The organism is Tritonibacter mobilis, assembly GCF_001681715.1.
Classification (GTDB): Bacteria; Pseudomonadota; Alphaproteobacteria; order Rhodobacterales; family Rhodobacteraceae; genus Epibacterium; species Epibacterium mobile.
The window spans coordinates 284,322-341,256 of the sequence record NZ_LNWY01000003.1 but is presented as its reverse complement, the minus strand read 5'-3'; the positions used below and the strand labels follow the sequence as shown (position 1 = coordinate 341,256).

The 56,935-nt window shown below is 60.6% G+C and carries 53 protein-coding genes (2 of these 53 only partly in view); 21 read left to right on the top strand and 32 right to left on the bottom strand.

The annotated features are described in order from the left end of the window. The 6 genes from UB90_RS03090 to UB90_RS03065 all read right to left on the bottom strand — a co-directional run. Positions 1-224, bottom strand: the 5' portion of a protein-coding gene (locus UB90_RS03090) for a hypothetical protein (protein WP_005615377.1). The gene continues 4 nt to the left of window position 1, outside the view; 224 of the gene's 228 nt are visible here — the first part of the coding sequence; it begins with the start codon at positions 222-224; its stop codon lies beyond the left edge, outside the window. Positions 225-463: 239 nt separating this feature from the next. Then, the gene (ureC, locus tag UB90_RS03085) at positions 464-2,176 is read right to left on the bottom strand and encodes an urease subunit alpha (RefSeq protein ID WP_065324835.1); all 1,713 of its coding nucleotides are present in this window, start codon (positions 2,174-2,176) and stop codon (positions 464-466) included. 387 nt (positions 2,177-2,563) lie between these two features. Next, positions 2,564-2,869, bottom strand: coding sequence for an urease subunit beta (locus UB90_RS03080; RefSeq protein WP_009177145.1), 306 nt, complete (start codon positions 2,867-2,869; stop codon positions 2,564-2,566). Positions 2,870-2,881: 12 nt separating this feature from the next. After that, positions 2,882-3,469, bottom strand: coding sequence for a HupE/UreJ family protein (locus tag UB90_RS03075; protein ID WP_065324834.1), 588 nt, complete (start codon positions 3,467-3,469; stop codon positions 2,882-2,884). A 27-nt stretch (positions 3,470-3,496) separates the two neighbouring features. Next, positions 3,497-3,799, bottom strand: coding sequence for an urease subunit gamma (locus UB90_RS03070; RefSeq protein ID WP_065324833.1), 303 nt, complete (start codon positions 3,797-3,799; stop codon positions 3,497-3,499). Between the two features lie 19 nt (positions 3,800-3,818). Continuing rightward, on the bottom strand, positions 3,819-4,625 hold the full coding sequence (locus UB90_RS03065) for an urease accessory protein UreD (RefSeq protein ID WP_065324832.1): 807 nt from the start codon (positions 4,623-4,625) through the stop codon (positions 3,819-3,821). A gap of 465 nt (positions 4,626-5,090) precedes the next feature. Between UB90_RS03065 and UB90_RS03060 the strand changes: the two genes are divergently transcribed. Then, positions 5,091-6,203, top strand: coding sequence for a CaiB/BaiF CoA transferase family protein (locus UB90_RS03060; protein WP_065324831.1), 1,113 nt, complete (start codon positions 5,091-5,093; stop codon positions 6,201-6,203). On the opposite strand, the gene UB90_RS03055 is transcribed toward UB90_RS03060, so the two are convergent. After that, positions 6,200-7,039 carry a helix-turn-helix transcriptional regulator gene (locus tag UB90_RS03055; protein WP_227512113.1) on the bottom strand — a complete coding sequence of 280 codons (840 nt, stop codon included), beginning with the start codon at positions 7,037-7,039 and terminating at the stop codon, positions 6,200-6,202. The genes UB90_RS03060 and UB90_RS03055 overlap by 4 nt on opposite strands. 88 nt (positions 7,040-7,127) lie before the next feature. Between UB90_RS03055 and UB90_RS03050 the strand changes: the two genes are divergently transcribed. Next, positions 7,128-9,134, top strand: coding sequence for a CocE/NonD family hydrolase (locus UB90_RS03050; protein ID WP_065324830.1), 2,007 nt, complete (start codon positions 7,128-7,130; stop codon positions 9,132-9,134). A gap of 46 nt (positions 9,135-9,180) precedes the next feature. Here UB90_RS03050 and UB90_RS03045 read toward each other — a convergent pair whose 3' ends face one another. The 5 genes from UB90_RS03045 to UB90_RS03025 form a co-directional block, all read right to left on the bottom strand. Continuing rightward, complete coding sequence (locus UB90_RS03045) at positions 9,181-9,729, bottom strand: hypothetical protein (RefSeq protein ID WP_065324829.1); 549 nt, start codon at positions 9,727-9,729, stop codon at positions 9,181-9,183. 103 nt (positions 9,730-9,832) lie between these two features. Beyond that, positions 9,833-10,309, bottom strand: a complete 477-nt coding sequence (locus UB90_RS03040; protein ID WP_005670680.1) for a DUF6505 family protein — start codon at positions 10,307-10,309, stop codon at positions 9,833-9,835. 15 nt (positions 10,310-10,324) lie between these two features. Further along, positions 10,325-11,029 (bottom strand): biotin/lipoate--protein ligase family protein, encoded by a 705-nt coding sequence (locus tag UB90_RS03035; protein WP_065324828.1) that lies wholly within the window; start codon positions 11,027-11,029, stop codon positions 10,325-10,327. Continuing rightward, positions 11,026-12,090 carry an iron-sulfur cluster carrier protein ApbC gene (gene apbC, locus UB90_RS03030; RefSeq protein ID WP_065324827.1) on the bottom strand — a complete coding sequence of 355 codons (1,065 nt, stop codon included), beginning with the start codon at positions 12,088-12,090 and terminating at the stop codon, positions 11,026-11,028. The genes UB90_RS03035 and apbC overlap by 4 nt, the downstream gene beginning before the upstream one ends. Before the next feature lie 107 nt (positions 12,091-12,197). After that, positions 12,198-14,156 carry a 4Fe-4S binding protein gene (locus UB90_RS03025; protein ID WP_065324826.1) on the bottom strand — a complete coding sequence of 653 codons (1,959 nt, stop codon included), beginning with the start codon at positions 14,154-14,156 and terminating at the stop codon, positions 12,198-12,200. A gap of 367 nt (positions 14,157-14,523) precedes the next feature. On the opposite strand from UB90_RS03025, the gene UB90_RS03020 reads away from it, so the two are divergent. The 10 genes from UB90_RS03020 to UB90_RS02980 all read left to right on the top strand — a co-directional run bounded on the left by UB90_RS03020 (position 14,524) and on the right by UB90_RS02980 (position 24,462). After that, positions 14,524-15,057: a DUF3305 domain-containing protein gene (locus tag UB90_RS03020; protein ID WP_039982912.1), complete on the top strand. Its 534-nt coding sequence runs from the start codon at positions 14,524-14,526 to the stop codon at positions 15,055-15,057. Further along, positions 15,054-15,704, top strand: a complete 651-nt coding sequence (locus tag UB90_RS03015) for a DUF3306 domain-containing protein (RefSeq protein WP_065324825.1) — start codon at positions 15,054-15,056, stop codon at positions 15,702-15,704. The genes UB90_RS03020 and UB90_RS03015 overlap by 4 nt, the downstream gene beginning before the upstream one ends. Before the next feature lie 14 nt (positions 15,705-15,718). Continuing rightward, on the top strand, positions 15,719-16,327 hold the full coding sequence (locus UB90_RS03010) for a TorD/DmsD family molecular chaperone (protein WP_005674138.1): 609 nt from the start codon (positions 15,719-15,721) through the stop codon (positions 16,325-16,327). A 105-nt stretch (positions 16,328-16,432) separates the two neighbouring features. Beyond that, positions 16,433-16,621 carry a twin-arginine translocation signal domain-containing protein gene (locus UB90_RS03005; protein WP_005674136.1) on the top strand — a complete coding sequence of 63 codons (189 nt, stop codon included), beginning with the start codon at positions 16,433-16,435 and terminating at the stop codon, positions 16,619-16,621. A 113-nt stretch (positions 16,622-16,734) separates the two neighbouring features. Beyond that, positions 16,735-19,746, top strand: coding sequence for a formate dehydrogenase subunit alpha (locus UB90_RS03000; RefSeq protein WP_065324824.1), 3,012 nt, complete (start codon positions 16,735-16,737; stop codon positions 19,744-19,746). Between the two features lie 12 nt (positions 19,747-19,758). Beyond that, positions 19,759-20,352 (top strand): formate dehydrogenase FDH3 subunit beta, encoded by a 594-nt coding sequence (fdh3B, locus tag UB90_RS02995; protein WP_005640291.1) that lies wholly within the window; start codon positions 19,759-19,761, stop codon positions 20,350-20,352. A gap of 116 nt (positions 20,353-20,468) precedes the next feature. Continuing rightward, positions 20,469-21,683, top strand: a complete 1,215-nt coding sequence (locus UB90_RS02990; RefSeq protein ID WP_065321652.1) for a formate dehydrogenase subunit gamma — start codon at positions 20,469-20,471, stop codon at positions 21,681-21,683. 4 nt (positions 21,684-21,687) lie between these two features. Then, on the top strand, positions 21,688-22,974 hold the full coding sequence (locus UB90_RS02985; protein ID WP_065324823.1) for a c-type cytochrome: 1,287 nt from the start codon (positions 21,688-21,690) through the stop codon (positions 22,972-22,974). A 1-nt stretch (position 22,975) separates the two neighbouring features. Then, on the top strand, positions 22,976-23,101 hold the full coding sequence (locus UB90_RS23205; protein WP_009176220.1) for a hypothetical protein: 126 nt from the start codon (positions 22,976-22,978) through the stop codon (positions 23,099-23,101). 8 nt (positions 23,102-23,109) lie between these two features. After that, a complete protein-coding gene (locus tag UB90_RS02980; protein WP_005636046.1) occupies positions 23,110-24,462 on the top strand; it encodes a sigma-54-dependent transcriptional regulator in 1,353 nt (450 codons plus the stop codon). 13 nt (positions 24,463-24,475) lie between these two features. On the opposite strand, the gene UB90_RS02975 is transcribed toward UB90_RS02980, so the two are convergent. The 9 genes from UB90_RS02975 to UB90_RS02935 all read right to left on the bottom strand — a co-directional run bounded on the left by UB90_RS02975 (position 24,476) and on the right by UB90_RS02935 (position 33,578). Next, positions 24,476-26,452: a sensor histidine kinase gene (locus UB90_RS02975; RefSeq protein WP_110613661.1), complete on the bottom strand. Its 1,977-nt coding sequence runs from the start codon at positions 26,450-26,452 to the stop codon at positions 24,476-24,478. 111 nt (positions 26,453-26,563) lie between these two features. Continuing rightward, on the bottom strand, positions 26,564-27,304 hold the full coding sequence (locus UB90_RS02970) for an SDR family NAD(P)-dependent oxidoreductase (protein WP_065324864.1): 741 nt from the start codon (positions 27,302-27,304) through the stop codon (positions 26,564-26,566). After that, positions 27,301-28,023, bottom strand: a complete 723-nt coding sequence (locus UB90_RS02965) for an SDR family NAD(P)-dependent oxidoreductase (RefSeq protein ID WP_065324822.1) — start codon at positions 28,021-28,023, stop codon at positions 27,301-27,303. The genes UB90_RS02970 and UB90_RS02965 overlap by 4 nt, the downstream gene beginning before the upstream one ends. After that, positions 28,020-28,589, bottom strand: coding sequence for a DUF3833 domain-containing protein (locus UB90_RS02960; RefSeq protein WP_065324821.1), 570 nt, complete (start codon positions 28,587-28,589; stop codon positions 28,020-28,022). Before UB90_RS02960 ends, UB90_RS02965 begins: the two co-directional genes overlap by 4 nt. Next, positions 28,586-29,803 carry an MFS transporter gene (locus UB90_RS02955; RefSeq protein WP_065324820.1) on the bottom strand — a complete coding sequence of 406 codons (1,218 nt, stop codon included), beginning with the start codon at positions 29,801-29,803 and terminating at the stop codon, positions 28,586-28,588. Before UB90_RS02955 ends, UB90_RS02960 begins: the two co-directional genes overlap by 4 nt. 2 nt (positions 29,804-29,805) lie before the next feature. After that, the gene (locus UB90_RS02950) at positions 29,806-30,348 is read right to left on the bottom strand and encodes a hypothetical protein (RefSeq protein WP_065324819.1); all 543 of its coding nucleotides are present in this window, start codon (positions 30,346-30,348) and stop codon (positions 29,806-29,808) included. Then, positions 30,338-31,498, bottom strand: coding sequence for an SAM-dependent methyltransferase (locus tag UB90_RS02945; protein WP_065324818.1), 1,161 nt, complete (start codon positions 31,496-31,498; stop codon positions 30,338-30,340). Before UB90_RS02945 ends, UB90_RS02950 begins: the two co-directional genes overlap by 11 nt. Further along, on the bottom strand, positions 31,498-32,271 hold the full coding sequence (locus tag UB90_RS02940; RefSeq protein ID WP_065324817.1) for a DUF1365 domain-containing protein: 774 nt from the start codon (positions 32,269-32,271) through the stop codon (positions 31,498-31,500). The genes UB90_RS02945 and UB90_RS02940 overlap by 1 nt, the downstream gene beginning before the upstream one ends. Continuing rightward, positions 32,268-33,578 carry an NAD(P)/FAD-dependent oxidoreductase gene (locus UB90_RS02935; protein ID WP_065324816.1) on the bottom strand — a complete coding sequence of 437 codons (1,311 nt, stop codon included), beginning with the start codon at positions 33,576-33,578 and terminating at the stop codon, positions 32,268-32,270. The genes UB90_RS02940 and UB90_RS02935 overlap by 4 nt, the downstream gene beginning before the upstream one ends. Positions 33,579-33,825: 247 nt before the next feature. On the opposite strand from UB90_RS02935, the gene UB90_RS02930 reads away from it, so the two are divergent. Next, positions 33,826-34,383: a sigma-70 family RNA polymerase sigma factor gene (locus UB90_RS02930; RefSeq protein ID WP_009176829.1), complete on the top strand. Its 558-nt coding sequence runs from the start codon at positions 33,826-33,828 to the stop codon at positions 34,381-34,383. Next, positions 34,380-35,015 carry a ChrR family anti-sigma-E factor gene (locus UB90_RS02925; protein WP_065324815.1) on the top strand — a complete coding sequence of 212 codons (636 nt, stop codon included), beginning with the start codon at positions 34,380-34,382 and terminating at the stop codon, positions 35,013-35,015. Before UB90_RS02930 ends, UB90_RS02925 begins: the two co-directional genes overlap by 4 nt. A 135-nt stretch (positions 35,016-35,150) precedes the next feature. Here the strand turns inward: UB90_RS02925 and gap are convergent, their stop codons facing one another. Then, entirely contained in the window at positions 35,151-36,155 is a 1,005-nt protein-coding gene (gene gap, locus UB90_RS02920; protein ID WP_009176158.1) for a type I glyceraldehyde-3-phosphate dehydrogenase, read from the bottom strand. A gap of 330 nt (positions 36,156-36,485) precedes the next feature. On the opposite strand from gap, the gene UB90_RS02915 reads away from it, so the two are divergent. The 3 genes from UB90_RS02915 (at position 36,486) to UB90_RS02905 (ending at position 39,259) form a co-directional block, all read left to right on the top strand. Then, positions 36,486-38,219 (top strand): alpha-amylase family glycosyl hydrolase, encoded by a 1,734-nt coding sequence (locus UB90_RS02915; protein WP_065324863.1) that lies wholly within the window; start codon positions 36,486-36,488, stop codon positions 38,217-38,219. 184 nt (positions 38,220-38,403) lie between these two features. Next, a complete protein-coding gene (locus UB90_RS02910; protein ID WP_005614342.1) occupies positions 38,404-38,661 on the top strand; it encodes a YjhX family toxin in 258 nt (85 codons plus the stop codon). Between the two features lie 106 nt (positions 38,662-38,767). Next, positions 38,768-39,259 (top strand): GNAT family N-acetyltransferase, encoded by a 492-nt coding sequence (locus UB90_RS02905; RefSeq protein ID WP_065324814.1) that lies wholly within the window; start codon positions 38,768-38,770, stop codon positions 39,257-39,259. A 26-nt stretch (positions 39,260-39,285) separates the two neighbouring features. Here the strand turns inward: UB90_RS02905 and UB90_RS02900 are convergent, their stop codons facing one another. Both UB90_RS02900 and UB90_RS02895 read right to left on the bottom strand, forming a co-directional pair. Further along, on the bottom strand, positions 39,286-40,512 hold the full coding sequence (locus UB90_RS02900) for a glycosyltransferase family protein (protein ID WP_065324813.1): 1,227 nt from the start codon (positions 40,510-40,512) through the stop codon (positions 39,286-39,288). After that, positions 40,505-41,284 (bottom strand): HAD-IIB family hydrolase, encoded by a 780-nt coding sequence (locus UB90_RS02895; protein ID WP_065324812.1) that lies wholly within the window; start codon positions 41,282-41,284, stop codon positions 40,505-40,507. The genes UB90_RS02900 and UB90_RS02895 overlap by 8 nt, the downstream gene beginning before the upstream one ends. 419 nt (positions 41,285-41,703) lie before the next feature. Between UB90_RS02895 and UB90_RS02885 the strand changes: the two genes are divergently transcribed. The 4 genes from UB90_RS02885 to UB90_RS02870 all read left to right on the top strand — a co-directional run bounded on the left by UB90_RS02885 (position 41,704) and on the right by UB90_RS02870 (position 46,672). Then, positions 41,704-43,371: a BCCT family transporter gene (locus UB90_RS02885; protein ID WP_065324811.1), complete on the top strand. Its 1,668-nt coding sequence runs from the start codon at positions 41,704-41,706 to the stop codon at positions 43,369-43,371. Positions 43,372-43,632: 261 nt separating this feature from the next. Further along, positions 43,633-44,331 carry a fumarylacetoacetate hydrolase family protein gene (locus UB90_RS02880; protein WP_065324810.1) on the top strand — a complete coding sequence of 233 codons (699 nt, stop codon included), beginning with the start codon at positions 43,633-43,635 and terminating at the stop codon, positions 44,329-44,331. A 311-nt stretch (positions 44,332-44,642) separates the two neighbouring features. Continuing rightward, positions 44,643-46,064, top strand: a complete 1,422-nt coding sequence (locus tag UB90_RS02875; protein ID WP_065324809.1) for an alkaline phosphatase D family protein — start codon at positions 44,643-44,645, stop codon at positions 46,062-46,064. A gap of 212 nt (positions 46,065-46,276) precedes the next feature. Next, a complete protein-coding gene (locus tag UB90_RS02870) occupies positions 46,277-46,672 on the top strand; it encodes a hypothetical protein (protein WP_065324808.1) in 396 nt (131 codons plus the stop codon). Between the two features lie 37 nt (positions 46,673-46,709). Here the strand turns inward: UB90_RS02870 and UB90_RS02865 are convergent, their stop codons facing one another. The 8 genes from UB90_RS02865 to UB90_RS02830 all read right to left on the bottom strand — a co-directional run. Then, positions 46,710-48,185 (bottom strand): mannitol dehydrogenase family protein, encoded by a 1,476-nt coding sequence (locus UB90_RS02865; RefSeq protein ID WP_065324807.1) that lies wholly within the window; start codon positions 48,183-48,185, stop codon positions 46,710-46,712. Between the two features lie 25 nt (positions 48,186-48,210). After that, a complete protein-coding gene (locus tag UB90_RS02860) occupies positions 48,211-49,218 on the bottom strand; it encodes an ABC transporter ATP-binding protein (RefSeq protein ID WP_065324806.1) in 1,008 nt (335 codons plus the stop codon). Between the two features lie 12 nt (positions 49,219-49,230). Next, entirely contained in the window at positions 49,231-50,061 is an 831-nt protein-coding gene (locus UB90_RS02855) for a carbohydrate ABC transporter permease (RefSeq protein ID WP_009176252.1), read from the bottom strand. A 15-nt stretch (positions 50,062-50,076) separates the two neighbouring features. Then, entirely contained in the window at positions 50,077-50,943 is an 867-nt protein-coding gene (locus UB90_RS02850; protein WP_065324805.1) for a carbohydrate ABC transporter permease, read from the bottom strand. Between the two features lie 104 nt (positions 50,944-51,047). Then, complete coding sequence (locus tag UB90_RS02845; RefSeq protein WP_065324804.1) at positions 51,048-52,358, bottom strand: ABC transporter substrate-binding protein; 1,311 nt, start codon at positions 52,356-52,358, stop codon at positions 51,048-51,050. A gap of 130 nt (positions 52,359-52,488) precedes the next feature. Beyond that, entirely contained in the window at positions 52,489-53,520 is a 1,032-nt protein-coding gene (locus UB90_RS02840; protein WP_065324803.1) for a LacI family DNA-binding transcriptional regulator, read from the bottom strand. Between the two features lie 202 nt (positions 53,521-53,722). Continuing rightward, on the bottom strand, positions 53,723-55,999 hold the full coding sequence (locus UB90_RS02835; RefSeq protein WP_065324802.1) for a methyl-accepting chemotaxis protein: 2,277 nt from the start codon (positions 55,997-55,999) through the stop codon (positions 53,723-53,725). 119 nt (positions 56,000-56,118) lie between these two features. Continuing rightward, positions 56,119-56,935: the end of a PAS domain-containing hybrid sensor histidine kinase/response regulator gene (locus UB90_RS02830; protein ID WP_065324801.1), read on the bottom strand. Its footprint extends 1,949 nt past the window's final position; 817 of the gene's 2,766 nt are visible here — the last part of the coding sequence; its start codon lies beyond the right edge, outside the window — the gene reads right to left on this strand; it ends in the stop codon at positions 56,119-56,121.

Genomic DNA, 56,935 nt, shown 5'->3' with positions numbered 1-56,935 from the left:
ACGTACATGATGTCCGAGAAGACATGTTTTACAACGTCGTCGCGCTTCAGGCCGCGCTTTGCCAATTCCTCGTCGGACAGCGCCATCAAAGTGCGGGCGCGGTTCACACGATGGTTGGATTCTGCGAGGTGAACCAGACCGTTGCCAATCGCGCGGAAAAAGCCTGCGATCAGGCCCAGCGGATTGAAGGGGGCGCGTGTTTGAGCGTTCGATGCGTATGCCATGGGGATGTGCTCCTGTGTTCAAGAATGTCTCTCCCGTGACACCAATATAGCTGCGGTGCAGCAAATAGGTAGGTAGTGTTGACGCATTCCCGCCATGCGTCTGTGACAAGGCAAGGGGTGAAGATTCTGATTTTGCTGAATATTTCGGCATGATGATGGGGCCTTTGATCGATTTTTCGCCGTGTTTTGGCCAAGGGAGCCGCCGCGCGACCATTTCTTGGTCGCAGCTGGGGTGCGCTTCAGAACAGGAAATACCGCTGCGCCATGGGCAGCTCCGCCGCTGGCTGACAGGTCAGCAATTCACCGTCTGCGCGCACTTCATAGGTTTCCGGGTGGACCTCGATATGTGGCGTCGCATCGTTGAGCTTCAGCGCGGATTTACCGATCCCCCGCGTTCCCTTCACGGCGAGCGTTTGCTTTGCCAGGCCAAGTTGGTCCCGAATGCCAGCCGCCTGCGCCGCCTCTGACACGAATGTCACGGCGGAGTGTTCCACCGAGCGACCATAGGCCCCCCACATGGGCCGGGAATAGACCGGTTGCGGCGTCGGGATCGAGGCGTTGGGATCGCCCATCTGGGCACAAACAATTGTGCCCCCCATCAGCACCATCTCCGGCTTCACGCCAAAGAACGCCGGGTTCCACAGCACCAGATCGGCCCGTTTGCCAACCTCGATCGAGCCAATCTCATGCGAGATACCATGCGCAATCGCCGGGTTGATGGTGTATTTCGCCACATAGCGGCGAACGCGGAAATTGTCGTTCTCGCCGACCTCATCCGAAAGCCGCCCGCGCTGTTTCTTCATCTTATCGGCGGTCTGCCATGTGCGGATGATCACCTCGCCGACGCGCCCCATCGCCTGACTGTCCGACGCGATGATCGAGAACGCCCCCATATCGTGCAGGATGTCCTCGGCCGCGATGGTTTCACGGCGAATGCGGCTTTCAGCAAAGGCCACATCTTCGGGGATGGATTTGTCGAGGTGGTGACACACCATCAGCATGTCGAGGTGTTCTTCGAGTGTGTTCACAGTGAAGGGCCGCGTCGGGTTGGTCGAGGACGGCAGCACATGCTCCTCGCCGCAGATCTTGATGATATCGGGGGCATGGCCACCGCCTGCGCCTTCGGTGTGAAAGGCATGGATCGTGCGGCCTTTCATGGCCTTTACGGTATGTTCGACAAAACCCGATTCATTGAGCGTATCGGTGTGGATCATCACCTGCACATCCATCGCATCGGCAACACCGAGGCAGCAGTCGATGGCGGCGGGGGTGGTGCCCCAGTCCTCGTGCAGCTTCAACGCGCAGGCGCCCGCATTCACCTGTTCCTCGATGGCAGCCGGCAGCGAGGCATTCCCTTTGCCAGCAAAGGCGAGGTTCATCGGAAACGCATCTGCGGCCTGCATCATACGACCAAGGTGCCAGGCACCGGGAGTACAGGTGGTGGCCAAAGTGCCATGCGCTGGCCCGATGCCTCCGCCTAGCATGGTGGTGAGGCCAGAGTGCAGTGCATCCTCGATCTGTTGTGGGCAGATATAATGGATGTGGCTGTCAAACCCGCCCGCCGTGAGGATGCGCCCTTCGCCCGCGATCACCTCGGTGCCGGGGCCAACGATAATGGTTACATTGGGCTGGGTGTCGGGGTTTCCGGCTTTGCCGATGGCATGGATGCGCCCATCCTTCAGGCCGATGTCGGCCTTGTAGATGCCGGTCCAATCAAGGACCAGCGCATTGGTGATCACAGTATCAACCGCGCCCGCCGCGCGTGTGGTCTGTGCCTGCCCCATCCCGTCACGGATCACCTTGCCGCCGCCGAATTTGACCTCCTCGCCATAAGGTCCGGTGAGGTCGCGCTCCACCTCGATGATCAGGTCAGTATCGGCCAACCGCACGCGGTCTCCGGTGGTGGGGCCATACATGGCGGCATAGTCAGAGCGGGAGATTTTGGCGGGCATGTCGGGTTTATCCTGCTGTTATAGCGGTGTTTTTCTTGTCAACGTACGGCAGAGAACCGGGTGTTCTGTGTCTCGTGCCTTTGGGAAGTTTGTGATGTGTGAAGATTGCGAGGCTCCTGAGCCGATGCGGCGCACCCTTCGTCAAGGAGCGCCTTTTCGTGTCTATATTCAGCTTTTTCTGATCCTGCTTGTCGAGGCAGATCGGTAAGTCGAGATCTCGAAATGACCGGCCCGGACGATAGACCTGGCCGCATCCGACCCTCCCCCAGGGAGGGCGCATTGGCATCGTGGAGGCAGGCGAACTCGCTGCACTGGGGCGTGAGGGCTCGTTCAGTATCGAAGGCAGCAGCGCCCACCCAGGCTCGGTCGCGGCCCTCAGCGCGTCCATCACAACTCCCCCATCACCTGAGCATTGAACCCATAGACCCGGCGTGCACCCCCAATCGGGATCAGTTGCACTTCGCGGCGCTGACCGGGCTCAAACCGCACGGCGGTGCCTGCGGCAATGTCCAGACGCAGGCCACGGGCGGCGGAGCGGTCAAACTCTAACGCCGGGTTGGCTTCGGCAAAATGGTAGTGGCTGCCCACCTGAACCGGGCGGTCGCCGGTGTTGGCAACCATCAAGGTGAGGGCCTCGGCTCCGTGATTCAGGGTCAATTCGCCACTGGCGGGGAACATCTCTCCGGGGATCATGTGAAGCGCTCCTCAGCCCGCGAGCCCAAGCGCGGTGCCTGCAAGAACGACGCAGGCCCCAAGGACGCGGGGAAGGGTGGCGCTGCGCTGCGCCAAGGTCAGCCCACCGGCAACACCGGCGGCGTGCAGCAGAGCCGTGGAGAGCGCAAAGCCTGCCAGATACGGCAGGGCCTCGGCCGCACCGATTTCCGCACCGTGGGCATGGCCGTGAAACAGCGCAAAAATCCCGGTGATCGCCGCCGCTCCCGCAAGCGGCATCCGGAGGGCCAGCGCAGCCATACCGCCCAGCACCATGACAGAGGCGAGAATCATCGGCTCGACCAAGGGCAGGCCCACGCCGCGCATGGCGAAAAGGAACCCGAGCGTCATCATGCCCACAAAGGCGGTCGGCAGCAGCCAGAGTGCGCGGGTCTCACCCGTGCGGCGCGCCTGCACAACGGCCCATAGGCCCACCGCCACCATGGCGAGGATATGATCCGGGCCGAACACCGGATGGCTGGCACCAGCGGCGAAGGATCCATGCCCGGCCGGGTCCAGATGCGCAAAGGCAGGGCTGGCGGTCAGCAGGGCAGCGAGGGAAAGAGCAATACGGGATTTCATGTCGGTCAGTCCTTGGAAAGCGATCAGTCAGCGAATGGGGTTATGCACGGTCACCAGTTTGGTGCCGTCGGGAAAGGTGGCCTCGACCTGAACCTCGTGGATCATCTCGGGCACGCCCGCCATGCAGTCTGCGCGGGTGATGACTTCGGCCCCGGCCTGCATCATCTCTGCGACGGAGCGGCCATCGCGTGCGCCCTCGACCACGGCATCGGTGATCAGCGCGATCGCCTCGGGGTGGTTGAGTTTGACCCCGCGGGCGAGCCGCTTGCGCGCGACCTCTGCGGCCATGGCGACCAGAAGTTTGTCCTTTTCTCTCGGGGTCAGGTTCATCGATGTGGCGCTTTCATGGTCAAAGTCTCCAGCAACGGGGCAGGCCACCCTCGGTCAGCCTGTCAAGAAGGGGCAGAAGGCTCTGGCGCAGGACAAAACTATCCACCGCCAAGAGCCGCATATGCAGTAGATCGGGGGCGAGGAGCGAGGCGCCGCCGAGGGCGTCGTTACCGTCCGGCAGGTGAGTGCGCAGCCACCCCAGCGTGGCCTCTGCTTCTGGTGCAGCCAGCAGGAGGGTCGCCATCGCACTGCAGCGGGCCGACAGGACGCCCGCAACGCCCGGACTGTTAAGCTGCGCGGCCAGATCGCCTTGCAGGTGGATTGCATCGCGATAAATAAGCTGTCCCGCGCGCCGGATCTGGATGTGATCGCGAAACCGGACGGATGTAAGCGCCTCGCCCATTGCGGCGCGCCCAAACACCAGCGGCTCCACCAGCAAGAGTCGTGCGTCCTCGGCCAGATCGGCGTGCAAACTCCGGGTGAAATCGCTGCGCTGAAAGAGGATGGTTTCCTGTGGCAACCAATTGAGGCGGGCACGCGCGGCGACGCTCAGGTGTGTGGTCATCTGCCCGGTCTGTCCGGGTTGCGCGCGATAGGCGCGTTCGGCGGCTTGGGTGGTGAGGGTCAACTGGCTATCCTCTCCGGCCTTGGCGCTCAGGGAAAACCGGTCGCCACCGGTAATGCCGCCTGCGGTGTTCACGGCCACGGCTTCCAGCGTCTGCCTGCCCGTGGGAAACAGCAGTTTGAGCGCTCCGGACTGATGCAGCGTATCCAATGCGACCGTGCCGTCAGGACGCAACTTGCTGCCGACATGCGCGTGACCCATGGCGCGGGGCTGCTGTTCCGGGGCAGCCGTGATCGGGTTGTGAGACCCGGGCGTGATATGTGCGATATGCGTGATCGCGCTCTCCCTGAATACCGCCCTGAGACACTGCAAATAAGATAGCGGCGTGTATCTGTGCGTCCTCACCAACTTTGCGAGGGCGGAGGGCGTGGCGCTATCAGGAGCGCAGTCTGTAAGGGAGGCGGCCTATCGCTGTGTTGATATTTTGAGCGAAACAAGCTGATTTGCCAGTAAAATAGGCAAATCAAGAAAGCGGGGACGCTCCCGCCCGGTTTGCCTGCATTGAAAATGCCGTCAAACCCGTTGGGCCCGGCAGCGCACCTGCGGTGCGCTGCGGGTGCTCTCTGGCGGGCGTGTCTTGTAGTCTCTGCGCAATGGGATTGGCCTTTGGCGATCGGGTCGGCTATGCACAGGACCAAGTGTTTAACTTGCAAAGGACATTTCAGCATGACTCCGCTTCAAGGTCTCAAGGTGGTGGAACTCGCCCGTATTCTCGCCGGTCCGTGGATTGGACAAGCCTTGGCGGATCTGGGTGCGGAGGTGGTGAAGGTCGAAAGCCCCGAAGGCGATGACACACGTCGCTGGGGGCCGCCCTTTGTGGAGCGGGACGGAGACAAGACCGCGGCCTATTACTATGCCGCCAACCGGGGCAAAACATGTGTCACCGCAGATTTTCGCACGCCAGAGGGGCAGGCCAAGGTCCGCGATCTGGTTGCGGGCGCAGATATCCTGATCGAGAACTTCAAAGTCGGCGGACTGGCGAAATATGGCCTCGATTACGAAAGCCTCGCTGAGGTGAACCCGCGGCTCATTTATTGCTCGGTCACGGGGTTTGGGCAGGATGGGCCTTATGCCAGCCGCGCGGGCTATGATTTCCTGCTGCAAGGCATGTCGGGGCTGATGTCGATCACTGGTGCAGCGGAGGGTGAGCCGCAAAAGGTGGGCGTCGCGATCACGGATGTGGTGACGGGGCTATACGGCAGCATCGGCATTCTGGCCGCAGTCGAGCAGAGGCACCGGACCGGACGGGGACAGCATATCGATATGTCCCTGCTGGATTGTGCCACGGCCATGCTGGCGAACCAGAATATGAACTATCTGGTGACGGGCAACAGCCCCACCCGTATGGGCAATGAACACCCCAATATCGCGCCCTATCAGGTGATGGCGGTGCGCGACGGGCATGTGATCCTTGCGGTCGGCAATGACAGTCAGTTCACGCGGCTGTGCGATGTGCTGAACCTTGGAGGTCTCAAGGATGATCCCCGTTTTCTCACCAACCAGCTGCGGGTCGCAAACCGGGGTGATCTGACGCCGATGCTGGCGGCGGCGCTGGCACAGTGGAGCCAGGCGGATCTGCTTGCCGCATTGGAGGCCGCGACCGTTCCGGCGGGGCCGATCAACACCATCGGGCAGGCGTTCGACGACGCGCAGATCAAACATCGACAGATGCAAATCGCGCCCGAAGGCGTGCCGGGCGTGCGGGGACCTTGGGTGTTTTCGGATGCGGAACTGGCGCTTGATCGCTCGGCGCCCGTGTTGCCGCGCAAGACAGACTAACTGGGCGGATAGGCGTCGAGCGTCACACTTAAAGGCACCTCATCGCCCAGCAGACGCCGCACCTTGGGGTCGAGGCGCGGGCTATCCTTTGGCAGGGCACCGACATCAGCAAGAGCCTCGCGCGCAGTGCGTTTTTCCTCAAGCCGCACCCAGACCGTGCGGGTGGAAAACGGGCGGCGGTTGGCCCCGGCAGAGACCCCCACCACCAGCCCTTGCAGATAAGAGATTTGATGCGGGTGTTCCGGCATCAATATCGTCTCTGAGAGAGCGCCGACGGAGTTGCGGGGGCGCTCTGTCAGACACAACCGTCCGCCGCGTTCTGCAACCAGCCCCAGATAGGTGCTGCGCTGCCGGATACTGCCGTCACTTGCGTGGGCGCGCTCAAATGTGTGGCTTACCACATAGCCATCGACCTCTTTGAGATGGATCAGCGAGCGCAGCACCTGTCCGGGCCATGTGGGCGTGCAAAAATACCCATGATAGGTGCCGAGAAACCGGCGCAGGGGGCGGGCCTGATCGGCAAAGCCCGTGCCGATATGCAAGAGCGGCGCGGGGAGCTTGGGTGCGGTGGTCGGGTGACGCGCGGCTGCGAAGTGATCGGGATCCGTAAAAAGATCGGCCTCACCTACGTCGAAATGACGCGCGATGCGGCGCAGGTTATGCGCCGAGGGCAGTCCGGCTCCCGAAAGGTAGCGGTTGAACTGTTGCCGGTTGAGGCCGATCTCGCGGCAGATCTGCGCGATCGAGGGGGCCTCGGCGCAGAGAAACCGTAAATTCTGACTGAAGGCCGTGCGCATGGTCCGAGCTTTCGTGATGTGACGCGACTGTGCGTACATCTGCATCATCCCGCGTACAAGTGCGCAGTTTCGCGCTGTCCGGATTTCGCGCACACTCTGCCCAAACGCATAACGAAACGAGGCCGACATGTCCGCGCAGACTCCCATCACCGTGACCGAACATCTGTGGATTCCGCTGCCCGATGGGCGCAGACTCGCGGCGCGGATGTGGCAGCCTGCGGGCGCAGGCCCGTTTCCGGCGATCCTTGAATATCTGCCCTACCGCAAACGCGATGGCACAGCCCCACGCGACGCCACCACGCATCCGGTGTTTGCTGCCAATGGCTATGCCTGTGTGCGGGTGGATATCGCCGGCTCCGGTGACAGCGACGGGCGCTTTGATGACGAATACTCCGAGCAGGAACTCTCGGATGGTGAGGCAGTGCTGGAATGGATCGCGCAGCAGCCCTGGTCGACGGGCAAGGTCGGGATGATCGGGATTTCCTGGGGCGGGTTCAATGGCTTGCAAATGGCCTATCGCCGACCGGAGGCCCTGAAAGCGGTGGTTTCAGTGGCCTCCACCGTGGATCGCTATGCTGACGATATCCACTATATGGGGGGCTGCCTGCTCAGCGATAACAAGAACTGGGCGAGCCAGATGTTCGCCTATATGACCCGGCCTCTGGATCCGAAACTGCGCCCGGATTGGCGCGCGGAATGGTTGGGTCGGATCAATGATCTGCCCTTTATGGCGGCGGATTGGCTGCGCCATCAGACGCGGGATGCGTTCTGGAAACATGGATCGGTCTGTGAAGACTGGTCCGCGATCGAGGCGCCGGTGCTGGCAATCACCGGCTGGGCCGATGCCTATGTGAACGCTCCGCCTGCGCTGGCTGCAAAGATGACCGGCGCTCCGGCCAAGGCCTTGATGGGGCCGTGGGAACACCGCTATGCCCATATCTCTCAGATTGAGGCGGCGGATTTTCATGGCGAGGTGCTGCGCTGGTTTGATCAATACCTCAAAGGGGAGGACGCCGGGGCAGAGGCCTTGCCCGACTACCGGGTCTTTATGCAGGAGTTTACCGCGCCAAGCCCGAAAAACCTGCCACAGAACGGCCGTTGGGTGGCCGAAGCGCAGTGGCCCTCGCCCAATGTCGCGGACATGGTTTGGCCGCTGGCCGAGGGGGGATTTGCACCCGAGCCGCAGGCGGGTACGGCGAGGGTACAAAGCCCTGCGACCGTTGGGCAGGCGGGCGGCTATTTCTGCCCCGGTATCCGGATCGACAATGAACGTCCCGGCGACCAGAGCGTGGATGATCGGGCCTCGACCTGTTTTGACAGCACCGCGCTGCTCGCCCCGATGGAGATCCTGGGCCGTCCGCGGGTGCGGCTGGCCTTCAGTGTCGACAAACCCGTCGCGCAGGTGGTGGCGCGGTTGTGCGATGTGGCACCCTCTGGGCAGTCGCAGCGCATCACCTATCGCCCCCGCAACCTGTGCCATGACGACAGCCATGAGGTGGCAACGCGGCTGGAGCCGGGTAAGCGCTACGAGGTGGAGTTTGAGCTGAATGAATGCGCGCATCGGGTGCTGGCGGGGCATCAATTGCGGCTGGCGCTGTCGACCTCCTATTGGCCGATTGTCTGGCCCGCGCCGGAGGCTGCCGAGATCATGCTACATCTGGACGGGTGCGCGCTGATCCTGCCGGAGCGCCGCGTCGAGGTTGAGATTGAGGCCCAGGCTCCGGGCGCGGCGCGTGACTACCCGAAGTATCAGGCCGAGGTGTTGGGAAAACCCTGGGGCGAGGCCGAGACACGTGTTGAAGCGGACGGGACCCATGTGCTGGAGAGCTTTGACAGCTATGGCGCGGCGCAGGATCTGACCCATGGCCAGCGTGTCGCCAGTAACGTGCGGATGCGCTATGCGATCCACCCCGATGATCCGGCCAGCGCGCGGTTTGACTGTGCTTGGGTCTTCAACTTTGGCCGCGATGGCGAAGGCGATCAGGAGGACTGGGGCGTGCGGATCGAGACCGACAGTTCGATGCATTGCGACACCGAGAATTTCACCCTCTGGCGCGGGATCAAAGCCTATGAGGGCGAAGAGGTGGTGCTGACGCGCGAGTGGACCGAGGTCATCCCGCGCGGCTGTCTCTGACGGTGGGCCCAAAGGAGCCACCCAGTTGAACCAAGGCGCGCGCCCGTCAGGATTGCGGCAGGGCGCGCGGGTCGAATTGGCACATCTCGCCCGCTTTGGCCAAGGCCTGATCCAGCCCGGAGAGGGAAAAACCACCGTAGAGCCAGGTTTCACCTTCGGCTGCGCGATCCACCGCAAATCCAAAATCGCCCTTGGTGGCGAGCATGGCGCCGATCAATTCAGAGATGAAGCCCGGTGTCAGGCTCGCACCATAGGTGAAGCCCGGTGCGGTGTAGAAAAACATCTCGTCACCAAACCACACCGGCTCATCCCCCAGATAGAGCGTCACACTATCCGCAGCCTCATCCCAGGGGGCCTCGACCTCTTCAGGGCCGTAAGGCGTGTAGATATAGTCGAAGGTGGCATTCAGACCGTTGTTTTCGAACGTGAACTCCAGATAGCCGGAGGTGTCACGCGCGGAGGAGAGCGTATAGACGTGGCAGGTGTTGCCCTTGTAGACCGCTGCCCAGTTGCCGGCCTCAAGGAACAGCGTCGAGGCCTGTGCGAGGCCGCCCATCAGAGACAAGGCGAGCGCCGCAGCGATAGATTTCAGCATGAAAGATGTCCTAAACAAACGTGGTTGGCGCAAAGCTACTGCGCAATAGATGCGGAAACCTTAATGCGTTATCGCGTTTGGTGATCGCCGGTGACACCGTGGTTCAGTCGTCCGTCACATGGATGGCGAATTGCTCTAGCCCCGCGGATTGGGCTTCGATCACGCGGAAACTCTCGCGCACGCCAGCCTCGGTTAGGTCTCGCGCCACTGTCAGCAGTGTGTTGGGAGCGTGATCCTCGCAAAGCTCTGCCATATGGTCGATCTCGGCTTCGGCCACGGGGCGGGCGCTTGCCATATCCGGCGCGCCATAGATCTCCATGAAATGCCGGGCGAGCTGTTCGATCAGTGTGGTGACTTCTTCGGCCTCGATCTGGGTCACGGCGACGAATGTCACCCGACCCGCGGTCTCCAGCCCCATCCAGCCATTGGCAAAGGCCTGACGCTGCTTGCCAACAAGGTCGCCCTCGCTCCAGTTGGAGAACTCAAACCCGCCGGAAATACACCATTCCCCGGTACGGGCGGGGCTGGCAAAGACGTTCATGTCGCTTTCGTCAAAATGAATGGCACGGGCCAGTTTCATCGCGTCTTTCTCCTGTCAGTCCTGCACCAGAACAGTGGTGAGCGGGATCAGATGGGTTGTTGTGTCGTCGCGCAGGAGCATGCCGAAATCCTCATCGACGCCAAGGAAGGTCCCGCTCAGCCCGGCTTGCTGGCGGTCTTCGCCGATGCCATGCGCAAGCCCGCGCCATTCTGTATGAAGCGCTTTGAGTTCGCCTTCGTCCCACCGGTTGATCCAATGCAGGCAGTGGCGGGTCCAGCTTTCCAGCAGGCGCGGTGCAGCCACATCGGCGCAGCCTTCGGCATAGAGCGCGGTTTGATCCGGTGTGTCACCCCCGTCGCCCGCAGGCCAGAGCGGCAGGTCCAAGCCCACAACCAGCCAGTCCGGCTGGGCGTCGGGTGCATCGGTACTGGCCGCGATGCGAAGGCTTCCGCATCGCGCGCCATTGATCAACAAACCACCGTCCCAGTCCAGATGCACGGCAACTTCGGGCGGGGCCAGCGCGCCAAGGGCGTTCTGAAAGCCCAGGCCGCAAACGGGCAGCATCGCCATGGCCTTGGCCAGCGGCACTTCGGGCGCGAGCACCAGTGCGGCGCGCAAGACGTCAGTGCCGAGGTCATAGACCACAAGCCCGGCATCGACGCCCAGCTCGGCCTTCTGGCAGGCGAGATCAAACGGGTCCTGTCCCGAACCTGCGGCCTCGCCCGTCATCAGAGGAGGGAAGGTGACAGTCTCGCTCATACGACGCCGCGCTCCACGAGGGCTGCGGCGATGTCCTGAAAGGCACGAGCCTGTGTGCTGTCGGGTTTGGAGACCACGATGGGCGCGCCGCCATCCGCCGCCAAACGCACATCCAAATGCAAGGGCACCTCTGCCAAGAGTGGTACGTTCAGTTTCTCAGCCTCTGCCGCAACGCCGCCATGGCCAAAGATATGCTCCTCATGGCCGCAGTTGGAACAGATGTGGGTCGACATGTTCTCAATGAGGCCGAGGATCGGCACGTTCAGCTTGTGGAACATATCAATTCCTTTTCGGGCATCAATCAGGGCCACATCCTGCGGGGTGGAGACCACAATCGCCCCGTCCACCTGCGCCTTTTGCGCCAGTGTCATCTGCACGTCGCCGGTGCCCGGCGGCAGGTCCACGATCAGCACATCGAGTGCCCCCCATTGCACCTGCATCATCATCTGTTGCAGCGCGCCCATCAGCATCGGGCCGCGCCAGACCACGGCCTGATCGTCATTGGTCATCAGACCGATCGACATCATGGTGACGCCGTGATTCCGCAGTGGCAGGATGGTTTTGCCGTCGGGACTGGCCGGGCGGCCAGAGACACCGAGCATGCGCGGTTGCGAGGGGCCGTAGACATCCGCATCCAAGAGGCCTACGCGTTTGCCAGCCTGCGCGAGGGCACAGGCAAGGTTGGCCGAAACGGTGGATTTCCCGACGCCGCCCTTGCCCGAGGCGACCGCGATGATCTTTGCGATGCCGGGGATCTTTTGCGGGCCTTGCGGCTCTGCGGGTTTGTTGGGTTTGAGATCCGGCGGGGCTTTGGTGCTATGCGCCGTCATCAGGGCCGAGACTTTCTCAACCCCGGCGAGGTTGCTCACCAGTGCCTCGGCCTGATCGCGCACCGGCGCGTAGGCCTCGGATTTGGCCGGGTCAATTTCCAGCACAAACCGCACATTGCTGCCCTCAATGGTGAGGGCGCGGACGATGCCTGCGGCGACGATATCGCTGCCGCTCACGGGGTCTTTCAGGGTCTTCAGGGCGTCGAGGACGGCGTCGCGGGTGATGGACACGCGGGTCTACTCCTTGGTTGGTCTGGTGGTTGGCCTGGTCAGGTCACGCGCCTGTATGGTGCCTGCTACGCGCGCGGGTTTAAAGGGCTCAGTGGCGCAAGTTCGCGTCAATGGTCGCGCCGCGTGCTGAGATAATCCTCAGTGGTGCGCACGCGGGGACGTTCCTTGCCCGCGAAGGGGGAATCCTTTTGGTGGAACTGCGCGTTCACGCGGCAGTCATCGCACATCTGGATCATCTTGGCGGCATCCGGGTTGGCAAACATCGCATGATTGCCCGCAAGCTTTTCCATGATCCGCTCGACGGTGGATTTGACTCCAAAGAGGCTGCCACATTCGATGCAGGCAAAGGGCTCTTCTTCATTCAAAACCACCTGATCCAGCGCCGAGGCGGCAAGGTTCAGGCGCGGCTCGTAGGTGATGGCATCCTCCGGGCAGACATTGGCGCAGAGACCGCATTGCAGGCAGGCATCTTCCTGAAAGCGCAGCTGCGGCAGGTCCGGGTTGTCCCCCAACGCCCCCGACGGGCAGAGTGACACGCAGGACAGGCACAGGGTACAGGCATCCTGATCGACCAGCACCGCGCCATAGGGCACACCCTCTGGCAACGGCAATTCTGTGTCAGCGGCGTTCAGGGCCAATGCGGCCTGTCGGGTGATCTGGCGGCGGGTGCCCATGGGGCGCTGGACTGTCGCGGGGGCTGCGGGCAGATCGCGGGTCTCGTAGAGCGCATCACACAGCGCCTCGGGTTCTGCCGCGTGCAGCAGGCGCGCGGCATCAGCGGAAATCGCATTGGCGAGATCAACCTCGCGCGTTTGAACCTCAAGATCGGCGCGCGGCCCGGGCAGCAGGCAGACCTCGCGGAACCCAGCGGCACGCGCCGCGAGGATTTCTGCATGGCCAAAGGTGTTGAAGGCCTCGACCTCCAGCGGAATGACGCTTGCGGGGAGGCCACGGTCAAACCGCGCGGCGAGGCGAATCATCTCGGCACCATGGGCGTCCACCACCAGCAGCCGGGGCGTGTCGCCACCTGCCGCCAGATAGGCCTTGGCGAGGGTTTGAACACGCAGGAACAGGCTCTCAGCCGGGGGCGCATCATAGGTGATGGCGCTGGACGGGCAGAGCGAAGCACAGGCGCCGCAGCCTGCGCAAATCATCGGATCAATGGCAACGCTGTCGCCATTGGGCGTGATCGCACCGGTGGGGCAGGCATCCAGACAGCGGGTGCATCCGGTTTGACGCGCGCGGGAATGAGCGCAAAGCAGCGGCTCCGCCTTCACGTAGAGCGGTTTTTCAAAAGTGCCGACCATCTGGCTGGCAGCCAGCACCGCGTCCGCCACCGCGACCGGCGACTTCGGGTCTGCGCGCAGGTAGCCTTCGCGTTTCTCGGGGGCCGGGAACAGGGGGGCGTCGCCGCGCAGGTCGAGGATGACATCGCACTCGGAGCGGCCTGCGTCGCGGGGCGCGCTCCACGTCCAGTCGCGCCCGGTGACATCGAGCGATTGCAGCGCGTCCACCGTCACTTCAAAGTTGCCGAGTGCTCCGCGCGCGCTGCGCAGCTGCCCTCGGATTGCGTCGAACCCGCGGCTGAGCGGCGGCTCGGCCGCATCGGTCAGCAGAACCGTAACACCAAGGATATCCTGTAGCTTCTCGGCGGCAGGCAGCGCCACATCCGCAGTGCCGACGATCAGGCACAGACCTTCGCTGATCACATCGACGCTTTTGGCGGGGCGGATGTTCAGCTGCGTCTCTGCAACCAATGCGGACATTTTGGGTAGTACATCGCCCGCGTTTTGCGCCTCAATGGACCATCCGGCCCTGTCTCGCAGGTCGAGAAACAGCGGGGCATCCTGTCCCAACTCCTCGGCCAGGGCGGTGAAAAAGCGGCTTTCCTGGCCGCAACAAAAAATTGCATCCGGGTCCTGAAGGGCTGCGACTGCGGCATCGGATTGGGTTGTGCAGAGGTTTGAATGCACCTTTGAGCACGGCAATCCGGTGGTTGCGCTAAGGGTCTCTGAATCGAGTGGTTGTGATCCGGAACAATCACACAATATCAGGTTCTTAGGCATGTTTTCCTCGCTGGCCGTCGGGCTGGCATTCGGTGGTGAAATCACGGGTTTGGAGCGTATCCTAGTCAGGTTTCACGGCATTCGTAAACCACCGTAAAGCGCGGCAAGGGGCGCAGGATCCAGCGCGGTGGCGAAGTGATTCGGGAATTTATCGAAAAAATCGAATGCCTGAGCAAAAAGATAGGGTTGGACAATTCGTCCACTGCCGGTCCTTGGGTTGGGGTGGGGGAGTCAAATTGTCCACGGCGGGCTGAAATGCCCAATCCCATAGCACTGTGTGCTTTCGCATGCAGGGTGGTTTGCGGCAAGATTGCAGCAACTTAGCCAGGGATGGGTCGTGGACCAGTACTACGCAAAGATGGATGTGATGCCGCTTGGGGTCGTGATCCGGCGCACGCCGGGGGTTACGCCGTGGGCGCGTTGGGCGTGGCGTGTGGTGGCGGTGCTGCCCGGAGCCGCTGATGCCGACTGGAGCCTGATGCGGGAAGAGGGCGAAGCTTGCGAGTTTCACGCAGCGACGTTGCCGCTTGAATTGCACCGCGCCGATGCTGAGGCTTACATGCAAGGTCTCACTGCCAATCCGCCAAGCATTTACGTGGTGATGCGACCGGGGCCGAATGCACGCCCTGAGGTGACGCTGGTCACGGCCTCGCCGTTTGAGGCGCAGGATTATGCCGACACCGGCGAGGATCAGGTCGAGAAGGTCGAGATGCCTGCGGGGCTGGTGGCATGGGTGCGCGATTTCACCCTCGCGCATTTCAAGGAAGAAGAGTTCAAGAAGCGTCGTCGCGACCGCCAGCGTGTGGATCTGGAGGAGGACGGCGTGGGCGATGCGCGCATTCCGCAACTGACGGATGTGTATCGCGCGCCGGCCAAGGCTCGTAAGGAGCGCCTGCAATGAGTGCGCAGAATTTCTGGTCCCGCCGTCGCGCAGCGGTCGAGGCGGAAGAGGCGCAAGAGGCCCGCGCGCTGAAGGAGGCCGAAGCGCAGGTGCGGGACGCTGAACTGGCAGAGCGCAGCGATGCTGAGCTGCTCGTCGAGTTGGATCTGCCGGACCCGGATACGCTCGGGCCGGGGGATGATTTCAAGGCGTTTCTCACCGAAGCCGTTCCTGCACGTCTCAAAACACGTGCATTGCGTCGGCTCTGGGTCACCAACCCGGTCCTGGCAAATGTCGACGGGCTGATCGACTATGGTGAGGATTTCACAGATGCGGCGATGGCGGTGGAAAACATCCAGACCGCCTATCAGGTCGGCAAAGGCATGACCGCCCATGTGGAAGAACTGGCCCGTCAGGCAGAGCGTGAAGCGGCAGCACAAGACGCCGATGACGTGGCACCGGACGTTGCAGCCTCTGATGCGCAAGAGGACACCATTTCGCCGGAGGATAACGCCGAAGCCGCCGCTGCGCCAGTCGCCTCCACCGAGGCCGAAGTGGTGCAAGAAGGTGAGGTCGCGCACAGCGATGCGCAGGTCGAGGATACCCCGCCACAGGTGACATCGCGCCGAATGCGCTTTGTCTTCGAGGATGCGGAGGCAACAATATGACACAGGAGAGCCCGATGACAGACGCCGCCGTGACCACAGAGCGGGTCAGCGAAGAAGATCGGCTGCGCGCGGATCTCTACAACTACCTTGGCCTGATGCTGGCCGCGCCCCCGAGCGAGATGCTGCTGGAACAGACGGCTGGGCTCTCCGGGGATGAGACGCCGCTGGGGCAGGCGATCACCCAACTGGCACGGGTGGCCAAACGCACCAAACCTGCCGGAGCCGAACGCGAGTTCAACGCGCTGTTCATCGGTCTGGGTCGGGGGGAGTTGCTGCCCTATGCAAGCTATTACCTCACTGGTTTCCTGAATGAAAAGCCTCTGGCAGCGCTGCGTAACGACATGAGCGCGCGGGGGCTGAGCCGCGCGCCCAATGTGTTTGAACCCGAAGACAACATCGCCTCCCTGATGGAGATGATGGGGGCGATGATCGTGGGCCGGTTTGGTGCCGCCACATCGCTTGCAGAGCAGAAAACCTTTTTCAACAAACACATCGGTCCGTGGGCCGCGCATTTCTTTGCCGACCTCGAGGGCGCAAAGAACTCCGTGCTTTATGCCTCAGTGGCGGCGGTTGGGCGGGCCTTCATGGAAATTGAGACCGAAGGATTTCGGATGGGGGGCTGAGCTCTCTGATCCACGACGATGCGCCCGCAGGAGGCAGGCGCAGGGCAGGGCGGCCCGGACGCCCGAACGACTGGACCTAAAGACCGAAAGAGGAGGAGGATCCACATGTCACGGAAAGAGGATGGCGCAAGCCGCCGCGACTTTCTGAAACTGGCTGCAACCACCACGCCCGCAGCGGCGGTGGCCCTTGCAACCACCGGAGGCGAGGCTGAGGCCGCCACTCCGGACCTGTCATCGAACAAGATGCAGGATACCGCGCATACCCGCGCCTATTACGACAGCACCCGGTTCTGACCGGATGCCTTTCATGCCTGAGCCGACTGGTTGCGTGACGCCCGACTGAGCAAAGGTTTCTCAATAAACCCAGCGCGCTTCTGATTTCAGGGGCAAGCAAGGGAGGTTTTAAAATGCTTAGGAAAAAGACCAACGGGGTTGCGCGACGCCCCCAGCGGACCAGTATCCTGTCCAAGGTCGGCGAGTCAGCTGTCGACCGCCGCGCATTCCTGCGCGGGTCCGGCCTCGCCATCGGCGGGCTTGCGGCCATCAGCGCCACCGGTGGAACGGTGACGCAGGCCAATGCGGCGGCCTCTGCGACCGGCGCCATGGAAACAATCAAATCCGTCTGCACCCATTGCTCGGTCGGCTGTACCGTCATCGCAGAGGTGCAAAACGGTGTCTGGGTCGGTCAGGAACCCGGCTGGGACAGCCCCTTCAACTTGGGGTCGCACTGCGCCAAAGGCGCATCGGTGCGCGAGCACGCCCATGGTGAGCGGCGCCTCAAGTACCCGATGAAACGCGAAGGCGGTGAGTGGAAGCGCATCAGCTGGGAACAAGCCATCGACGAGATCGGCGACCAGATGATGTCCATCCGCGAAGAAAGCGGCCCGGACAGCGTTTATTGGCTCGGCTCTGCCAAGCACAACAACGAACAGGCCTACCTGTTCCGCAAGTTCGCCGCCTACTGGGGCACGAACAACGTGGACCATCAGGCGCGGATCTGTCACTCCACCACCGTTGCAGGTGTTGCGAACACATGGGGCTACGGCGCCATGACCAACAGCTACAATGACATCCATAACTCCAAGGCGATCTTCATCATCGGCGGCAACCCTGCCGAGGCGCATCCGATCTCGCTGTTGCACGTGCTGAAGGCCAAGGAGCAGAACAATGCGCCGCTGATCGTTTGTGATCCGCGCTTTACCCGCACGGCGGCCCATGCAGACGAGTATGTGCGCTTCCGTCCCGGTACAGACGTGGCGCTGGTCTGGGGGATCTTGTGGCATATCTTTGAAAACGGTTGGGAGGACAAAGAGTTCATCCGCACCCGTGTCTGGGGTATGGACCAGATCCGCGACGAGGTCGCAAAATGGACGCCCGAAGAAGTTGAGCGCGTGACCGGCACCCCCGGCAGCCAGCTCAAGCGCGTGGCGCGGACCTTGGTGAACAACCGTCCCGGCACCGTGATCTGGTGTATGGGTGGTACCCAGCACACCAACGGCAACAACAACACCCGTGCCTACTGCATCCTGCAGCTTGCACTCGGCAACATGGGCACCTCCGGCGGCGGCACCAACATCTTCCGCGGTCACGACAACGTGCAGGGGGCGACCGACCTTGGCGTTCTGAGCCACACGCTGCCGGGCTATTATGGCCTGTCGGCTGGCGCATGGGGCCATTGGGGCCGTGTCTGGGGCGAGGACATGGACTGGCTCAAGGGGCAGTTCGAAACCGTCAAATCCGCCGACGGCAAGGACAAGAACCTGATGAACCTGACGGGCATTCCGGTGTCTCGTTGGATCGACGGGATCCTCGAAGACAAAGAGAACATAGATCAGCCCAACAACGTGCGGGCCATGGTTCTCTGGGGCCACGCGCCGAACTCTCAAACCCGGATGACGGAGATGAAGACGGCGATGGAAAAGCTCGACATGCTTGTCGTGGTGGACCCCTATCCGACCGTCTCTGCCGTGCTGCATGACCGCACCGATGGCGTCTACCTGCTGCCCGCCTGTACTCAGTTTGAGACACGTGGCTCCGTGACGGCGTCGAACCGGTCGCTGCAGTGGCGCGATCAGGTGGTGGAGCCTCTGTTCGAGAGCCTTCCCGATCACGTGATCATGGCCAAATTCGCCAATAAGTTTGGCTGGGCAGATCGTCTCTTCCGCAATATCGAGATGGAAGACGCCGAGACCCCCAACATCGAGAGCATCACCCGCGAGTTCAATCAGGGTATGTGGACGGTGGGCTACACGGGGCAAAGCCCGGAGCGTATCAAACTCCATATGGCGAACCAGCACACGTTTGACCGCACCACGCTGCAAGCGGTGGGCGGCCCGGCGGATGGGGATTTCTACGGCTTGCCGTGGCCCTGCTGGGGCACACCCGAGATGAACCATCCGGGCACGCCGAACCTATATGATATGTCCAAACCGGTGGCCGAAGGTGGCCTGTGTTTCCGCGCCCGTTTCGGGGTGGAACGCGATGGCGACAATCTGCTGGCCGAGGGTGTCTCGAACCCCGGCGCGGAAATTCAGGACGGCTATCCTGAGTTTACCATGCAGATGCTGGTGGATCTGGGCTGGGATAAGGACCTCACCCAAGAAGAGAAAACCGTTATCGCAGGCGTTGCGGGCGTACAGCTCGATGGTGCGGGCGAAGCGGGAACCAGCGGAAATGGCAATCAGGGCGCAGGCGAAGAAGTGGGCGAGCAGTCCATGTCTCCGTTCCCGTCTGATTTCAACACCAAGACCGCTTCGGTGAACTGGAAAACCGACCTTTCCGGCGGTATCCAGCGGGTTGCGATCAAGCATGGCTGCGCCCCATTCGGCAACGCCAAGGCCCGTGCCGTGGTGTGGACCTTCCCGGATCCGGTGCCGTTGCACCGCGAGCCGCTCTACACCAACCGGCGGGATCTGGTGGCGGATTATCCGACCTATGAGGATCGGAAATTCTACCGTCTGCCCACCATGTATGCCTCGATCCAGAAGAACGACGTCTCCAAGGAGTATCCGATCATCCTCACCTCCGGCCGTCTGGTCGAATATGAGGGCGGCGGTGATGAGACCCGTTCAAACCCATGGCTTGCGGAATTGCAGCAGGACATGTTCGTCGAAATCCACCCGCGCGATGCCAATGACATCGGCGTGCGGGATGGGGCTCAGGTCTGGGTCGAAGGCCCGGAAGGCGGCAAGGTCAAGGTGATGGCCATGGTGACAGAACGGGTCGGTGAGGGCGTTGCCTTCATGCCGTTCCACTTTGGCGGGCACTTCCAGGGTAAGGACCTGCGGGACAAATATCCCGACGGTGCGGACCCCTATGTGCTGGGCGAAAGCACCAACACCGCGCAGACGTATGGCTATGACTCGGTCACTCAGATGCAAGAGACCAAAGCCACCCTCTGCAAAATCATGCCAGCGTAAGGAGACGGACATATGGCACGAGCTAAATTCCTGTGCGACGCCGAACGCTGCATCGAGTGCAACGCCTGCGTCACCGCTTGTAAGAACGAGCACGAAGTCCCTTGGGGCATCAACCGTCGCCGTGTTGTGACCATCAATGATGGCAAGCCCGGCGAGCGGTCGATCTCGGTCGCCTGTATGCATTGTTCCGATGCACCCTGCATGGCGGTCTGCCCGGTGGACTGTTTTTACCAGACCGAGGACGGGGTGGTTCTGCACTCCAAGGACCTCTGCATTGGCTGTGGCTACTGCTTCTACGCCTGTCCCTTTGGGGCACCGCAGTATCCGCAGGCGGGCAACTTCGGCTCTCGCGGCAAGATGGACAAATGTACCTTCTGCGCCGGTGGTCCTGAGGAAAACAACTCTCAGGCCGAGTTCCAGAAGTACGGGCGCAACCGGATCGCAGAAGGCAAATTGCCGATCTGCGCCGAGATGTGCTCCACCAAGGCGCTTTTGGCAGGCGATGGCGACACCGTCTCCGCTGTCTACCGCGAGCGTGTGGTGGCCCGTGGCTTTGGCTCCGGCGCTTGGGGCTGGGGAACCGCTTACGATCAAAAGGGCGGCTGACGCCCACTTTTGATCCCAATACGCCTACACCGGGAGGCGGCCCGCCATTGTGGCGGGCCCCTTCCGCTATGCGACTGATTCATTTTATCAAATCCGGCTCAACGGGAGGTCCATCCATGCCGCGCCTGATTTTCGTATTCGTCCTTAAACTGGCCCTGCTCTGTGGCCTGTCTGCCTATGCGCAGGACGCAAACCCCGTGGCACCTGATCGCTCCGCCACCGGTGGGGCGCAGACACTCGAGGACATTCTCGCGCGGCAACGTGGCGAGGCGCTGGACGACAGTTTCCGCAGCGACGCGACCGGGAACCCTGAGATTGCTGCCGGGATTGATCAGCAGTTGGGCACCCTTGGTGGCCAGTCCGATCCCGAACTCTGGCGGGCGTTGCGCTACAATTCCGCCGATATTCGCGTCTCTGCCGGGGGCGATGTGGCCACGGTCCTGGTGCAGGACGGTGGCATGAACTGGCTCTCGTTCCGGGCGGGCCCGTTGCGGCAATATGGGGGCTGGCTCTTGCTGGGCACGATTGCTGCGCTGGCAGTGTTTTTCCTGCTACGGGGCCGTGTACGGGTCGATGCAGAAAAGACCGGACGCACAGTGACCCGTTTTGCCTTTGTCGAGCGGATGACCCACTGGACCCTTGCCGGATCTTTCATCCTGCTTGGTCTGACGGGGCTTCTGACGCTCTTTGGTCGGGTGGCGATCCAGCCGTATCTGGGCAAGGACGTGAATTCGGTGCTGCTCATCGGCTCCAAATGGATTCACAATTCCGTCTCTTGGGCCTTCATGCTGGCGCTCATTTTGGTGTTTGTCATGTGGGTTGCCCATAATATCCCGAACAAACTCGATCTGGTTTGGATCAAGCAATTCGGTGGCATCATCGGCAAGAAACACCCCCCCGCAAAGAAGTTCAACGCCGGTCAAAAGGTGATTTTCTGGTCGGTCATCCTGTTCGGGGCCTCGATCTCCGTCTCCGGCCTCTCGCTGCTGTTCCCGTTTGAACTGCCGCTCTTTGCCAAGACCTTTGCCCTCCTCAATGACACCGGCATCCCGCAGTGGCTTGGTTATGGTGTCTTGCCCACAGAGCTTGCCCCGCAAGAGGAGATGCAGCTTGCACAGCTCTGGCACGCGATCGTCGCCTTTGTGCTGATGGCGATCATCATCGCGCATATCTATATCGGCACGCTTGGCATGGAAGGCGCGTATGACGCCATGGGTTCTGGCGAGGTGGATGAGGCTTGGGCGCATCAGCACCACTCGATCTGGCTCGAGGAAGTGCAGGAGAAAGAGCGCGCCAAGGCTGAAAACACAGGCGCCACCCCGGCGGAGTGACGTGATGCGGCGACTGGCGCTAAGCCTTGCCCTCTGTGCCGCGCCCGTCTGGGGCGCGGGTGCAGAGGAATTTGTGACCCTCAAAGGACACGGTGGGCCAATCATGGCGCTTGCCGTGGACGATGAGGATCGCGTGGCCAGCGCCAGTTTCGACAATACCGCTGCCATTTGGCAGGGGGACAGCCCTACGTGGCTGGAGGCCCATGACGCGGCCACCACCGCGGTGACCTTCGGCCCGCGCGGGGCGCTGTTCAGCGGTGGCGATGATTTTGCGATCTATCGCTGGCAGCAGGGACAGCCGCAGCACATCGGGCGTCATGCGGGCAAGATCCGCGCGCTGGATGTCTCGTCGGATGGGGCGTTTCTGGCCTCAGCCAGTTGGGACGGCACCATCGGTCTTTGGTCGCTGAACGGCGGTGTCGGGCAGCAGATCACCGTGGGGGCAGGTGTCAACGATGTGCGCTTTGATGCCAAAGGGCGCTTGTTTGCCGCAACCATGACCGGGCAGGTGCAGGTCTATGACACGCCCGACGCAACACCTCGGCTCTTGGCCGAACAGGGGTTTGGCATCAACCGTCTGGTGCTGTCGCAAGAGGGCTGGCTTGCCTATGGCGCGGTGGATGGCGACACGCGGGTGATCGACATGGAAACCGGTGCGCAGATTGCCGATTTCACCCTCGACCGCCGCCCGATCCTCGCCTTGGCCTATCATGCGCAAAGCCAGCAGATCGCGGTGGGCGACGGTCATGGCTACATCATGATGATCGACACTCGTAATTGGACCATTGCCCGCGATTTCAGGGCGATGCGCGAGGGACCGGTCTGGGCATTGGCGTTCTCGCGCGATGGCAGCCGCATCTGGGCCGGGGGCATTCACGATGTGATCTATGGCTGGCCCATTGCGCTGATGGACGGCCATCAGGCCGCCGGAAACGAGACACGCAGTTTTCTGCAAGCCCCCGAAACCATGAGCAACGGCGAGCGCCAGTTCATGCGCAAATGCTCCATCTGTCACGACCTCAACGATGCCGGGCAGCGCCGGGCCGGGCCGCATCTGGCGGGTCTGTTCGGGCGCGCGGCGGGCAGCCTGCCGGGCTACCGTTATTCCCAGACATTGCTGCAATCCGACCTGATCTGGACGGACGAGACCATTGATGCCCTGTTCGACCAGGGGCCTGACCACTATATTCCGGGGTCCAAGATGCCGATGCAACGCATCACCGCCCCCACGGATCGCCAGGATCTGATAGACTATCTGAAAACCGCGACAAAACTTCCGGAGGACGACTGAAATGAAAGCCATGCTGACAGGCTTTGCCCTCATTGCCGCAATCGCGGTGGGCGCTGACTTTGCGCTGGAGCGTGCAGGATTTTCCGCGCAGGACCAGAACTCCGGTGCTGCCGTGCGCCTGAACTGACACGCCAGATGAACGTCTCCGCCACCATCCGCGATGAATACTCAGAATCGCTGTCGTCCGCATCGATCCTCGTGATTGATGACGAACCCGGCATGCGTCACTTCATGACCAAGATCCTGGAACCCCGCTGCAAACGCGTGGAACAGGCCGCCTCTGCGCGCGAGGCCTCTGATATTCTCGACAAGGCCCATTTCGACCTGATCGTGCTGGATAACATCATGCCGGGGAAAACCGGGCTGGACTGGGTGGCAGAGCAGCGCCGGGTGGGGCTGTTTGCCGACACTATTCTGGTGACCGCCTATGCGGATCTCGATACGGCCATTCAGGCGCTCAGGATCGGGATTGCGGATTTTGTGCTCAAACCCTTTCGCGCCAATCAGATCCTCAACGCGGTGGCGCGCGCCCTCGACCGCAAGTATCTGCGGCGGGAAAATTACCTCTTGAAGCACGAGCTTTCAGCCGAGCAATCCGGCGCGCGTGGCCGCCTTCTGGGCAAGTCCGCCGCCATCGAAAAAGTGCGCCAGATGTTGCAGCGGTTGGCCCCATTGCCGACGCCGGTGCTGTTTACCGGCGCGTCTGGTACGGGCAAGGAAATCGCCGCCCGCACGTTGCATTCGCTCTCGGATCGGGCAGAGCAGCCCTTTGTTGCGGTAAACTGCGCCAGCCTCTCTCCCGACCGTCTGGCAGAAGAGCTGTTTGGGGTCATTGATGCGCAGGATCGTCGGCGCGACGGTCTGTTCCTGCACGCTGATGGTGGGACGCTCTTCCTCGATGAGGTAGCGCAGATGCCGGAACAGGTGCAGGCGGCGCTGTTGCGGGTGTTGGAGGACCAGAAGGTACGCCCTGTTGGGGCGGAACGTGACATCCCGCTGAACTTGCGATTCCTGCTGGCCACCAACGCCGACTTGCCAGACGCAATCGCGGCGGGAAAATTCCGCGCGGATCTCTATCACCGGATCAATGTGGTCAATATCGAGATGCCGCCGCTTCAGGAACGGATAGAGGATATCGTCGAGCTGGCCGCGCTTTTTATGGATCAATTCGCATTGAGCCTCGGCATGCCCGCGCTGGAGCTGGACGAAGAAACCCTGCTGAAGTTCTCGCGCTACGCGTGGCCCGGAAATGTGCGTGAATTGCGCAATCTGATCGAACGCTCAGTGATCCTAGGGGCTTTTCCCGAAGAGTTCGCAGGCACCGGATCTGTGACCGGAACAGCGGCGGTTGAAAACCTCGATATGGTGATGCAGCGCCACATTATGCATGTACTGGATGCCTGTGACGGCAATCGCGCCGAGGCAGCCCGCCGCCTTGGTGTTTCGCGCAAAACAGTAGATCGCAAATGCGCCAGTTGGGGTGTCTGAGCCGAGGCCGCGATCACCCCTGATTGGTGTCATCTTCGTCTGATGGGCGGGGCAGCCAGATCAGGAATTCCGCCCCGCGTGCGCGCCGATTGCGCACGGTAATGCGTCCTCCGGCGCGTTGAATGAGGGTCTGGCTGATCGACAGGCCAAGCCCGGTGCCCTCTCCCTGCTTTGTGGTGAAAAACGGGTCAAAGATATGATCGATCCGATCTGCAGGGATACCGGGGCCGGTGTCGGCAATGCGCAGGGCCACGCCCATTTGCGCGTCGCGTTCCGCGCCTGCGACGGTGATGGCAAGCGTGCCGTTTCCGTCCATCGCCTGACTTGCGTTGATGATAATGTTGATCACCACCTGCTGTAATTCGCCGGGGTCGATACGCACACAGGGCGCGTCATCAAATTGCGTCAGCACGCGCACTTCCTGTTTGGAGATCACATGATCCACCAGCACAAGGCAGTCTCGCACCACCGCAGCCACATCCACATGTTCGGCAAAGGTGCCAAATTCTGACGGGCGAGCGAATTGTAACAGTTTGCCCACAATGGCCCCGATCCGCATCACCTGATTGTCGATCAGGTCCAGCTCGGTGCGCACAGGTTCAGCGGCCTCGCCCAGCGTCATCCGCATCACATCCACATTGCCCTGAATCACGGCCACCGGATTGTTGATCTCATGGGCGACACCGGCGGTGATTTCGCCAATTGAGGCGAGCTTTTCGCTCATCACAAGCTGGCGGAAGGTTTCCTCCAGTTTCTCATTGGCGATTTTCAACTCTTTGGTGCGTTCTTCGACGCGGGTGTTCAACTCTCCGGCCCAGTTGCGCAGGCGTCGGTCGCGTTCCTGCACCTGGTCGAGCAATGTATTCAGGTGGTTGGCCACCTGGCCGATCTCATCCCCGCGCGAAGGGGTCTGATTGCGCGCCGTCAGATCGCCACGTTCAACCCGCGCCATGGTGCGGGTCATTTGTTCGAGCGGCGCAAAGATCCCCTTGGCCAACCACAAAAACAACGGAGCGGTCAGGGCGATCACCAGTACAAAGGCCCCGACGACGGTCCAATAGGCTGCACGCTTGGCGTTCTTGTAGGGCGCTTCCAGAAAGCCCACGTAGAGCATGCCAACACGTTTTCCAAAGCTGTCGCTGATCGGCATATAGCCCGAGATATACCAATCATTGACGACAAAGGCACTGTCGAGCCACGTGCGCCCCTCGCCGAGTACCGCGTCACGCACGGCGACAGAAACCCGCGTACCCAGCGCGCGCACATCCTCAAACAGGCGCACATTGGTAGAGACGCGCGTGTCGGACAAAAACAGCGTCGCGGTGCCTTGCCGCCCGGCGTTCGACTCGCCTTGCAGGTAGACCAGCTCATTCAGCGTATCGATAAAGTCGAGGTTGCGATTGAGAAGCAAACCGCCCACCAGCACGCTGACCTCCCCGTTGACGCGCACAGGTGCGGCGGTGTGAACCACCATGCCACGATCTTCGACCGTGTGATCGGCAGGGGCGGCGGCTTCTGTGTCGATCAGCTCAATCCGGGCCTGCTTGGCCAATGCCGGAGAAAGCGCCGCCAGATCGTCGGCGGAAAAGATATCTATCTCCGAGGCCATCCGCCCGGCGGCGGCCTCAAAGATCACCGGCCATTTTTCCTTGGCCTCGGTCAATGCATCGCCGCGCAACAGATGTAGAAAATCGAGGTTCAGGTTCTCTTGGCTCTCGCTTAGAAATGCCTCGGTCGCATCAGAGTCGCTGGACAAAACGCCCGCAATCCGAGCGGATTGCGCAATGCCCTGAAGCGCGCGGGCAGAGTTGCTTTGCAGATGGCCTAGATATTGTTCGGCAATACGAAGGTCGCTTTCTACCTTTGCAATCAGTATCTTATCGTAATCTGCATTCCACCTCGCCATCGCCACCACCATCAGGAGCGGCATCAGAACAATAAGCGGCAGCAGCGCCATAATAAGCAGGCGCAGGCGGACAGATTTCAACATGGATGGCTCTCTCCCTAGGCCGCCGGATTGCGCGTTACCTCGCGCAGAGTGTCGCCGGAACCGCCCCAAGGTGCAAGGCAGCGCGGACCTGCGGCGCATCAGGGAGATGGTTCAGGCGGGGACTTCTTTTCCGGCCCAATCAAACTGTTTGCCGCTGTCATGTGATTTCAGCCCGGCGATGACGGATATCAGACATTGTGCGCAATACTCTGGCGTGAACAGCTTTCCGTCGGGCACGTTGCTCTGGAACGGCGCAGAGAGCGCGGTGTCCACGGTTCCGGGATGCAAACAGACACAAATGGCATCGCGGTTCTTGCGTGCAACCTCGATGGCGTAGTTGCGCATCAACATGCACAGCGCCGCCTTTGAGGCGCGATAGGCATGCCAGCCGCCCAACCCATTGTCGCTGATCGACCCCACCCGCGCCGCCAGAGCCGCAAAGACGCAGCGCCCCTCCCGCGGCATTCGCCCAAGAAAGTGCTTGGCGACCAAGGCAGGCCCGAAGGTGTTGATGCGAAACACTTGCTCGAACGCGGCCATATCCTGCTGGCGATAGCTTTTCTCCGGTGTAAGCCCGGTGTCAGGGTCCGTCAGAATACCCGTCGCAAGGATCACCATATCCGGCGTGCCGACCTGCGCGGCCAATGCCTCAAGATCGCTTTCTGAGGTGATATCCGCCTGATGCTGGCTGATCTTATCCTCCGCTGACGGATCAATCGCAAAAGCTGCGTTCCCGCCACGCGAAACCGCATGCACGCTCTCGACCGCTGCTTTACCCGCATAAGCCTCCACCAAGGCGCGGCCAATGCCACCGGATGCGCCAAAAATCACCACGTTGCGCGGGTCCATCATATCAACCTCGTGACCCATTTACGGGGCAGATGCGCCGCGATGCGAAACACCCATGAAAAGGGCGCGGGAAAGGAGCTTTGAAACCGGTTGGAGCGCAGCGCTTTCATGCAGCAGGCCGCAGCCTCTTCCGGGGTTTGGATCATCGGCATCTTAAAATCGTTCTTGGCCGTGAGCCGGGTTTTGATAAAGCCCGGATTGATCACCTGCACTTTGACATTGGTGTCGCGCAGGTCGCGGTGCAGGTTCTCGCCCAGATGCATCACTGCGGCCTTGGAGGCGCCATAGCCAATGGCACCGGGCAGGCCGGTAAACCCAGCGAGCGAGCCAATCAGCGCAATGTGGCCATGTCCACGGCGGGCCATTCGGGGTGCAACACGCCCCATCACGCGCATCGCGCCCATAAAATTGACCTCACAGATGGCTTCTGCCGCTTCTGGCTCCCAATCCTGCACGGTCATCGGATCATAAAGTCCGGCGCAGTAAATCACGCCATCAGCATCGCTCGCAGCTTCTGACGCGGCAAGGACGGAGCGGGCGTCTGTCACATCCATGGGCAGCGCCTGTGCATCGCGCAATTTGCCGCAAAGCGCGCTGAGGCGGTCTTTGCTGCGGGCTGACAAGATCAAGGATGCGCCCTCTTGATCCAGCGCCTCGGCGAGCGCGCGCCCAAGGCCTTCGCTGGCACCAATGATCCACCATGTCTGACCTTGAACTCTCATGGCGTCACCTCGGACATGGTGTCCGGCGCTGGGCGGATGGTGGCGATCAGTTCGGCGACCTTTATGCCGAATTTACGCATCTCGGAGCGGTTCATAATCGTGCCGTTTTCCATCAGATACATCCAGTCGGTGACATCCAACACATGCCCGCCAGCGTCCTCGGGTAGGCGAATGCGGTAGGATAACCGCACGGTCGCGCCCGCGTGCTGGCCCGTGCCGGTGCCGATAATGTCTTCCGCCGTGGCGGCAAACGCACCGTCTTCACCGATCTCCAGCATCCATTTGCGCGCCTGTGTGCCACCACCTGCATAGGTGAAATCCTCTGTGAGCGTGCCGCTGGTGCCATCCCATGTACCGTTCATTTCCGCCACAAAACGGGACACCACGCGCCCGGTCGGCCCATAGATCGTGCCCTCGGAAATGAAGCGCCCGTTCAGGTGCTTGCGTATGTCAAAGGCGGGGCCGGTCTTGGTGTAATCAGACGGGCGCTGCGCGCGAAAACCCAGTCCGGGGCGCAACAGCAACAAAAGCAGCACGAGGATTGTGATGCCGAGGAGAAGTTTCATGCATGGACCTCTTCACGGGGGAGTTGCAGCGCCAGCGCAATGGCGGCGCATTTGATGAGACAAGGCAGAACCGCATAACCGAGGGTGAGCGCCATCAGCGCGGCCTCAGAGTTGTCGGCACCGGGGCGATAGCCGCTCATTTCCAGCAGCGGCAGCAGCAGGATGGCGGCACTTGCCAATGCAAGTTTCGCAGCAAAGGACCAAAGCCCGAAGGCACGCCCTGCCTGAAGCCCCGCGCGGTCCAGAGCGCCTGCAAAGAGTGCGGGCAGGATGACCATGTCCGCGCCCAGGGCCGCACCAGAGCCGAGACAGATCAGGGCAAAGCCAATCGCAGCCCCCGCAGGCAGCAGCGCAGCGCCAATAAAGGCAAGGATCGCAAGGCACATGGCGGCGATCAAACTGCGGGCCGCGCCATGATGTGTTGCCGCGCGCGTCCAGACAGGCACTGACAGACCCGCAGCCACAAAGAACAGGATCAGGAACGGGCCTGCCAGATCAGGCAGCCCAAGCCGGTCTTCGACAAAGAACAAAAACAGCGTCGAGGTGATCGCCACCGGCAGTGCATTGACAAAGGCCAGCGCCAAAAGACCAAGCCCGCCAGAGGCCCGCAACTCCGCAAGCGACAATGGGGCGTGCGCAGGAGCCGAGACACGCCAGAGCGGGCGGCTGACCCAGAGTGCGATCAGGCACACACTGGCCAGCAGCACACCAAAGGCCGCATAACCGCTGCCCGTGGCCCCCAGCATCACCAGCACGGCAGGCGCGCTGGCCGCAAGGATGATGCCACCTAATGTGCCCGCCTCGCGGTAACCGGCCAGATGCATCAGCCCATCGGTTTGTGCCGCAAGGGCCGCGCTTTGGCCGTAAAACAGAACGGTTCCAAGGCTATAGGAAGTGAACACTAGGCCCAGTGCCGCGATGAACCACCATAACCCACCTCCTTCGGGGCGCAGCGTGTAGAGCATCACAAATCCCAGTGCCATTCCCAGCGCGGCAGAGGTTGCAAAGGCAGATTTGTAACGCGGGTAGCGATCCACCAACCAGCCCAATGCGGGGTCTTGCGCAAAATCCATCACCCGGATGCCTGCAAGGATCACGCCAAGGGTCGCAAGGTTCATCCCCAGCTCGCCAGTGGCATATCGCGGCAAATGGATATAGAGTGGCAGGCCAGCCGCAGCCAGCATCAGCGCGTATGTGCTGACCCGCCATTTCATGTCTATTCGCCCCGCAACTGTGCCGACAGCCGTGCAGAACGGCTGTTGGGTGATAGCCAGATCCCGAGGAAACGCCGGCGCAGGTCAGGATGCGAGACCCGACAGATACGTTGACCGTTCAATCGCATCTCGACCGTATTTGGTGCCGTTGCGATGGCGACGTAGTTGTCCCCGGCCGCGACTGGTCGAAAGCAGGTGGCGAGCTTCTGCAGCATCACCGCTTGATCCGGCTGTGCCCCTTCGATGCGTTGAAGCTCTTTTTCGGTGCCCTGCAGGAGTTCCTGATCGGAGAACCCGCGCGCGTAATCCAGCCGCAGCGACAGAGGCTGGTCCCAGCCGAACCGCTCCGCGCCTTCGGTATGAAGGGTCGCCGTATAGATCTCGAACCCCAGAAACCGCAGCGTGGCCTGACCCAACTGCACTGGCGCTTTTAGACCGATGGGACTGGGGCTTGCAAACAGCGGCGCGGCAAGGGACAGCGCCGCCAGCAGCGACAGCCCTGCAATGAGCGAGAGCACTGTCGCAAGGCCGGTCTCAGGTCGCATGGGTCAGCTCCACCTGCACCACATCTGTCTGGCGGGTCTCAAAGGATGCCGCGCAAATCTGCAGGTAGAACTGCCAGTTGCGCAGGAAGCCCTGATCATAGCCCAGACCGAGCACCTTGTCCGAGGCCGCACTCAGGCGTTCTGACCACATCCGGCAGGTGCGGGCATAGTCCTGACCAAAGCCAAAGTTGTCGGTGACCTTCAGCCCCGCCTTGGCGGCGTGATGCGCGATCATGGCATCCGACAACAACATACCGCCGGGAAAGGTATATTGGCGGATATAGTCCGATCCCTTGCGGTAGATGTCGAAATAGGCGTCCGGCACGGTGATTGCCTGCACCACGGCACGACCGCCCTCGGCCAGGCGATCCTTCAGCATCTCGAAATACTGCGGCCAGTACCGCTCTCCCACGGCTTCGATCATCTCGATCGAGACGATGCCGTCGAATTTGCCCTTGGTATCGCGATAGTCACAGAGCTGGATTTCCGCACGCCCATCAAGGCGTGCATCGGCAAACCCGTGTTGGCTCGGGGAAATGGTGATGCCGGTCACATGGCGTCCGCGATCTGCGGCGCGCTCTGCAAACCCGCCCCAGCCGCACCCGACCTCAAGAATGCGTTCGGCATCGCTGGCGCGGTTCAGGATGCGGTCGTACTTGCGGTGTTGCGCATCCTCCAACGTCTTGTCACCGGGGGCAAACAGGGCCGAGGAATAGGTCATGCTTTCATCGAGCCAGAGCTGATAGAACTCATTGCCGACATCATAATGCGCCTTGATATTGCGGCTGGCCCCGGCGCGGGAATTGGCGCGCAGGATGCGGTCCACAAGGCGAAACTTCAGCGTGGCAAGGCGGCTCGGGTAGGCAAAGGCCTCAAGATAGTCGAGGTTCAATAGCGCCACTTGCGTCACGGCCTCGATCGACGGTGTCTCCCACAGTCCGGCCACATAGGTTTCCCCCAACCCGATGTCCCCGCGAGAGGCCAGCGCGGTCACCACGCCCCAGTCGTTGATCTGCATCTCGGCCGCCGGTTCACCCTGACCAAAATCATATGTTTCGCCTTCGGGGGTGATCAGCCGCAGGCTGCCCCGTCGGATTCGGGCGCAACTGTCGAGAAAATCGCGTTTCACGCGGTTGGTAATGAACAGCATCAGCTTACCTCCTGTTCGGGCGGAAGCGGGCGTCTTCTGTAGCGCGCGCCCTTGAGTTTGAGTTTCAGGGCCTGCCAGTAGATCAGCGCAACAGTGCGCATCGCGCCGAGCGGGCGGCGCAGGCTGGCTTTGATCAGGCGGGCGTTGTTCAGGTCGTGCAAGTCGCCCACCAAAGTGGCGATCACGCCTTCCGCGCCGTTTTCATGGGCGATGCGGATGGCGATCCGTGACTTCGTTATATCAAAGGTAAACCGATACGCGCCCGCGACCTCCTGAAAAGGCGAGACGTGAAAGATTTTCTGCGCAGTCAGGCAGGTTTTGGCCGTGATCGGTGCAAAATCGGGCTGCGCGCAGAGATAACTGTGACGGTCGCCAAAGGTGTTTGAGACCTCTGCGATCACCGCGCGCAGGTCATCGCCGTCATAGGCAAGCCAAAAGCTCACGGGGTTGAAAATATAGCCCAGAAAGCTCGGTTGCGTCAGCAGCAGGATCGTTAGTCCGTCCGGGGCAAGCCCTGCGCGTTCAAAGACCTCTTTCGCCCAGGTCAGCCCGCGTCCCTGTTTTGGGGCGCCGCCGTGATTGCGATCCATGACGGAGGCAAGATTCCAGCGATTGCGCGAAAATAGCAGCGGACCCCGGGTCGAGTTCGGGTCGAGCAGCACATAGTCCACCCCGTAGCGAAAGGCGTTTTGGATGCCGCCACGTCGCGCATGGGTGGTGGTGCCCGCCAGATATTGCGGCCAGCGGGGGGTATGGTCGCCGGGCGTGCTCATGCGAGCAACTCTGCGGCGTCGCGGTTGCTGTGATAGCGGGCGTCGATGCCGCGTGCGACGCGCACTGCGCTGGCAAAGCCGTCCTCATGGAAACCGTGGCGCAGATAGGCCCCCGCAAACCATGTGTGGTTCTGCCCCTGCATCGCCTGTACCGCCCCCTGTGCCCGGATCGCGGCGCGATCAAATACCGGGTGGCGAAAGGTTTTATCGTCATAGATCAGCTTTGGGTTTACGTCCTGCACGGGGTTGAGAGAGACAAACAGCGGATCGTTTTCCGGCAGGTTCTGCAAGCGGTTCATCCAATAGGTGACGCCAATCGCCGGGCGGTTGTCACGCTGATCTGCCTTATAGACCCAAGAGGACCAGCAGGCGCGGCGGTGGGGCATCTGGCCCGCATCCCGGTGCAGGATCATGTGATTGTCCTGATAGCGCATTACCCCGAGGGTGGCCTGTTCCTGGGGCGTGGGGCGGGCCAGCAGGCGCAGGGCATCATCCGAATGGCAGGCGAAAATCACCTCGTCAAAACCCTCCACACGCCCCTCGGATAGGCGCAGGGTGACGCCATCCTCAGTGCGCTCGACCGATTGCACCGGACAGGCTGCGCGCAGATCCACGCCGATCTTTTGCAGATGTTGGGTCAGGCGGCGGACGTATTCGCGGCTGCCACCTTTGACCGTCCACCATTGATGCTGACCCGAGGCCGAAAGCAGCGCGTGATTGCGAAAGAACCGCACCAAAGAGCGGGCCGGGAATGCGCGGATCTCTTCGGGGGGGGTGGACCAGATCGCGCCGCATATCGGCATCAGATAATAGCGCTGAAACCAATCACCCAAAGACAGTTCCTGCACCATCTCGCCAATGGTGGTGCTGTCATCACGGGCCACGCTCTCGGCGCGGGCGTTGAAACGCAAGATATCGCGCACCATGCCAAAGAATGCGGGCCGGCCAAGGTTGCGGCGCTGACCAAACAATGCCCCCATATCCTTCAGCCCGTATTCCACCGCACCGTTCTGAATGGTCGCGCCAAAGGACATGTCGCTGCGCACCACCGGCACATCCAGCGCGTTGAACATGCGCGTCAGATGCGGGTAATTCACATAGTTAAACACGATGAACCCGGTATCCACCGGCTGATCGCCGCGAATGCCTGCCGTTACCGTGCGTGCATGCCCCCCGAGGCGCGCGGAAGACTCAAACAGGGTCACGTCATGACGTGGACCAAGGAGCCATGCGGCGGCCAGACCGGATATGCCACCGCCGACAATGGCGATCCGGCGGCGCTGAGAGGGCAGGGCATCAAAGGACATGTATTCTCCATCGGTTTTCATGAGCTTACGAGGCGAGGCGCTAGATCGGATCAAAAAAGCGGAAAAATATGTCGGGGTATCCGCTGATTTTGCGATGGCGCAGATTTTTTGTGATCCAGCTCCATCACCGGCGCGTAGTGGAATTATGTTTGAAGCTCCTGACGCTCTTTGCGATGACAGCCTTGAAGCCCCCGTCGCGCCCGCTAGGGTGAGCGAGGGCACAAGCAGTTGCCGGGAGAGCGACAGAGTGACAGGCGAAGCATATTCCGAGACGACGGTCTGGATGCTGGCGGTGCGCGATCAGCGGGACAAGGTGGCTTTTGGCCGTCTGTTCGACCATTTTGCGCCCCGTCTTAAAGGTGTCATTTGCCGCTCGGGGCTGCCGCCTGCGCAGGCGGAAGACATTGTGCAGGACGTGATGCTCACGGTCTGGCGCAAGGCGCATATGTTTGACCCCGGTCGCGCGCAGGTCTCTGCGTGGATCTACCAGATCGCCCGCAACCGGCAAATCGACATATTGCGCAAGGAAAAGCGACCGGTGCCGGAAGAACTGAAGCCGGTCGAGGATACAGAGGATGACGCGTCACAGGTGGTGGCGCTGGAACAGGAAACGCAGGCTTTACGCGCGGCATTAAAGACATTGAAGCCCGCGCAGCGTGACATGGTGGAACGCGCCTATCTGGGCGAGTTGACCCATGCGGAGATCAAGGCCGAAACCGGCCTGCCGTTGGGCACCATCAAATCGCGCATCCGGCTGGGGCTGGAAAAACTGCGTCACGAGTTGAAGGGAACGGAACGCAAATGACGGGCATTACGCACCACATCCCTGATGAGTTGCTGATCGCCTATGCGGCGGGAAACCTGACAAAGGCTTTTTCGCTGGTGGTGGCAGCGCATGTGTCCATGTGCGACGAGTGTCGCGCTCGGCTTGGCGCGCATGAGGCATTGGGCGGCGCACTTTTGGATGACATGCCAGCGACGGAGGTGTCTTCTGGTCTCAAGGGGCGGTTGTTTGATGCGTTGGACGACCCGGTCGCCATTGAACAACGCCACGATCGCGCAGGTATTTTTCCGGCCCCGGTTATGGAAGCGCTGGGCGGTCTGCCCCCCAAATGGAAGCCTTTGGGGCTGGGCGTGCGGCAGATGATCTTGGATCACGACCGCAGCGGCAGTGTGCGCCTGCTTTACATTCCCGGCGGGCAAGGGGTGCCGGATCACGGTCACAACGGGCTGGAACTGACCATGGTTCTACAGGGGGCGTTTCGGGATGAGACGGGCCGCTTTGGTGTTGGAGATGTGGAGGTGGCCGATGGGGATCTGGAGCATGAGCCGATCGCCGAGGACGGTCCTGCCTGTATCTGCCTGGCGGCGACCGATGCGTCGCTGCGGTTCCGTTCTTTTGTGCCGCGCCTGTTGCAGCCGATTTTCCGGATCTGACGCCTTGCGCTGATGTCAGCTTTGGGATGCGAGGCTCTGCCTCGCGCTCCGGGATATTTTTGGTTAGAAGAACTCGAAAAAAGGACCACCGCATCTGCTGTGGCCCTCTTTTATGACTGTCCTACCCGGTTTGGGTCAGAGAAATTTGCCCATGGCGCGACCGGTGTCAATCATCCGGTTGGAAAAGCCCCATTCGTTGTCATACCAGCTGACCACGCGCACCAGACCCTCGGAGGTGACGGCCGTTTGTGGTGCGGCAAAGATTGAGGAGCGTTTGTCGTGGTTGAAGTCGATGGAGACCAGTGGCGCCTCCTCGTAGCCGAGGACACCTTTGAGCGGACCCTCTTTTGAGGCGGCCTCAATGGCGGCATTGATCCCCTCAACAGAAGCGGCGCGCTCGGGTTGGAAGGTCAGGTCCACAACTGAGACATTCGGGGTGGGCACGCGGATGGCGGAACCTTCAAGGCGACCTTTCAGGTGCGGCAGCACGAGGGAAATGGCCCGCGCCGCGCCCGTGGAGGTCGGGATCATCGACAATGCTGCCGCACGGGCGCGGTAGAGATCCTTGTGGGTTGTGTCATGGGTCGGCTGGTCGCCCGTGTAGGCGTGGATTGTGGTCATATAGCCGGTCTTGATGCCAAAGGCATCGTCCAGCACCTTTGCCACCGGTGCGAGACAGTTGGTGGTGCAGGACGCATTGGAGACCACGATATCATCTGCGGTGAGGTCTTGGTGGTTGACGCCAAAGACCACGGTGCGGTCGACCTCGGTGCCCGGTGCAGAGATCAGCACCCGTTTGGAGCCGTTCTTCAGATGCATGGCCGCTTTTTCACGACTGGTGAAGAGGCCGGTGCATTCATAGGCGATATCCACATCAGACCACGGCAGCTCTTCAGGGTTGCGGATCGCGGTCAGGCGAATTTCATGACGGCCCACTTTCATCGTGTCGCCCTCGACCGTGACATCGGCGTTGAGGCGGCCATGCACGCTGTCGAATTTCAGCAGGTGAACTTGGGTGGCGGGGGGCGCGAGGTCGTTGATTGCCACCACTTCGACGTCGGTGGTGTCGTTTTCCAACAGCGCGCGCAGCACATTGCGGCCAATCCGGCCAAATCCATTGATCGCGATCTTAAGGGTCATTTGCCAATAACTCCGGTTGGGTTTCCGGGCACGGTACCGAAACTGGTACCGCTATCACTCGCGGCTATCGTTAACGCTAACGAAGCTGCCAATCAAGCCCCGTCACGTGAGCGCCGGGCTGGTCGAAATGGGGGGCTTCATGCGGAGAATAGCGCAGATGGGCCGGGTTGCGCGGAATATGCCCGTAAATTGGTCAGATGCGCTGTGCAGGCTCGGTTTCTGAGGCGCAGAATTTGCCCGAGCGATTTGTGGCTCATAGGATTGAAACGCGTCTGCATGGGTTGGCGCAGGTTGGGGACATGCTGCGCGCGCGTGCAGAGAGGGAGAATGATGGCCACGTCCTTTGCTGCGAGACTGTCGCAACTCTTACAGCGGATCTATCCGGATCTGGACGCTGAAATCCTCGGCTCCAAAGTGGTAGAGGCCTTTTGGCCCGAAGGCACCCATCGGCGCAAACGCCCGCGCACGCCCGGGAATTCGCTCTGGTCCGAAGGCGATGCCCTGCTGATCACCTATGGCAACTCTATTCGGGACGGTGCGCATAAGCCGCTGGATTTGCTACACGACTTTCTGCTGACCCATATGAAGGGCGTGGTGAATGGGGTGCATATCCTGCCGTTTTTTCCATTCACCTCCGATGATGGGTTTGCGGTGACGGATTACCGCAAGGTGAACCCGGAGCTTGGTGACTGGGCCGATATTCGCCGCATTGGCAGCGCGTTTCATTTGATGTCGGATATGGTGCTTAATCACGTGTCGTCGCAGAGCCCGTGGTTCAATGCCTATCGGCAGGGGCAGGCACCATTTGATCGGTTCTTTTACGAGGCCTCGCCAGAAGACGATCTAAGCGCCGTGGTGCGTCCGCGCACAACCCCATTGCTGCAGGAGGTGGCGACCTCCAGTGGTGCGAAACATGTCTGGTGTACCTTCAGTCACGATCAGGTCGATCTGAATTTTGAAAACCCCGAGGTGCTGCTGGAGATCCTGCGCATTATCCGTCTGCATATCGATCAGGGGGTGCGGATTGTCCGGCTCGATGCGGTGGCGTTTATCTGGAAACAGGTGGGGACATCCTCGATCCATTTGGCTGAAACCCATGCGATTGTTCAACTGCTGCGGCTATTGGCGGATTACGCGACGGAGACGGTGGTTCTGTTGACGGAAACCAACGTGCCGCGCGCTGAAAACCTCAGCTATTTTGGCAATCGAAATGAAGCGCATGTGGTTTATAACTTTCCGCTGCCACCGCTGATCCTGCATGCAATGATGGCAGGGTCGGCCCGGTATTTGCTGAAGTGGGCGCGCGCGATGCCGCCAGCGCCTTTGGGCTGTGCCTATCTGAACTTCACTGCAAGCCACGACGGGATCGGCATGCGCCCTGCGGAGGGCGTGCTCCCACAAGGCGAGATCGATCAGATGATTGACTGTGTGCGGGCCGGCGGTGGTCTCGTTTCGATGCGCAGTCTGCCCGGTGGCGGTGAGGCCCCTTATGAGGTGAATTGCACCTATTTTGATGCGTTGAGCCGCACGTTTGAGGGAGGTGAAGGGTCGAAAGTAGAGCGGTTTATCTGCGCGCAGACGATCCCGATGGGGCTTGAGGGTATTCCGGCGTTTTATATCCATGCGATGCTTGCAACGGCGAATGATCATGAGGCGGTGGAGCGGCGTGGCATGAACCGGGCGATCAACCGGCATCGATGGGATTATCCTGAGTTAAAAAACTGCCTGTCAGATGCCGGAAGCGATCAGGCGCGGGTGTTGATGGCCCTGTCCGAGCGGCTAAAGATCCGGGCAAAACAGGCAGCATTTCACCCCAACGCCACGCAGTTCACATTGCAGTTGGATGATCGGGTGTTTGCCCTGTGGCGGCAGTCTTTGGACCGGGCGCAGTCGATTTTTGCGTTGCATAACGTGAGCGGGGAGGCGGTGATTTTGCCGCCCGGTGCGCTGAACCTGATTGAAGGCGAGCATTGGCGGGATCTGTTGTCGACTGAGGCTTTTGCGAGCGATGCAGAGATCACACTTGCGCCTTATCAGTGTCGCTGGATTACCAATCAGGGTTGAGGCAGGGGCCTTTGCGGTGATACGAGAGGGCAAATGCCCCTCTAGACTAGGGAATTGTTGATGTTGGAGATTGCAACCACCCGCTGACAGGTTCGGCTCACCCGAAACCTGTCGCACCCGCGCAGGCGCGGCGCTTTGGCGTGCGCGTGCCGGTTTGACGTGGTTCAATCACAGGCAACATTCGATGAATATTTCCAAAAATGAACAGCGCGTGTTGCACGCGTTGGCGCAGGGTGGGCGCATCCTTTATGAACGCGCCGCCAATGGTCGGGTCACAGAGGTGATCTGTTATACCCGTGACGGGCTGATCCTGACCAATTGCACGCTCGAGATTTTTCAGAAACTCCGGCGTAAGCGGCTTGTAGAGAGCAAGTGCTCCAGCCCTTATCGGATCTCAGACAAGGGGCGGCGTTCGGTGCGATCACAGTTGGACAATCGATGACGTGAGGGGGAGCGTGGGGGGCGGCTCTCTCACGCTCGTGTGGGTATGCGAGGGGCCAGCCCCTCGCGCTCCCCGGGATATTTGGAGTTAGAAGAAAGGGTTTTGAATGCATATTCGACAGGAAAGACGCGCAGATGAGGCCGCGATACATGATCTGACGGCTGTGGCCTTTGCGGATCATCCACATGGGGATGGCAGCGAGCCAATGATCGTGAAACGGTTGCGTGACGCGGGGGCCTTGCAGTTGTCTTTGGTTGCCGAGGAAGCGGGGGAGATCCTTGGCCATGTGGCCTTTTCACCCGTCACCATCTCTGGTGAGGATCTGGGCTGGCTGGGGCTCGGGCCGGTGTCTGTATTGCCAGCGCGACAAGGGAAGGGGATTGGATCTGCGCTGATCCGCGCGGGGCTTGAGCACCTTGAACAAGCGGGCGCCGCTGGCGTGGTTTTGCTCGGTGAGCCTGCGTATTACGCACGCTTCGGGTTTGCCGCGCGAGCAGGGCTGGTTTTGCCGGGTGTGCCTGCGGTGTATTTCATGGCGCGTGCTTTGCGCGGTGACATCCCACAGGGAGAGGTCGCCTATCATCCAGCGTTTGGGTGATCACATTGACAGGACTGCGCCCCGGATTATCCCGGGGCGTAGTCCGCCTCATCCGCGAGGGCGGCGGCTTTGAGGTCCGCAAGGAAGCTCGGATTGGCGGAATGGATACGATTCCAATTCGGGATGAAGGGGGTTTCATGGGGGTTGTCCAGAAACACCTGCCCTGCGCTCATGATGTTATTGGCAAACATCTCGACCATTTTTTCTTCGCCGTGGCGGTCCATGTCTAAGCCATTCATGATGGCGTCGTGAGAATAGGCCTCCAGCAGATCGAGAGCCGAGCGATAATAGGTCGCCTTTAATGTGCGAAACACATTGGGGGTAAAGACCGTGCCATCGGCGGCGAGTTTGCGAAAGATAGCCTTGCAGATATCCGTCGACATCCGGTTGAGCCCTGCGGAGGCGTCCTCGGGGCTGAGGGATTGGTGTTTGTGGTCGTAATTGTCGGCAATTTCCACCTGACAGACCGCCTTGCGGCCCAGGTTTCGCCAAGCCTCCGACAGGACGCCGATTTCCAGCCCCCAGTCCGAGGGGATGCGCAGATCTGGCAATAAGGGCGCGCGCAGAGCCATTTCACCAGAGAGCGGGTAGCGAAAGCTGCGCAGGTAGTCGATGTAGTCGCGATCGCCAATCGTGCGTTTGAGCGCGATCAGCAGTGGAGAGACCAGCAGGCGTGAGACGCGGCCATTCAGTTTGCTGCCGCCGACGCGGGCATAATACCCTTTGGAGAGTTGATAGGAGAACGCCGGATGCGCCACCGGATAAACCAGCCGCGCCAGCATTTCCTTGGAATAGGTGGTGATGTCGCAATCATGGATGGCCACAACCGAACTCTCGGCCTGTGCCAGAAGATACCCGATGCAGGACCAGACGTTTTTGCCTTTGCCCGGCTCTGGCGGGGCGAGCCCCTGTTCGGCGAGACGTGTGCCCAGGTTCTGCATCCTTGGGCTGTCGTTCCACAGCACCCGATGGTTTTGGGGCAGGGAGGAGAAATATCTGCGGGCGTGGCGGTACTCAGCCTCATTGGCGCGGTCCAGACCGATCACGACGTGGTGCAGATAGGGGACGCGGGCCAGTTCATCGAGGATGGGGCGCAGGGCAGGGCCTTCAAGTTCCGAATAAAGACAGGGCAGAATCAGAGAGATTTTGCGGGTCTGGGCAAAGGTTGTGAGTTCATACTCCAATTCCTCGACCGGACGGCTGCGCAGGTTATGGAATTGGGCGATATTGCCGTTCTGATGAAAGTCAGCCATGGCGTGCAGCTCCTTTTTGGTATTGGTCCCAGTCGCAGAGGAGGCGCAGGATTGCGGCGCACCAGCCCTCTGGGCCCGGCAGGTCGGTGCGTGAAATGCGCGCGCCAATCGGGAAATCGGCAAGGTCCGGGCCATGGTCGTTGCGCACCAAAACGCCGCGATCCGCAGCAGCGATCATCTCGGCATCATTAGGCGCGTCACCCAGAGCAATGGTAAAACAGGGCGCATTCTGACGACAGATGCGCTGCATCTGATCGGCTTTTGACGCGCCATAAGACAGCGTCAGAAACCGCCCGCCCTCTTGGGCGGTGATCCCCGCTTGTGCCAGCTCGGCGATGAACTGTGCCTTTTGATCCGCGTCCCCCTGCCAAAGGCCCGGTTCGCTGAACTGGCGGGCTTTGGCACGGGCAGCGGCAGGGCGTGGCAACCCGGTGAGCGTGGCGACCTCATCCACTGACATATCGCCAAATCCCTTGAACGGCGCGTCGAGAGTGGACAGCAAGGCGCGTAGTTTACGGTAGACCGTATCACGACCGTCAATCTCTGTCGGGGTCAGGCAGGCGGCCCCGTTTTCCACGATCATCGGAGCCGCGCCCAGATCAAGCTCTTGATGCAATGGCAGCATTTCCGCTGCGGTTTTTGAGCTCGCAAGGATCACCAGAGCATCCCGCGCGCGCAGCGCCGCCAAGGCCGGACGGGCAGGGGCATAGCTGTATGTTGTGTGATCCAGCAATGTGCCGTCGAGATCGCTGAAAACAAGAAGCCGGGGCATAGGGTGGTCTCTGTGTAAGGCCGCACCAACAAGGCGCGTTCAGGGGCTGCTTCAAGCCTAAGGAGCAGATCCGACCGGCGCAAAGATCCCCGCCTGCGCCGTGATCCCAAATGCAGCAAATTTCAAAAACTGCATGTTTTTTGTGCAGATCAACGGAGGTTTGAGATTCGCCGCGCCGCAGCAAAGAAGCATATGCGGCTTTACGACAGGGCTTTCAGCTTCGCGACATCTGTCGAAATCACGGACCAGTGTCATGACGCATTGGCGCGAATTCTTGTCGGATCATCACGGGCGCGCGCCCTGGCAAAGCAGGACGCTTATGCAATCCACACGCGCATTCATGCTGCGGTGGCAACCAAAAGGTACAGGCGCATGCGTGCCCCAATGTACCGCTATTCCAACAGAGAGGACTCACCGTCATGCCGCTTAAACCTCCTTTGACGGAGCTAGAGATCAAAACTGCCGATAGCGGGTTTTACAAAGGCTTTACCAAGGATGTGACCATCACGGCCAAAATCCTTGTGGCTGCCCTGATCTTGTGGGCCGTGGCCTTTCCCAATCAAGCGGCAGGCGTGCTGTCGCATCTCAACGGGGTGATCCTTGCCAGTTTCAATTACTGGTATGTTTATGTTGTGGCCTTTTTCGTGGTGGTCAGCCTTGGGCTTGCGATCTGGCCCACATCGGGTCGTTTGCGGCTGGGTGCAGAGCATGAGAGGCCAGAATTCTCGGCGTTTTCGTGGTTCTCGATGATGTTTGGTGCGGGCATGGGGATTGGTGTTTTGACCTATGCCACCGGAGAGCCGATCTATCATTTCCAAAACAACCCCGATGTCATCAAGGGCCTGGTCGAAGGAGGCAGCGCAGAAACGGTGCGTTCGGCCTATAAATGGGCCTTCTTGCATTGGGGGCTGTCACCTTGGGGGGCCTACGCGTTGACCGGTCTGGCGTTGGCATTTTTTGCATATCGCCGTGGGTTGCCGCTCACGATCCGGTCGGCACTGACACCTTTGTTCGGGGATCGACTGTCGGGATACGCGGGGCACGCGGTGGATGTGGTTGCGGTCATTGCAACCGTGCTTGGCGTGGCGCAAACGCTTGGCTTTGGCGTCGAGCAATTTGTCGCGGGCCTCAGCCGTATCGGTTTTGGGGACTGGCTTTTGGTGACAGAGGCTGACGGCACGCAAAAGGCCTCTGTGGTGGCGATCGTTCTGTCGCTGGTGATTATCATGGGCGCCTCGACCCTTTCGGCTCTTTCCGGCGTGGGCAAGGGGATCAAGTGGCTCTCCAATATCAATATGGCGCTGAGCGTCTTTCTGCTCGCTTTTTTCCTGTTTTTTGGCTCGACCGTGTTTGGTCTTTCTGCGCTGGCGACCGGGCTTTATGACTACCTCGTTGCGTTTCCTCGCATGTTGGTCACGGTCTGGAGTGATGATGGCACTGCCACCGGTGCCGCTCTAGAGAGCTGGCAAGGCAGCTGGACCATCTTTTACTGGGCATGGTGGATCGCATTTGCGCCATTTGTCGGCCTGTTCCTTGCCCGAATTTCACGTGGACGCACCATCCGCGAATATGTCTTTGGTGCGATGTTGGTGCCGTCCGTGATGTGTTTCGTCTGGTTCGCCCTGATCGGCGGCACGGCCATTGATCTGGAGCTTTCTGGTGTGGCAGAGGGCGCAATTCTTGGTACGGGGCTCTCCGATCAGCTTTATGCAACGCTTGCGGTTTTGCTGAGTGATGGGCTCGCTTGGGCGTTCTCGGTCGTGGTGGCGATCCTGTTGATGACCTATCTGGTCACCTCCGCAGATTCTGCCGTGTTGATCATCAACACCATCAATGCCGCAGGGGATGAGGGGCCAAAGGCGCGGCCGCATATTATCTTTTGGGGGGCGGCACTGGCCCTGGTTGTGGGGGCCTTGCTGATTATAGGCGGGCTTGGTGCAATTCAAACCGCAATGATTATCGGCGCATTGCCGTTCTCCGTTGTGATGGCACTGATGGGGGTGGCTTTGATCAAGGCAATCATCCGTGACAGCATCCGCGGACGCGCGGGGTTGCCTGTGACTGCGGATCAGATTGCGGGCGAGTAAACCTTTCAGGTTTGAAACCCGCGCGTCGTCGCAAGTGGCGCTTGCTAAAAAGGCAATGTTCCTGACCTATTGTTTAGCACGCGAAACAATAGGTCAGTGGGCATTCCGCATGATTATCAATGTGTTAAGTGGGCGTTGTGGCTGCGTGCCACAGGGGGGCGGGCGGGCGGATCTTGATCGGCACATGTCTGGCGCGTCAAGCCTTGGCCTGCGCAGTCAAAGCCTCTATCTCTTTTTGTAACAAAGAGAAAAGGATCGCTTATGCCTGCCTCGCAGCCCGAATATGTCATTGCGCCACCGCCACAAGCCGCATTACCCATTGCGGGCAGCGCGGCGGTCTTTCCCGTGCGCCGGGTCTATTGTATTGGCCGTAATTACGCCGCCCATGCGATTGAGATGGGTCATGATCCTGACCGCGAACCCCCTTTCTTCTTTCAGAAAACCCCCGACAGCCTCGATACGTCTGGCCGTTTTCCCTATCCGGTGATGAGCAATGACGTCCACCACGAGGCAGAACTGTTGGTGGCGCTGGGCAAGGGAGGCCGGAACATCGCGCAGGAGGACGCGCTCGATCACGTCTGGGGCTATGCGCTGGCGCTCGACATGACGAGGCGTGACTTACAAGGCATCGCCAAAAAGGCGGGCCGCCCATGGGAAATCGGCAAATCCTTCGAACATGCCGCGCCCGTGGCCCCTCTGACCCCGGCCAGCGCGCTTGGCCACCCTGAGGCGGGTGAGCTGACACTCATGGTCAACGGAGAGCCACGCCAGCAAGGCGACCTCAACCAGATGATCTGGAAAATTCCGGAAATGATTGCGCATCTGTCGCAGTATTACACATTGGCTGCAGGTGATGTGATCCTGACCGGTACGCCCTCGGGAGTGGGTCCGGTGGTGCCGGGCGACAGGTTAGAGCTGACATATGAGGGGCTTACACCGCTTGTGGTTCAGGTGACCTGAAGCACGGATTGCCTCAGATAAAGCAACAGATCGGTTATTGAGGAGAGCGCAGGCGCGCGGCCGCCAGGCCGCGCGCCTGCGCTCCGGTCGGATGCGTCAGCATTCGAAACCGCTTGAGGTATCTGTCGGGATGCCGGGTCTGGGCAGGGCGCGAGTTTGGAATTCTCGGAACCCGGAAGCGCAGGTCGCGTTCCCTCATAGACCGATGGCGCGTATGTGATCCGGGGCAAATGTGTCTGAGGGTTTCCACGCTGCAGATCAGACCCTATGTCTGGACAAACGACACCGCGCTCAACCGAGAAGAGGGACATATGACTGTTGAATTCGAAGCGGCGCGGCTGGGGCCTATCCTGTATTATCGGGGGCTCAAGGGTGACGCGCTGCAGGTTGCAGCAATGGTCTTGCTCCCGATTGGCGAAGAGCCCGATCTGTTGGAAGCGGGTGACGCGCAGCACGCACCAAAACTCTTGCGAGAGATCGGTCGCAACGCCATCTGGCGCTATGATTTCACCCTCACGCAAAGCAACGGCACCTATCACCTCGGCGATCAGAGCTATAGCGTGCAGACCGACCTGACAGGCGACATGCGCATCGCCTTTGCCTCCTGCAATGGCGAGGAAGAAGGGGATCTGGACCGCGATCAGGAAGAGCGCAACCTGATGTGGGCGCATATGTGTGACGCGCATCGCCGCGCGCCTTTTGCGCTGCTTTTGCAAGGGGGCGATCAAATCTACGCCGATGAGGCCACGCAGGGCCATCCCCTCAGCGAAGCCTGGCCAGACAAAGCGGATCGCCCCCGCAACGCCGAAGAACTGGAGGATCTGGCGGATCATTTGCGCCAGCGCTTTGCCGAGCGATATGTGCAGGCCCTGTTTGGCGAGGCACCCAGATGGATTATGGCACGGGTGCCAACGCTGGCGATCTGGGACGATCACGATATTTGTGACGGCTGGGGATCGCTCTACCGGAGCAAAACCTACTCAGAAGTGGGCCAATGTCTCTACCGGGTGGCACGGGAAATGTACCTCTTGTTTCAGCACGCCGCCGTCGAGGCCGATATCCCCGATCTGTTTCTGGATAAGACCGGCACTTCGCTTTCGTGGCAGCGGGCCTTACCAGGGGTGACGTTGCTGGCACCGGATTTGCGCGCCGAGCGGGGACGGCGTCAGGTCATGGGAGCCTATGGCTGGTCCGCCACCGAGGCCATGGAGCCGGGCACGGAGCATACTTTCCTGATCTCCAGCGTGCCTTTGCTGGGGCCGCGGCTCTCGTTGGTTGAGGGGCTCATGATGATGATCCCGACGATGCAGAAATACGAGGATGACCTGCGCGACCAATGGCAAAGCCGCGCGCATCGCGACGAATGGGTGCGGATGCTGAAACAGGTTCTGAAGTGGCGCGAGACGGCCCCGGTGACGGTTCTGTCGGGAGAAATCCACCTTGCCACCCGCGCAGAGATGGGCCCCGATGAGATGCGCGTGCATCAGCTTGTGGCTTCGGGCATTGCGCATCGCGCGCCGCCACAGGGTTATGCGCGCAGTCTTGGCACGCTTGCCGGTCTGGGCGATGCGCCGGTGTCGGGGCATCCGATCCGCATCCATCCGCTTCCGGGGCAAAAACACCGCTACACCGCAGAACGCAACTATCTGGAATTGCGGCGCACCGGTGGCACTTGGCACGCGGTCTGGCACCTAGAAGACAGTGGTGACACAGAGCCAATGGCGCTGGAATAGCGTCACAGTGGCGTAAGAGCTGCTTTCACCTTTGCGAAATTTTTCTGAATTTTTCTTTACTTTCTGCGCGGGGTTCCACGCTGCGGAAGGCAGAGGTTAATAAATCTCCTGCATCTTGTTCCTGCGTCGGGGTGGCGCATTGGGTGAGTGACCTTTGCACGCATCGGACCCGGAGTGGTCCGGTGTATTGCAAGGGCAGGGGACGTTTGTGAATGACTGAAATCTCAAAGAGACGGGCGGAAGGCCAGTGCGGCTTAGCGAACTGCCTTATGGTGGGCGCTTTAGCGATCATGGCACTGGCTGGTCCCGCGCAGGCGCGACTGCCAGATGACGCAGAGCAGGCAACGCACCATAGTCTGGGCGCACAAGATGAATTGGGCGACCGGCGCGCGGTAAACGCGCCCGAGGTGCAAATGTCACCGCTCGACTGGCGTTGTCAGTCGGTTTGCGACGAAAGCGGCCATATGCGCCAATCCTGCCTGATGTTGTCTGATCCCCGCCTGAGCGGTCTGGGGCAGAGGTTGGACCATCTGTCGAAGTCCAAACCGAGCCTGAAATCTCTGGGAGATCTTGGTCTTACGGATCTCTCACAAGCGCCGGGGTGTTGAGCTGCGCGCCCCCTATGGGGCGCGCGTCACCGGAGTGTTAGCTGCGTGCATAGGCTTGCAAGGCCGCGCGGGTGCCGTTGGTCCAAATCACAGAGAGCCAATGGCAAAAACGCTCTGCAAAGCGGGCGTCTTGTGCAATGTCGCCGTAGTAATCCGCCTGTCGAAGCCATGCGGAGGGGGCAGATTTTGCGGCGTGCGCGGCTGTCTGCAATTCCTGCCACTTTGGATCATTGGCTGCGATTTCGCTGCCGTCCTCGCGCGTGCCGGCGCACATCCTAGCCCAAAGCGCTTCAACCAAGGCGAGGCCGTCAATGCTGGCATTCGCCACCAGCGCATCGCGCAGAATTGGTAGCACAAAACCCGTGTGCCGTGACGAGCCATCAAAGGCCACCCGCCGGGTGGTGTCACGGATTGCAGGATTAGAAAACCGCGATGCAATCAGCGCCACATAGGCTTCGGGTGTGATCTCTGGCACCGCATGCACATAAGGCGCGATCTCTTCGGTTTCGACTTTTTCGAACAAAGACCGGATATCAGCGTCTTCCATACAGTCTGCGATGGTGGCACAGGACAACAGCTCGCCCGCGTTGGCGATCACCTGATGGCCTGCGTTGAGAATGCGGATTTTCATCGTCTCATAGGCGTGCACCGCATCGGTGAAGGTCGCCCCCACCTTGTCCCAATCGGGACGTCCGGCGCAAAAACTGTCCTCAATGACCCATTGGCGGAAGGGCTCATGTGTGACGGGGGCCTGATCGGCGACGCCCATCTCTGCGGCTTTTGCGATCTCCGCCGGGCCGGTGGCAGGGACGATGCAATCCACCATGGAGTTTGGAAACGTGCAGTTTGCCGCGATCCAATCCGCAAGCTCTGCATCCACGGCGCGCGCAAGGCCAAGCACGGTCTGGCGGGTGATATCGCCATTTCCCTGCAGGTTGTCGCAGCTTTGCACGGTGAAAGGACCAGTGCCTGAGGCGCGGCGCTGTCCAAGGGCCGCGACGATCGCCCCAAAGGCCGTGCGCGGTGCATTGGGGGTGGTGATATCGTGCTGAATGTCGGCATGCGCGAGGTCAAAACCGCCCGCAACCGGGTCTTGGTAATAGCCGCCCTCGGTAACGGTCAGCGCCACGATGCGGATCTCGGGGCGGGCCATGGCGGCGATCAGCGCGCCGTTTCCATCCTCAATCGGCAAATAGTCGATCATTGACCCCACAACCTCGGCCGAGGTTGTGTCGGGGGACAATTCAATCAAGGTGGTGAGACAATCCTGCGCCAGCAAACGCGTGCGCATCGCGGCATCATAGGGGCGTACGCCCGCGCCAAGGATCGCCCAGTCTTGAGCCTCTCCCTGTTGCATCAGCCGGTGCAGATACCAGCTCTGATGGGCGCGGTGGAAATTACCAAGCCCGATGTGGACGATACCGGGAGTCAACGCCCTGCGGTCATAAGAGGGGCGGGCGATGGTCTCGGGCAGGGCGGCGAGAGTGTCATTTGAAAGGGTCAGAGTCGTCATCAGCTCATCCAGTGTCCGCGCGGTATCATGCGGTGATCCTCAGGCCTTGCGCGTCAAAGCGGTGCATTACATCGGTGCGCGGAGTGAGGCTGACCCGGTCGCCATGGCGAAAACCCACCTCGCCGTCAGCGCGCACGGTGATCGTCTCTGCCAGCCCGGTGTCATGGATGTGAAAGAAAGTGTCGGACCCCAGATGTTCAGACACGCCAACCACGCCAGACCAAGCGCCACCGCTGTCGCTGATCGCGATATGTTCGGGGCGGATGCCAACGGTGTGGGCGTCGTATTTTGCGGCCTCAGACCCTTCGATGAAGTTCATTTTTGGCGAGCCGATGAAGCCCGCGACAAAGAGATTGCGGGGGCTGTGATACAATTCCAGCGGGCTGCCGACCTGTTCGATATGACCGGAACGCAGCACCACGATCTTGTCGGCCATGGTCATGGCTTCGACCTGATCGTGAGTCACGTAGATCATTGTTGTGGCGAGCTTTTTATGGAGTTCGGAAATCTCCATCCGCATGCCGACACGCAGTGCCGCATCTAGGTTTGAGAGCGGCTCGTCAAACAGGAACGCCGCAGGTTCGCGCACAATGGCGCGGCCAATGGCGACGCGCTGGCGCTGCCCGCCCGAAAGCTGACCGGGTTTGCGCTCCAGATAGTCGGTGAGATTGAGCGCCTTGGCCGCAGACTCGATCCGGCGGTTCTGCTCCGCTTCGTCGATGCCTGCCATTTTCATCGGAAAGGCGATATTTTTGCGCACCGACATATGCGGATAGAGCGCATAGGATTGAAACACCATGGCAAGACCGCGTTTGGCGGGCGGCGTCATGGTGGCGTCCTGACCGTCGATGCGGATCTGGCCGGAAGTCACATCCTCTAACCCCGCAATCAGCCGCAGGAGCGTGGATTTACCGCAGCCCGAGGGGCCGACGAAAACTGTGAATTCGCCGTCTTCGATGGTCAGGTCCAGCGGCGGGATGACCTCAGTTGCACCAAAGCTCTTGGTGACTTTGTCGAGTGTAATACGTCCCATAGTTCGTCGTCCTTATTTCACAGCGCCAAAGGTCAGGCCGCGCACAAGTTGTTTCTGGCTGAACCAGCCAAGGATCAGGATCGGCGCGATGGCCATGGTGGAGGCTGCGCTGAGTTTTGCGTAAAACAGGCCCTCGGGGCTGGAATAGCTGGCGATAAAGGCCGTAAGAGGCGCGGCTTTGGCGGCTGTCAGGTTCAGCGTCCAGAAGGCCTCGTTCCACGCGAGGATGATGTTCAACAACAGCGTGGAGGCGATGCCGGGGATCGCCATCGGCGTCAGCACATAGAGGATTTCTTCTTTGAGGCCTGCACCATCCATCCGCGCTGCTTCGAGAATTTCGCCGGGGATTTCCTTGAAGTAGGTGTAGAGCATCCAGACGATGATCGGCAGGTTGCACAGCATCAGCACGATGATGAGGCCGGTGCGGCTGTCGAGCATCCCAAGGCGGATGAAGATCAGATAGATCGGGTAGAGCACGCCCACCGCAGGCAGCATCTTGGTCGAGAGCATCCAAAGCAGGATATCCTTGGTGCGTTTGGAGGGCACAAAGGCCATCGACCACGCCGCCGGGATTGCGATGATAATACCAAGCACAGTGGAGCCGCCCGCGATTGCGATCGAATTCCACAAAAAGCGCATGTAGTCAGAGCGCTCCTGCACCACGGCGTAGTTTTCCAGCGTCCAGTCAAAGAAGAAGAACAGCGGCGGGTCGTTGATCGCCTGCGCCTCGGTCTTGAAGGAGGTCAGGATGGTCCAGAGGATCGGGAAGAAGATCAAAAGACCAACCGCCCATGCGGCGACGGTGTTGATCGCCTTGCGTTGTTGGGTCACGGAACGTGCCATATCGGTGGTCCTCCCTTACGCGTCGAGGTTCTTGCCGACGATGCGCATCAGGAATGCGGCAACGATATTGGCAAGGATGATGGCATAGACACCGCCAGCGGAGCCGAGGCCGACGTTCTGGCTTTCCAAGACGCGCTGGAAAATCAGGAAGGTCAGGGTCCGGGTGCCAAAGGAACCGCCCGTGGTCACGAAGATCTCGGCAAAGATCGACAACAGAAAGATCGTCTGGATCAGAACCACAACGGTGATCGCCCGGCCAAGGTGGGGCAGGATGATATAGCCAAAGCGGGCGAGGGGGCTTGCGCCATCCATCTCTGCCGCCTCAAGCTGCTCGCTGTCGAGCGACTGGATCGCGGTCAGCAGGATCAGGGTCGCAAAGGGCAGCCACTGCCAACTGACGATCAGGATGATCGACTGCATCGACGCCTCGGAGAGCCACGAAATCGGCTCCGCGCCAAAGGCTTTCCAAAGATGCGCAAAGAGCCCGTTCACGGGGTCCATGAACATGTTCTTCCAGACCAGTGCCGACACGGTTGGCATCACGAAAAAGGGCGCAATTACAAGGATCCGCACGATCCCCTGTCCCCACATCGGCTGGTCCAGAAGCAGCGCCAGCAACACGCCGAAGATGACGGTAATGGCCAGAACGCCGCCGACGATCACAAGCGTCGCCTGCACGCTGGGCCAGAAGGCAGAGGACGAAACAAAACGAATGTAGTTGTCAAAGCCGACCCAACCCAGATCGCCGCCCCGCAGGGGGAGATACTTCTTGAACGAAAAAAGAAGGGTCATTGTCAGCGGAACGAGCATCCAACCGAGCAGCAGGATGACGGCCGGGGCCATCATGATGCGCGCGGCAGAGCGGGAATGCTGGGTTGCCATGGGGGACTCCTCGTCAGATGGGTCAGGCCCATCCAAGACTGCGACAGAGAGAAAAAGGGCCAGGGTTCGCGAGATGCGAAAGCCCTGGCCGAGGAGGAGTGACGTTAGTAGCCTGCGGCTTCCATTTCGTCGGTGGTGAGCGCCTGTGCTTTTGCAAGCGCCTCATCCACGGATTGCTGACCGGCCAGTGCTGCCGAGAATTCCTGACCGACCTGCGTGCCGATGCCCGCAAATTCCGGGATCGCCACAAATTGCACGCCGGTATAGGGGACCGGGTCCACAGAAGGGTTGGTCGGGTCGGCGGCGTTGATCGAGTTCAGGGTCATCTCGGCAAAGGGGGCCGCGTCGAGATAGTTCTGGTTCTCATAGAGTGAGGTGCGGGTGCCCGGAGGCACGTTGGCCCAGCCTTCCTTGGAGGCGACCAGCTCGGTGTAGCTCTTGGAGGTGGCCCATTCGATAAAGGTCTTGGCCTCATCGGTGGCGTCGGACCCAGCCGGAACCGCCAGCGTCCACGCCCAGAGCCAGTTGCCGCGTTTGCCGAGACCATTGTCCGGTGCCAGTGCAAAGCCGACCTTATCGGCCACAGTGGAGTCGTTGGGGTTGGTCACAAAGGACGCCGCAACGGTGGCGTCGATCCACATGCCGCATTTGCCCTGCTGGAACAGCGACAGGTTTTCATTGAACCCGTTGGTAGAAGCACCCGGAGGGCCGTAGTTCGTCATCAGGTCCATGTAGAAGGTGAGGGTGGTTTTCCATGCCTCGGAGTCAAATTGCGCGGTCCAGTTCTCATCGAACCACTTGGCGCCAAAGGAGTTGGACATGGCGGTCAGGAAGGCCATGTTCTCGCCCCAGCCCGCCTTGCCGCGCAGGCAGATCCCGTAGACTTCGCTGTCCTTGTCGGTCATGCCTGCGGCGGCTTCCTTGATGAACTCCCATGTGGGGGCATCGGGCATCTCGAGGCCTGCTTTTTCCATCAGGTCGGTGCGGTACATCACCATGGAGCTTTCGCCATAAAACGGTGCGGCATAGAGGTTGCCGTCAACGGTCAGACCACCGCGGATCGCGGGCAGGATGTCGTCGGCGTCCCATTCCGATGGCATGTCGTTGAGCGAGACCAGCCAGTTGTTCTTGGCCCAGATCGGGACCTCATAAGTGCCGATGGTCATCACGTCGAACTGGCCGCCTTTGGAGGCGATGTCCTGGGTGACACGTTGACGGAGCACGTTTTCCTCAAGCGTGACCCATTCCAGTTTGATGTCGGGGTGTTGTGCGGTGAAATCGTCAGCCAGACCCTGCATGCGGATCATGTCGCCGTTGTTGACGGTGGCAATGGTCACCGTGGTTTCGGCCTGAACGGCGCCAGCCGCCATGACTGCAAGTGCAGATGCCGCACAAAGTGCGTTTCTCAGGTACATCCGTTTCCTCCCTAGTGTCTGGATGTGATGCAATCACGGTAGGGCGCGGGAGGGGTTATCGTCAATAAAATATTTACGCGCGTAAAATTGTGATGGTGAGTGATGCGAACTCAAGCATTTAGGGTGTCGCTCAGGCGGAGGCGCGTTTGATCAATGTGCCTTCAAATAGGGTGGTGTCGCGTTGCTCTGCGCGCTCACCCGATTCGATCAGTTTGAGAATCGCCTCGACGCTGCGGGTTGCGATGGCGGAATAGTCCTGTGCTACGGTGGTGAGCGGTGGGCAGGTGAAGCGCGCATAAGGGTGGTCGTCGTGGCCCGCGACACGCAGGGCGCAGCCCGTCCCAGATCCAACCCGAAGTCCGCATTCATAGGCGGCGGCCAGGAACCCAATCGCCAGACGGTCATTTGAACATAGCACAGTGTCAGTGGTCAGTTGGCGCGTGCGGATGGCCTCCAGCCCGCCCCGGTAGCCAATGTCTTCAAAGTCCCATGTATCGCCTTCGATCTGGATCAACTTGGGCTCTAGATCCAAGGCTTCCATCGATTCAATATAGGCATTGCGGCGCTTATAGGCATTGGGGTTGGTGGGTGTCCGCATCTCAAAGAAAATCGGCGGCTCTCCTGTCTCGTGCAGGTAATTCACCATCATTTTAATGCTTTGAGGATTGTCGAGGCCAAAGAAGGCTTCGCCCAGATCGCCAATGCTGTTGTCAAATAAAACAGTTGGCACATCAGCACAGAAGCGTTCGATCGCGGCCACGTCAGAGTTGCGACCCAGCGGGGCCAGCAAAACCCCGGCCGGTCGGATCGAGCGCAGTGAGTCGAGGTTTTCGATCTCTTGCCCGGTGCCGCCATGAGAGCTGAGGAGGATCGGGCGGAAGCCACCTTGAATGACCAGATTTTCGATCACGCGCGCGATCTCGGCAAAGAACGGGTCGGCGAGGTAGGGCACAACGATGCCGATATTCTTGGTCAGCCGCCGGTTCTGGTTCATCGCGTAGATGTTGGGCTGATAGTCATAGGTCTCTAGAGCGGCCTCAACTTTTTTGCGGGTCGAGGCGCGGACACTTTCGGGGTCGTTGAAGTATTTCGAAAGAGTGGGTCGGGAGATGCCGCTGACGCTGGCCAGCTCTTCCATATTGCGGATTTTTGACTCTGACATGGCCCCTCCTGGTCACGACGCCACCCGAAATGCGTGCAGCACTCTCTTCGCTTTCGCGCCAATAGTGCGCTCAAATCTTTGCGGGCGCAAACTTTTTGCAAGGCACCTTGAAGGCTGATCCCTCGTTTTAACAAAAAACGCAAGGCCCCGACATCACATGCACGGGAGCCTTGCGTTTGCCTGTCTGATGTCTCCGCTGAAGTCAGGCCGAACGGGCGGTTGTGGCCGCGTCAATTGCGTCACTGTCCCACGAGGAAGGGGCATCTGCGCTCATCGGGGTGTCGATCTGAAAGCGCCCGGTCACGCGAGAAAGCGTGCGGGCCTCGCTTTGCAACAACTGGCTGGAGGCGGAGGCTTCTTCGGCCATTGCGGTGTTCTGCTGGGTCACGGAATCCAATTCACGGATGGCCGCATTGATATCCTCAAGCCCTTGCGATTGGTGTTGTACCCCACCTGCGATTTCCGAAATCAGGTCACTCACCGATGTGACTTGCTCAATAATACTGGTGAGTGCATTGCCGGCTTTGTCCACCATGGAGACCCCGTTTGCCACATGCTCTTCGCTAGTGGAGGTGAGGGTTTTGATCTCACCTGCGGCTTCGGATGCGCGGCGCGCAAGGTTGCGGACTTCTGAGGCGACAACAGCAAATCCGGCGCCTGCCTCGCCTGCGCGGGCAGCCTCAACCCCGGCATTGAGGGCGAGGAGGTTGGTCTGAAACGCGATGTCGTCGATCATATTGATGATCTTTGAGATCTCAGAAGACGCCTGCTGGATCTGATCCATCGCCGCAACGGCAGAGCGCACCACTTCGTTGCTTTGTTCCGCTTCGCGGCGCGTGCCGCGCATGGTGCTGTCGACCTCGGTCGCCTTTTCTGCGGTGTCGCGCAAACGCTGGGTCAGATCCTGCATCGCGGTTGCGGTTTTCTCCAACGTGGAGCCCTGGCTTTCGGTGCGTTCAGCCATTTCGTTGGCAGAGGCGCGCTGCTCTTGCGAGAAGCGGTCCACATGCCGGGCGGCTTCGACCACCTCGCGCAGGGAATTGCGCAGGTTCTGCAGGCTGTGATTGTAGTTTTCCCGCAGGGTCTCATAGTCGGGCGAGAAGGGGCCGTCGATCTCACAGATCAGGTTGCCATCCTGAAGCTGCGACAGCGCGTGGCTCATTTCCTCGACCACATAGTCGGTCTCACGCTTGGCTTCTTCTTCTCTGGCCGCGGCCTCATCCGCGAGCTTCAGTTTGTCGCGAAACGTATCGAGGCTGCGGGCAAGGTCACCAAATTCGTCGCCACGGTCCAGCCCGGAGATGGCAATGTTGTAGTCCTCCTGCGCCAAGGCATTGGTGGCGTCGCGCAGATGGTGGATCGGGCGAGTCACACGGTTTGCCGCGGCCCAAGAGACGCCGATGGACACCACAACGGACGCGCCAATCAGCGACAGGACCATCCATCGAATACGGTAAATCATCGCAAAGGCTTCGGCATCATCGGTTTCCATGACAACCGACCAGTTAAACCCGTTGAGCGCCAATGGAATAACGACGGCGGCAGCGGGTTCGCCAGATGCGGTCTGCGTTTGCGAGAACTGACCAGCCTCGCCCTGACGGGCGGCGGCGATATGCGGTGTGTCTGGAAGTTTGCTCAGCATTTCAAAGGCACCGGGGATCATGCCGGGGCTTTTTGCGGTGCCATCGGGGCCAATCAAGTAAATGTTCTCGTGCCCGTCTGCCTCAAGATTGGCGCTGAGGGCGGATTGCACAAAATCGGTGCCAATTCGCACCGCGATTGCGCCGACCGGCTGGCCGCGTTTGTTCAGGATGGGGGAGGCGAGGAAGGCGCCGACGCTGTCAGCAGGGCTGTAGGCGGAGAAATCCTCCACCACGACGCTGCCGGGTTCTGCTTCCAGTGCCGCCTGCGCCACGCGCGCCAACGCGCTGTCCGCGAGCAGGTCGCCCTTGATGTCTTCGGCGAAATCTCCATTCTTTTGAACCGTGTAGGCGACAAGCCCAGCCGGGGTGATCAGGTAGATATCGGAATAGCGGTTGAGCGTAGCGGTTTGTACGAATGTCGGGTGATAGGTGACATGGGATTGGCTGTAATAGGAGCCATCGCCGGGGTCCACGAGGTCTGCGCGCTGGTCTTCGGCGTTGGGATTGTCGGTGATGAAGTGTTTTTTCAGGTAGCCGATCTTATCATCGGCCTCCACCATGCCGATCACGCGCTCAAAGTTGTTGATCGCGCGAAATGTCGTAGGCAGGGCGGCGAGATTTGCCACATCGCGCTGTGCTGCGCCGATGCTGAAACCGAGTGCCTGCGCCCCGGCTTGTGCCTTGGACGCTTTGGCGGAGGTGACATTTTCCCGGATGCTGCGTTCTGCCATCGTATAGATCAGGAACGACACCGTCACCACGAATGCCACCGTGAGGGCGACCATCAGAACGGGTAGTTTGAGCTTGAGTGAAACACTCGAAGGTTTCAGCAACACAGGGAGTTCTCCTTACGGCAGGGCAGTGCGCATCCCCAAAGGGTCGCATATGTTTCCTAATATTCTGTTTTGCGGTCTTCGTCCGCGTTCTGCGGGCGGCGAAGGGGCTGCTATGCGGACTAGGCGCTGTTGATGCGGCCGTGTTGCGCGATCAAATGGGCGAGCGTGTTGAGATCAACGGGTTTCCCAAGCAAGGCGCTGATCACGTCTTCGGTCAGGTTGGGATCAGAGAGCTTGCGTGCGAGTGCTGTGACGATGACGATCGGCAAATCCCCATCCGCGGTTTTTGCCGCCCGCGCCAGCTGACCGCCGTTTTGTCCCGGCATATTATAGTCGGTCACAAGGAAGGACCACAGGCCCGGATCTTCTTCAATGGCTTCGAGAGCCTCATCGGGGTGCAGGCAGATGCTGACCTCGGCCCCGAGGCGCTCCAGAAAGGCGGCAATCGATTCAGCGACCTGCGCATCATCATCCACCAGCAACACCAACTGCCCGTCGAGCCGCACCGAACCGATGTCCTGTTCACTGATTCGGGTGAGAGAGTAATCTGAGAGCGGCAGGAAGATTTCCACCCGCGTGCCTTTGCCTTCTTCGGTCAAAAGGCGAATGGCACCGTCGTGGTTCCGTATGATTTCAGCGATTGCCATCATGCCAATGCCACTGCCGCGCTGGCCTTTGGTGGAGCAATGTTCATTAAACAGACGCTTCCGCACGTCGCTGGGGATGCCGCTGCCGCTGTCCTCGACGGCGTAGCGCGCATAGATCTGGTCCGGGTCGATCTGTCCCACATCAAGCTGCAGATCCATCAGATCAACGCCGGGCAGGCGTTTGAGGCATTGGTGGATGCGACCGGGCTTGTTACCCAATGCGTCCTGAGCGTTTTGCACAAGGTTCAGCGCCACACGCAGCAGATCGGACGGCGAGCAGAGCATCTCC

Coding starts and splice junctions, on each gene's coding strand:
- ureC (WP_065324835.1), bottom strand. CDS start 2,176: ATGCCCGCCAAAATCTCCCGCTCTGACTATGCCGCCATGTATGGCCCC.
- UB90_RS03080 (WP_009177145.1), bottom strand. CDS start 2,869: ATGATCCCCGGAGAGATGTTCCCCGCCAGTGGCGAATTGACCCTGAAT.
- UB90_RS03075 (WP_065324834.1), bottom strand. CDS start 3,469: ATGAAATCCCGTATTGCTCTTTCCCTCGCTGCCCTGCTGACCGCCAGC.
- UB90_RS03070 (WP_065324833.1), bottom strand. CDS start 3,799: ATGAACCTGACCCCGAGAGAAAAGGACAAACTTCTGGTCGCCATGGCC.
- UB90_RS03065 (WP_065324832.1), bottom strand. CDS start 4,625: ATGGGTCACGCGCATGTCGGCAGCAAGTTGCGTCCTGACGGCACGGTC.
- UB90_RS03060 (WP_065324831.1), top strand. CDS start 5,091: ATGACTCCGCTTCAAGGTCTCAAGGTGGTGGAACTCGCCCGTATTCTC.
- UB90_RS03055 (WP_227512113.1), bottom strand. CDS start 7,039: ATGTACGCACAGTCGCGTCACATCACGAAAGCTCGGACCATGCGCACG.
- UB90_RS03050 (WP_065324830.1), top strand. CDS start 7,128: ATGTCCGCGCAGACTCCCATCACCGTGACCGAACATCTGTGGATTCCG.
- UB90_RS03045 (WP_065324829.1), bottom strand. CDS start 9,729: ATGCTGAAATCTATCGCTGCGGCGCTCGCCTTGTCTCTGATGGGCGGC.
- UB90_RS03040 (WP_005670680.1), bottom strand. CDS start 10,309: ATGAAACTGGCCCGTGCCATTCATTTTGACGAAAGCGACATGAACGTC.
- UB90_RS03035 (WP_065324828.1), bottom strand. CDS start 11,029: ATGAGCGAGACTGTCACCTTCCCTCCTCTGATGACGGGCGAGGCCGCA.
- UB90_RS03025 (WP_065324826.1), bottom strand. CDS start 14,156: ATGCCTAAGAACCTGATATTGTGTGATTGTTCCGGATCACAACCACTC.
- UB90_RS03020 (WP_039982912.1), top strand. CDS start 14,524: ATGCCGCTTGGGGTCGTGATCCGGCGCACGCCGGGGGTTACGCCGTGG.
- UB90_RS03015 (WP_065324825.1), top strand. CDS start 15,054: ATGAGTGCGCAGAATTTCTGGTCCCGCCGTCGCGCAGCGGTCGAGGCG.
- UB90_RS03010 (WP_005674138.1), top strand. CDS start 15,719: ATGACAGACGCCGCCGTGACCACAGAGCGGGTCAGCGAAGAAGATCGG.
- UB90_RS03005 (WP_005674136.1), top strand. CDS start 16,433: ATGTCACGGAAAGAGGATGGCGCAAGCCGCCGCGACTTTCTGAAACTG.
- UB90_RS03000 (WP_065324824.1), top strand. CDS start 16,735: ATGCTTAGGAAAAAGACCAACGGGGTTGCGCGACGCCCCCAGCGGACC.
- fdh3B (WP_005640291.1), top strand. CDS start 19,759: ATGGCACGAGCTAAATTCCTGTGCGACGCCGAACGCTGCATCGAGTGC.
- UB90_RS02990 (WP_065321652.1), top strand. CDS start 20,469: ATGCCGCGCCTGATTTTCGTATTCGTCCTTAAACTGGCCCTGCTCTGT.
- UB90_RS02985 (WP_065324823.1), top strand. CDS start 21,688: ATGCGGCGACTGGCGCTAAGCCTTGCCCTCTGTGCCGCGCCCGTCTGG.
- UB90_RS23205 (WP_009176220.1), top strand. CDS start 22,976: ATGAAAGCCATGCTGACAGGCTTTGCCCTCATTGCCGCAATCGCGGTG.
- UB90_RS02980 (WP_005636046.1), top strand. CDS start 23,110: ATGAACGTCTCCGCCACCATCCGCGATGAATACTCAGAATCGCTGTCG.
- UB90_RS02975 (WP_110613661.1), bottom strand. CDS start 26,452: ATGTTGAAATCTGTCCGCCTGCGCCTGCTTATTATGGCGCTGCTGCCG.
- UB90_RS02970 (WP_065324864.1), bottom strand. CDS start 27,304: ATGATGGACCCGCGCAACGTGGTGATTTTTGGCGCATCCGGTGGCATT.
- UB90_RS02965 (WP_065324822.1), bottom strand. CDS start 28,023: ATGAGAGTTCAAGGTCAGACATGGTGGATCATTGGTGCCAGCGAAGGC.
- UB90_RS02960 (WP_065324821.1), bottom strand. CDS start 28,589: ATGAAACTTCTCCTCGGCATCACAATCCTCGTGCTGCTTTTGTTGCTG.
- UB90_RS02955 (WP_065324820.1), bottom strand. CDS start 29,803: ATGAAATGGCGGGTCAGCACATACGCGCTGATGCTGGCTGCGGCTGGC.
- UB90_RS02950 (WP_065324819.1), bottom strand. CDS start 30,348: ATGCGACCTGAGACCGGCCTTGCGACAGTGCTCTCGCTCATTGCAGGG.
- UB90_RS02945 (WP_065324818.1), bottom strand. CDS start 31,498: ATGCTGTTCATTACCAACCGCGTGAAACGCGATTTTCTCGACAGTTGC.
- UB90_RS02940 (WP_065324817.1), bottom strand. CDS start 32,271: ATGAGCACGCCCGGCGACCATACCCCCCGCTGGCCGCAATATCTGGCG.
- UB90_RS02935 (WP_065324816.1), bottom strand. CDS start 33,578: ATGTCCTTTGATGCCCTGCCCTCTCAGCGCCGCCGGATCGCCATTGTC.
- UB90_RS02925 (WP_065324815.1), top strand. CDS start 34,380: ATGACGGGCATTACGCACCACATCCCTGATGAGTTGCTGATCGCCTAT.
- gap (WP_009176158.1), bottom strand. CDS start 36,155: ATGACCCTTAAGATCGCGATCAATGGATTTGGCCGGATTGGCCGCAAT.
- UB90_RS02915 (WP_065324863.1), top strand. CDS start 36,486: ATGGCCACGTCCTTTGCTGCGAGACTGTCGCAACTCTTACAGCGGATC.
- UB90_RS02910 (WP_005614342.1), top strand. CDS start 38,404: ATGAATATTTCCAAAAATGAACAGCGCGTGTTGCACGCGTTGGCGCAG.
- UB90_RS02905 (WP_065324814.1), top strand. CDS start 38,768: ATGCATATTCGACAGGAAAGACGCGCAGATGAGGCCGCGATACATGAT.
- UB90_RS02900 (WP_065324813.1), bottom strand. CDS start 40,512: ATGGCTGACTTTCATCAGAACGGCAATATCGCCCAATTCCATAACCTG.
- UB90_RS02895 (WP_065324812.1), bottom strand. CDS start 41,284: ATGCCCCGGCTTCTTGTTTTCAGCGATCTCGACGGCACATTGCTGGAT.
- UB90_RS02885 (WP_065324811.1), top strand. CDS start 41,704: ATGCCGCTTAAACCTCCTTTGACGGAGCTAGAGATCAAAACTGCCGAT.
- UB90_RS02880 (WP_065324810.1), top strand. CDS start 43,633: ATGCCTGCCTCGCAGCCCGAATATGTCATTGCGCCACCGCCACAAGCC.
- UB90_RS02875 (WP_065324809.1), top strand. CDS start 44,643: ATGACTGTTGAATTCGAAGCGGCGCGGCTGGGGCCTATCCTGTATTAT.
- UB90_RS02870 (WP_065324808.1), top strand. CDS start 46,277: ATGACTGAAATCTCAAAGAGACGGGCGGAAGGCCAGTGCGGCTTAGCG.
- UB90_RS02865 (WP_065324807.1), bottom strand. CDS start 48,185: ATGACGACTCTGACCCTTTCAAATGACACTCTCGCCGCCCTGCCCGAG.
- UB90_RS02860 (WP_065324806.1), bottom strand. CDS start 49,218: ATGGGACGTATTACACTCGACAAAGTCACCAAGAGCTTTGGTGCAACT.
- UB90_RS02855 (WP_009176252.1), bottom strand. CDS start 50,061: ATGGCACGTTCCGTGACCCAACAACGCAAGGCGATCAACACCGTCGCC.
- UB90_RS02850 (WP_065324805.1), bottom strand. CDS start 50,943: ATGGCAACCCAGCATTCCCGCTCTGCCGCGCGCATCATGATGGCCCCG.
- UB90_RS02845 (WP_065324804.1), bottom strand. CDS start 52,358: ATGTACCTGAGAAACGCACTTTGTGCGGCATCTGCACTTGCAGTCATG.
- UB90_RS02840 (WP_065324803.1), bottom strand. CDS start 53,520: ATGTCAGAGTCAAAAATCCGCAATATGGAAGAGCTGGCCAGCGTCAGC.